Annotated in this window: 43 protein-coding genes (1 of these 43 running past the window's edge); 23 read left to right on the top strand and 20 right to left on the bottom strand. The window is 73.1% G+C overall.

Features of this window, described 5'->3' with window-relative positions; translation table 11 throughout:
* On the bottom strand, positions 1-187 hold the 5' portion of the coding sequence (locus tag AB0J67_RS03920) for an NAD-dependent epimerase/dehydratase family protein (protein ID WP_363475958.1). It extends 707 nt beyond the left edge of the window; only the first 187 of its 894 coding nucleotides appear in the window; the start codon lies at positions 185-187; the stop codon falls past the left edge of the window.
* Positions 188-402: 215 nt separating this feature from the next.
* Here AB0J67_RS03920 and AB0J67_RS03915 point away from each other — a divergent pair, with 215 nt between their 5' ends.
* Positions 403-1596, top strand: a complete 1194-nt coding sequence (locus tag AB0J67_RS03915; protein ID WP_363475957.1) for an MFS transporter — start codon at positions 403-405, stop codon at positions 1594-1596.
* 62 nt (positions 1597-1658) lie between these two features.
* Here AB0J67_RS03915 and AB0J67_RS03910 read toward each other — a convergent pair whose 3' ends face one another.
* The 5 genes from AB0J67_RS03910 to AB0J67_RS03890 all read right to left on the bottom strand — a co-directional run bounded on the left by AB0J67_RS03910 (position 1659) and on the right by AB0J67_RS03890 (position 7651).
* Positions 1659-2828, bottom strand: a complete 1170-nt coding sequence (locus tag AB0J67_RS03910; RefSeq protein WP_363475955.1) for a hypothetical protein — start codon at positions 2826-2828, stop codon at positions 1659-1661.
* 140 nt (positions 2829-2968) lie between these two features.
* Complete coding sequence (locus AB0J67_RS03905) at positions 2969-3424, bottom strand: hypothetical protein (protein ID WP_363475953.1); 456 nt, start codon at positions 3422-3424, stop codon at positions 2969-2971.
* Between the two features lie 140 nt (positions 3425-3564).
* On the bottom strand, positions 3565-4827 hold the full coding sequence (locus AB0J67_RS03900; protein ID WP_363475951.1) for an amidohydrolase/deacetylase family metallohydrolase: 1263 nt from the start codon (positions 4825-4827) through the stop codon (positions 3565-3567).
* A gap of 72 nt (positions 4828-4899) precedes the next feature.
* A complete protein-coding gene (locus tag AB0J67_RS03895; RefSeq protein ID WP_363475949.1) occupies positions 4900-5802 on the bottom strand; it encodes an HAD family hydrolase in 903 nt (300 codons plus the stop codon).
* Between the two features lies 1 nt (position 5803).
* Positions 5804-7651: an arylsulfatase gene (locus AB0J67_RS03890; RefSeq protein ID WP_363475947.1), complete on the bottom strand. Its 1848-nt coding sequence runs from the start codon at positions 7649-7651 to the stop codon at positions 5804-5806.
* 114 nt (positions 7652-7765) lie between these two features.
* On the opposite strand from AB0J67_RS03890, the gene AB0J67_RS03885 reads away from it, so the two are divergent.
* From AB0J67_RS03885 to AB0J67_RS03860, 6 genes are all read left to right on the top strand, one after another.
* Positions 7766-8473 (top strand): hypothetical protein, encoded by a 708-nt coding sequence (locus AB0J67_RS03885; RefSeq protein WP_363475945.1) that lies wholly within the window; start codon positions 7766-7768, stop codon positions 8471-8473.
* A gap of 97 nt (positions 8474-8570) precedes the next feature.
* The gene (locus AB0J67_RS03880) at positions 8571-9317 is read left to right on the top strand and encodes a DUF308 domain-containing protein (protein ID WP_363475943.1); all 747 of its coding nucleotides are present in this window, start codon (positions 8571-8573) and stop codon (positions 9315-9317) included.
* A gap of 59 nt (positions 9318-9376) precedes the next feature.
* The gene (locus AB0J67_RS03875; RefSeq protein WP_363476058.1) at positions 9377-10285 is read left to right on the top strand and encodes a formylglycine-generating enzyme family protein; all 909 of its coding nucleotides are present in this window, start codon (positions 9377-9379) and stop codon (positions 10283-10285) included.
* Between the two features lie 72 nt (positions 10286-10357).
* Entirely contained in the window at positions 10358-11956 is a 1599-nt protein-coding gene (locus AB0J67_RS03870; RefSeq protein WP_363475942.1) for an alpha-lytic protease prodomain-containing protein, read from the top strand.
* 34 nt (positions 11957-11990) lie between these two features.
* Positions 11991-13256, top strand: a complete 1266-nt coding sequence (locus AB0J67_RS03865; protein ID WP_363475940.1) for a hypothetical protein — start codon at positions 11991-11993, stop codon at positions 13254-13256.
* 197 nt (positions 13257-13453) lie between these two features.
* Positions 13454-14782, top strand: coding sequence for an ATP-dependent 6-phosphofructokinase (locus tag AB0J67_RS03860; RefSeq protein WP_363475938.1), 1329 nt, complete (start codon positions 13454-13456; stop codon positions 14780-14782).
* A 168-nt stretch (positions 14783-14950) separates the two neighbouring features.
* Here the strand turns inward: AB0J67_RS03860 and AB0J67_RS03855 are convergent, their stop codons facing one another.
* Both AB0J67_RS03855 and AB0J67_RS03850 read right to left on the bottom strand, forming a co-directional pair.
* Positions 14951-15430, bottom strand: a complete 480-nt coding sequence (locus AB0J67_RS03855; protein WP_363475936.1) for a hypothetical protein — start codon at positions 15428-15430, stop codon at positions 14951-14953.
* A gap of 175 nt (positions 15431-15605) precedes the next feature.
* Complete coding sequence (locus tag AB0J67_RS03850) at positions 15606-18260, bottom strand: glucosidase (protein ID WP_363475934.1); 2655 nt, start codon at positions 18258-18260, stop codon at positions 15606-15608.
* A 170-nt stretch (positions 18261-18430) separates the two neighbouring features.
* On the opposite strand from AB0J67_RS03850, the gene AB0J67_RS03845 reads away from it, so the two are divergent.
* From AB0J67_RS03845 to AB0J67_RS03800, 10 genes are all read left to right on the top strand, one after another.
* The gene (locus AB0J67_RS03845) at positions 18431-20353 is read left to right on the top strand and encodes an amylo-alpha-1,6-glucosidase (protein ID WP_363475932.1); all 1923 of its coding nucleotides are present in this window, start codon (positions 18431-18433) and stop codon (positions 20351-20353) included.
* Between the two features lie 147 nt (positions 20354-20500).
* The gene (locus AB0J67_RS03840; protein ID WP_363476056.1) at positions 20501-21835 is read left to right on the top strand and encodes a glycosyltransferase family 4 protein; all 1335 of its coding nucleotides are present in this window, start codon (positions 20501-20503) and stop codon (positions 21833-21835) included.
* Positions 21836-21963: 128 nt separating this feature from the next.
* The gene (gene glgB, locus AB0J67_RS03835) at positions 21964-23805 is read left to right on the top strand and encodes a 1,4-alpha-glucan branching protein GlgB (protein ID WP_363475930.1); all 1842 of its coding nucleotides are present in this window, start codon (positions 21964-21966) and stop codon (positions 23803-23805) included.
* 225 nt (positions 23806-24030) lie between these two features.
* Positions 24031-26364, top strand: a complete 2334-nt coding sequence (locus AB0J67_RS03830) for a nitrate- and nitrite sensing domain-containing protein (RefSeq protein WP_363475928.1) — start codon at positions 24031-24033, stop codon at positions 26362-26364.
* Positions 26361-26765, top strand: a complete 405-nt coding sequence (locus AB0J67_RS03825) for a roadblock/LC7 domain-containing protein (protein ID WP_363475926.1) — start codon at positions 26361-26363, stop codon at positions 26763-26765. Before AB0J67_RS03830 ends, AB0J67_RS03825 begins: the two co-directional genes overlap by 4 nt.
* Positions 26755-27144 carry a DUF742 domain-containing protein gene (locus AB0J67_RS03820; RefSeq protein ID WP_363475924.1) on the top strand — a complete coding sequence of 130 codons (390 nt, stop codon included), beginning with the start codon at positions 26755-26757 and terminating at the stop codon, positions 27142-27144. Before AB0J67_RS03825 ends, AB0J67_RS03820 begins: the two co-directional genes overlap by 11 nt.
* Entirely contained in the window at positions 27137-27736 is a 600-nt protein-coding gene (locus AB0J67_RS03815) for an ATP/GTP-binding protein (protein ID WP_363475922.1), read from the top strand. The genes AB0J67_RS03820 and AB0J67_RS03815 overlap by 8 nt, the downstream gene beginning before the upstream one ends.
* 59 nt (positions 27737-27795) lie before the next feature.
* Positions 27796-29868: a hypothetical protein gene (locus tag AB0J67_RS03810; protein WP_363475920.1), complete on the top strand. Its 2073-nt coding sequence runs from the start codon at positions 27796-27798 to the stop codon at positions 29866-29868.
* Positions 29869-29877: 9 nt separating this feature from the next.
* Entirely contained in the window at positions 29878-31083 is a 1206-nt protein-coding gene (locus AB0J67_RS03805; RefSeq protein ID WP_363475918.1) for a YibE/F family protein, read from the top strand.
* A gap of 84 nt (positions 31084-31167) precedes the next feature.
* Positions 31168-31581 carry a hypothetical protein gene (locus AB0J67_RS03800; RefSeq protein WP_363475916.1) on the top strand — a complete coding sequence of 138 codons (414 nt, stop codon included), beginning with the start codon at positions 31168-31170 and terminating at the stop codon, positions 31579-31581.
* A gap of 124 nt (positions 31582-31705) precedes the next feature.
* Here AB0J67_RS03800 and AB0J67_RS03795 read toward each other — a convergent pair whose 3' ends face one another.
* Both AB0J67_RS03795 and AB0J67_RS03790 read right to left on the bottom strand, forming a co-directional pair.
* Complete coding sequence (locus AB0J67_RS03795; RefSeq protein WP_363475914.1) at positions 31706-33268, bottom strand: CocE/NonD family hydrolase; 1563 nt, start codon at positions 33266-33268, stop codon at positions 31706-31708.
* 196 nt (positions 33269-33464) lie between these two features.
* Positions 33465-34223, bottom strand: coding sequence for an SDR family oxidoreductase (locus tag AB0J67_RS03790; RefSeq protein WP_363475912.1), 759 nt, complete (start codon positions 34221-34223; stop codon positions 33465-33467).
* 283 nt (positions 34224-34506) lie between these two features.
* Between AB0J67_RS03790 and ddaH the strand changes: the two genes are divergently transcribed.
* Positions 34507-35316 (top strand): dimethylargininase, encoded by an 810-nt coding sequence (gene ddaH / locus AB0J67_RS03785; protein ID WP_363475910.1) that lies wholly within the window; start codon positions 34507-34509, stop codon positions 35314-35316.
* Positions 35313-36533 (top strand): ornithine--oxo-acid transaminase, encoded by a 1221-nt coding sequence (gene rocD / locus AB0J67_RS03780; protein WP_363475908.1) that lies wholly within the window; start codon positions 35313-35315, stop codon positions 36531-36533. The genes ddaH and rocD overlap by 4 nt, the downstream gene beginning before the upstream one ends.
* Positions 36534-36611: 78 nt before the next feature.
* Here the strand turns inward: rocD and AB0J67_RS03775 are convergent, their stop codons facing one another.
* From AB0J67_RS03775 to AB0J67_RS03750, 6 genes are all read right to left on the bottom strand, one after another.
* Entirely contained in the window at positions 36612-37664 is a 1053-nt protein-coding gene (locus AB0J67_RS03775; protein ID WP_363475906.1) for an FHA domain-containing protein, read from the bottom strand.
* A gap of 81 nt (positions 37665-37745) precedes the next feature.
* A complete protein-coding gene (locus tag AB0J67_RS03770; RefSeq protein ID WP_363475904.1) occupies positions 37746-38243 on the bottom strand; it encodes an SHOCT domain-containing protein in 498 nt (165 codons plus the stop codon).
* A gap of 61 nt (positions 38244-38304) precedes the next feature.
* On the bottom strand, positions 38305-41979 hold the full coding sequence (locus AB0J67_RS03765; RefSeq protein WP_363475902.1) for a hypothetical protein: 3675 nt from the start codon (positions 41977-41979) through the stop codon (positions 38305-38307).
* A 28-nt stretch (positions 41980-42007) separates the two neighbouring features.
* Positions 42008-43600: a hypothetical protein gene (locus AB0J67_RS03760; RefSeq protein ID WP_363475900.1), complete on the bottom strand. Its 1593-nt coding sequence runs from the start codon at positions 43598-43600 to the stop codon at positions 42008-42010.
* Positions 43600-43917 (bottom strand): SHOCT domain-containing protein, encoded by a 318-nt coding sequence (locus AB0J67_RS03755; RefSeq protein WP_363476054.1) that lies wholly within the window; start codon positions 43915-43917, stop codon positions 43600-43602. The genes AB0J67_RS03760 and AB0J67_RS03755 overlap by 1 nt, the downstream gene beginning before the upstream one ends.
* Positions 43917-44360, bottom strand: coding sequence for a DUF6325 family protein (locus tag AB0J67_RS03750; protein WP_363475898.1), 444 nt, complete (start codon positions 44358-44360; stop codon positions 43917-43919). The genes AB0J67_RS03755 and AB0J67_RS03750 overlap by 1 nt, the downstream gene beginning before the upstream one ends.
* A gap of 77 nt (positions 44361-44437) precedes the next feature.
* On the opposite strand from AB0J67_RS03750, the gene AB0J67_RS03745 reads away from it, so the two are divergent.
* Positions 44438-45034 (top strand): DUF308 domain-containing protein, encoded by a 597-nt coding sequence (locus tag AB0J67_RS03745; protein WP_363475896.1) that lies wholly within the window; start codon positions 44438-44440, stop codon positions 45032-45034.
* Positions 45035-45122: 88 nt separating this feature from the next.
* Here the strand turns inward: AB0J67_RS03745 and AB0J67_RS03740 are convergent, their stop codons facing one another.
* Entirely contained in the window at positions 45123-45938 is an 816-nt protein-coding gene (locus AB0J67_RS03740; protein WP_363475894.1) for a patatin-like phospholipase family protein, read from the bottom strand.
* A 134-nt stretch (positions 45939-46072) separates the two neighbouring features.
* Positions 46073-48637, bottom strand: coding sequence for a glycosyl hydrolase family 18 protein (locus AB0J67_RS03735; RefSeq protein WP_363475892.1), 2565 nt, complete (start codon positions 48635-48637; stop codon positions 46073-46075).
* A 442-nt stretch (positions 48638-49079) separates the two neighbouring features.
* Between AB0J67_RS03735 and AB0J67_RS03730 the strand changes: the two genes are divergently transcribed.
* Positions 49080-49430: a hypothetical protein gene (locus AB0J67_RS03730; protein ID WP_363475890.1), complete on the top strand. Its 351-nt coding sequence runs from the start codon at positions 49080-49082 to the stop codon at positions 49428-49430.
* Complete coding sequence (locus AB0J67_RS03725) at positions 49423-51717, top strand: Clp protease N-terminal domain-containing protein (RefSeq protein WP_363475888.1); 2295 nt, start codon at positions 49423-49425, stop codon at positions 51715-51717. Before AB0J67_RS03730 ends, AB0J67_RS03725 begins: the two co-directional genes overlap by 8 nt.
* A gap of 50 nt (positions 51718-51767) precedes the next feature.
* On the opposite strand, the gene AB0J67_RS03720 is transcribed toward AB0J67_RS03725, so the two are convergent.
* Positions 51768-53234 carry a HAMP domain-containing sensor histidine kinase gene (locus AB0J67_RS03720; protein ID WP_363475886.1) on the bottom strand — a complete coding sequence of 489 codons (1467 nt, stop codon included), beginning with the start codon at positions 53232-53234 and terminating at the stop codon, positions 51768-51770.
* Positions 53235-53242: 8 nt separating this feature from the next.
* Positions 53243-53956 carry a response regulator transcription factor gene (locus tag AB0J67_RS03715; protein ID WP_203742807.1) on the bottom strand — a complete coding sequence of 238 codons (714 nt, stop codon included), beginning with the start codon at positions 53954-53956 and terminating at the stop codon, positions 53243-53245.
* A gap of 317 nt (positions 53957-54273) precedes the next feature.
* Between AB0J67_RS03715 and AB0J67_RS03710 the strand changes: the two genes are divergently transcribed.
* Positions 54274-57456 (top strand): efflux RND transporter permease subunit, encoded by a 3183-nt coding sequence (locus AB0J67_RS03710; protein ID WP_363475884.1) that lies wholly within the window; start codon positions 54274-54276, stop codon positions 57454-57456.
* The last annotated feature ends 215 nt before the right edge of the window (positions 57457-57671 follow it).

Below are 57671 nucleotides of genomic sequence, written 5' to 3'. Positions count from 1 at the left end.
AGATGTCCACGGTCGAGCCGTCGAGGTAGGTGACGCGCGGGTCGTCGACCTCGTTCTCGTGCAGGCCGGTGAAGTAGTTGTCGACGGAGACGATCCGCGCGGCGGGGTGGGTCTCCAGCAGGGCGCGGATCAGGTGCGTCCCCACGAAACCGGCACCACCGGTGACCAGCAGCGTCTCGTTCGTCATGTTCTCGGCTCCCGCAGACTCGACATCACCGGCACAGCCCGGCCGGGGGCGGGGAGCAGGCACGGCAGCTCACCCGATGCCTGGCCAGGGCGCTAGCAGCATACAGCGGTGGCGGCGGGCGGGACCGGGCCGGTTCGCCCCATTGTCACCCGCCATTCATGATGTTCGCAGCACGCACCCACGCCCGGCACCCCGCACACCCCCGGAGGCGGCCCATGACCTCGCCAGTGTCCGACCCGACCGCGCCGCGGCGCGACCGCCTGGCGGTCAGCCTGCTCTTCCTGCTCTACGGCGTGATCCTCGGCACGTGGACCGCCCGCATCCCGGCGGTCAAGCAGGGGCTGGGCCTGACCGACGGGGAGCTGAGCCTCGGCCTGCTCGCGTTCGCCGCCGGGGCCATCCTCGGCATGCAGGCGGCCGGGCGCCTGGTCGACCGGTTCGGCACCGGCCGGTTGCTGCTGCCCGTGGCGCTCGCCGACGGCCTGCTGCTGGTCTCCCCCGCGTACGCGCCGAACCTGGCCGTGCTCGCGGCGTGCCTGCTGGCCTTCGGCGCCACGCACGGGCTGCTCAACATCACCATGAACGCGGCCGCGGTCGAGGCGCAGCGGGCCCGGCAGGCGCCGATCATCTCGTCCTTCCACGCCGTGTACAGCGTCGGCGGATTCCTCGGCGCGGCGATCGGCGGGCTGTTCGCGTACGCCGGGCTCGGTGCGGCGACCACGTTCCTCGGGGTCGCCGCGGCGGTGGCCGCCACCGCGACGGCGGCCGCGCGGCTGCGTCCCGCGCCGGTCGCGCCACCCCCGGCCGGGCCCGCCGAGCGGGCCGACGGCGGGCTGCGCGGCGTGACCTTCCTCGGGGTGCTCGTCTTCTGCTGCCTGGTCGGCGAGGGCGCGGCCGCCGACTGGAGCGCCGTGTACCTGCGCGACAGCCTGGGCAGCTCGCCGGGGTTCGCCGCGACCGCGTACGCCACCTTCTCGATCATGATGATGGCGGGACGGCTGGTGGGCGACCGGCTCACCGCCGCGCTCGGCGCGGTCCGCCTGGTCCGTTACAGCGGGGTGCTGGCCGGGGTCGGGCTCGGCCTGGCCCTGCTCGCCGGGCACCCGGTCGCCGGGGTCGCCGGGTTCGGCCTGCTCGGCGCGGGCCTGGCCTGCATCGCGCCGCAGGTCTTCGCCGCCGCGGGCAGCCAGGACCCGGCGCGCGCCGGGCAGGCCATCGCCCGCGTCGCCAGCCTCGGCTTCCTCGGCTTCGTGGTCGGCCCGCTGGCCATCGGCGCGCTCGCCGAGCTGACCGGCCTGCCCGCCGCCCTGTCCGTCCCCGCCGTGCTCGCCCTCTTCGTCGCCCTGGCCGCACCCTCGCTACGCCCCCGCCCGGCCACCCCACCCGTCTCGGCCCCCGCCCCCGGCTGAGAAGGAAGGGCACCTTCTTATCGCCATACGTAGCGGAAGGGCACCTTCCTAACGCTTGGCCGCTACCTGCGCAGCGTCGACGACGTGACGGTGGGGTTGCGGGCGCCGAGGAAGAAGATGCCGGGAAAGCCGCTGGTCTCGAAGCCGTCGCTGGGGTTGCGGCGCAGCGTGGAGCCCTCGATCCGCATGGTGCCGGTGCGGTCGTTGCTGACGAAGAAGATGGCGCCGCCGCCCTCCTCGGCATGGTTGTCCTGGATGATCGTGCCCGCGACGCGGACCGTGAACAGGTTGCCGTCGGTGTAGATCGCCCCGCCGCTGCCGCCGCCGGGCTGCCCGGCGCGGGCCGGGTTGGCGCCCCGGCCGATCGCGCTGTTGTGCGTGAGCAGGCTGTTCAGCACCACCCAGGACACGCCGATGCTGCTCAGCGCGCCACCGTTGGAGCAGCGCCCGCCCAGGCCGGGCCCGCCGCCGAAGGTGCTGTTCACGACGTACACCGGCAGGCCCTTGGACTGGCTGAGCACCCGGATCGCCGCGCCGCCCACGTCCGGGCCGGTGGTGTCGCAGCGGTTGCGGATGAAGCGGGAGTTGACCACCTTGAGCCGCCCGCCGCGTACGAAGATCGCGCCGCCCCCGCCGCCCTCGGCCGTCTCGCCGGTGGAGTTCCCGTCGGCGAAGGTCAGGTTCTGCACGGTGAGCTGCGGGTGGTCCTGGTCCTGGCAGTGCGAGGTGGTCCAGCCCTGGGCCTTGTCACAGGTGTTCATGTAGAGGATGCGGCGCTTGCCGCCGCCGCTGAGCGTGATCTTTCCGCCGCCGTCGAGCACGATCCGGGGCCCGTTAGCGTTCTTGATCTTCGCGGTGGCCTGCATGGTGATGGTGAGCGGGTCCGGCCCGCAGTCGAACGTGATGACCCCGCCGGCCGCGACCGCCGCCACCACCGCCTTGGACGTGCAGCTCGCGGGCGTGCCGTCGCCGATCACCCGGGTCGGCTTCGCGGTGTTCACCGCCCGCGCCTCGGCCGGCACCGCAGCCTTGCCCTTCGGATTGCCGGTCGCGAACGCCGCCGCGGCGGGCCTGGCCGACGGCGAGACGCTCGGCGCCACCGACGGCGCCGTACTCGCCCCCGCCTCGACCCACCCCGCCTGCGGCGCAGCCGGGGCCGCATCGGTGCCGCACCCCGCCGTCGCGACGGTCAGCACCACGGCAAGGAACGCGGCAAGCCCTGAGTTACGCACCGAAGGATGCTAATCCCCCACCGGGCTCCCCGCCCGCCGCGCGAAGATCACGACGATCTTGCGCGAACTGTTAGGGATTTGCCCGGTTCAGGCGTGTCGTACCCACAGTCCACGCAATATCGGCGCGGCGGGGTGGCGGGTCAGCGGGGGGTGGGGTTGGCGGCGCCGCAGATGGCGATCATCTGGTCGGAGAGGGCGTCTATGCGGGTGACGTCGAGGTTCTGGAGTGACTCGACGGTGGTGAGGCTTTTGCCTTGGGTTTCGAACTCGTCGGCTAGTTGGCCGAGGGTGGATTTGACGTCGGCGGCGTCGGCGGTGGCGGCGTCGGTGCGCAGGTTGGCGGCCAGGTCGACGAGGGAGTCGCCGGCGCTCTGGACCGAGCGCTCGGCGGCGGGGAGGTCGCCGGAGTCGGCGGCCTGGGTGACCTTGGTGAGTTCGCGGGCGAAGACGGTGAGGCCGTCCTCGACCGTCTTGGCGGTCTTGGTGCAGACCTGCGGGGTGGGCTCGGCGGCCGCGGCGGCTGAGGAGCCCAGGCCGAGGGCGGCGAGGAAGGTGCCGGTGGTGAGGATGCAGGCTGCGCGTGAGAGGCGTCGCATGACGTCCTCCAATCGGGGCCACGGCGCCGGCCGGGAGAGCCGACCCCCAAGGTGTCCATTCTCCGTCCGTGGCCGGAGGCGATGGGCGGACTCCGCTGAATACGCCCTGGCCGGGCGCTGGGGGGCGTACCCTTCCTTGATCAACGATCAGGTGGGCGGGGGAACTGGTCGGCGAGGTCGTCGGGGGTGACCAGGGGGGTGGTCAGCAGGTCGCGGATGCGGCGGTCGCGGGCGGCCAGCGCGGTGCGCTGGGCGGCGGTGAGCGGGATCCACGGGGGCGGCGGCGCGGGCAGGCGGGGCGGCAGCAGGCGGCCGGCCAGGTAGGTGGCCTCGTTGCGCAGGCGCAGCGGGGCGGTGCGTCGCCGGCCGTGCACGTCGGCGACGGGGAACGGGCCCGGCTCGACCGCGAAGACCGCCAGGTCGGCGGGCACGCCCTCGGCCAGCGTGCCGGTGCCGGCGGCCAGCGCCAGCGCCCGTGCCGGGGCGACGGTGGCCGCGGCCACCACCTGCGCCAGGGTCAGGCCCGCGGCGAGCAGCTTCGCCATCGTGGTGGGCAGGTCGAAGACGGGGCCGTGCAGGCTGCGCCCGTGCAGGTCGGTGGAGACGGTGTGCGGCGGCATGCCCGCGGCGAGCTGCGCCTCCAGCACGTCGAACGCGAACCCGCCGGAGCCGTGGCCGAGGTCGAACAGCACGCCCGCGTCGTACGCCCGGCGCAGCGCCGGGTCCAGGCCGCCCCGGCCCAGCGCGATGCCGCTGGCGCAGTGCGTGACGACGTCGCCCGCGCGCAGCAGCGGCAGCAGCTCGCCGACCGTGGGCGGAGCCGCGCCGATGTGGACCATGAGCGGCAGCTCGCAGGCGCGGGCCACGGCCAGCGCCCGGCGCAGCGGCTCCAGCCCGTGCGGCCCGACGGTCTCGGCGTCGATGCGGGCCTTGATCCCGACGACCAGGTCCCGGTGCGCGGCGACGGTGGCGACGGCCAGGTCGGTGTCGCAGTGCGCGAGGTCGCGCGACTCGCCGGTGCGCCCGGTCAGGCCCACCGCGGAGATGTTGAGCAGCACCGGCACCCGCACCTGGTAACCGCCGATCGCCCGGCGCAGCGCGGGCAGCGCGTACGCCCCGGCGGAGCCCGCGTCGACCCAGGTGGTGACGCCGGAGCACCAGGCGACCGGGTCCGGCTCGATCCCCCAGTACGTGGCGCCGGGGTGGACGTGCGTGTGCAGGTCGACCAGGCCCGGGGTGACCAGCCGCCCGGCCACGTCGACGACCTCGCGCGCCGCTTCGCGGGGCAGCCCGGCGGCGACCGCGGCGATCCGGCCGCCGGACACGGCCACGTCGAGCACCGCGTCCCGCCCACTGCCCGGATCGAGCACCCGGCCGCCGGTGAACAGCAGGTCGTACGACATGGACGCCTCCCCGGCCCGCGCGGTGTCGCCGCCGACCCTACGCGGCGGCGAGCGCCGGCGGCACCGGTCGGCTCAGGGCGGGAAGACGGTCGCCCAGTCGTCGCGCATGCTGACCACGGTCCAGCCCTCGCGGCGGCCGATGTCGACGATGGGCTCGGTGTCGGCGACGGTCACCGCGGCGGAGGCGTACGCGTACTCGCGCTCGCCGTCGTCGTGGTGCACCAGCAGCGCCAGGCTGGGCGAGCCGGCCGCCTGCGCGTACTCGAGCATCTCGCGGTCGCCCGCGGAGTTGCCGGCCGCGAAGATGGGCCGGCGGCCCAGCTGCGTCTGGATGTGCTCGACCTTGGCCCGGCCCTCGTTGATCTCGCCCAGCGCCTGCGCCGTGCGCACCAGCGCCGGTCCCTCGCCGCGCTCCTCGAAGTGGTACTCCACCAGCGTGCCCACCACGTCGTCGGGCGCGACGCCGTAGAGCTGCCTGCTGACCGCGCGGACGAACTCGGTGCCGCCGCCGGTGACGATGAAGACCGCGAAGCCGTGCGCGCGCAGCGCCTCCAGCAGCTCCAGCATCGGCTGGTAGACGAGCCTCGGGTACGGCACGCCGCGGTCCGGGTGCTTCTCGGTGTCCATGAACTCGCGCACCCGGCCGGCGAACTCGTCCGGCGTCCAGCCCGCGCACAGCTCCAGCAGCGCCATGGCGACCCGCTGCAGGCCCAGCTCGCCGAGCGCGGCCCGGTCGCCGTCGAGCAGGGCGCGGTACTCTTCGCGCCCGCCGAGGCCGGGATCCCGCTCGACCGCCTGGTGCAGGGTGCGGACCAGGAAGTCGTACTGGATGTAGCCCGGGCGCTCGCACCACAGGGTGCCGTCGTTGTCGAGCACCGCGACCCGCTGCTCGACCGGCACGGCCAGCGCCTCGTCCAGGAACGAGGCGATGGCGTCGCGGGTCGGGCCGGGCCGCCAGGAGGGCAGGAACGGCACGTCAGTGACTCCCTATGCCGTCGAGCATCTTCTCCATCACCTGGTCCAGGGTGAAGCTCGCCGCCGCCTGCCGCGGTGGGAACTCCCGGAAGCTGGCCAGGAAGTCCGCGGTCAGCTTCTGCGCCGCCTGCAGCATGTACGCCCGGTCGATCATCCACTCGTAGTAGGAGTTCGAGGTGACGTCGGCCCGCTCGAACGGGTCGGTGCGCAGGTTGAAGATCTTGGGCACCCGCAGCGGCGTGAAAGGCTCGGCCCACACCCGCAGCGTGCCGGGCGCGCGCTGCTCCATGAAGACCAGCTTCCAGTTGTCGAACCGGATCGCGGTCAGGTCGCCGTCGTCGGAGAAGTAGAAGAAGCCCTCGCGCGGGCTGTGCGGCTCCCCCTCGGTCAGGTACGGCAGCAGGTTGAACCCGTCCAGGTACACCCGGAACGTCCTGCCCCCCGCCTCGTGCCCCGCCTTCAGCTCCGCGGCGATGTCCGGGTCGCCGGCCGCGGCCAGCAGGGTAGGCAGCAGGTCGAGATGGCTGACGATCTCGTTGGAGACCCAGCCCGCGGGGATCCGGCCGGGCCAGCGCAGCAGCGAGGGCACCCGGTAGGCGCCCTCCCAGTTGGAGTTCTTCTCGTTGCGGAACGGCGTCATGGCGGAGTCCGGCCAGGTGTTCAGGTGCGGGCCGTTGTCGGTGCTGTACATGACGATCGTGTCGTCGGCGATGCCCAGCGCGTCGAGCAGGCCGAGCAGCTCGCCGACGATGCGGTCGTGGTCGACCATCACGTCGTGGTAGTCGGACTGCCACCGCCCCGCCCAGCCCTTGATCTCCGGCCGGGGATGGGTCTTGAAGTGCATGTGCGTGGTGTTGAACCAGACGAAGAACGGCGTGTCCGCCGCGGCCTGCCGCTCGATGAAGTCGGCCGCGTGCGCGAACACCTCGTCGTCGATGGTCTCCATGCGCTTGCGGGTCAGCGGGCCGGTGTCCTCGATCTTCTGCCCGCCGCCCGGCAGCGCCCAGCAGTGCAGCACCCCGCGCGGCCCGAAGTTGCCGCGGAAGTCGGGGAAGGAACGCGGGTCGGGGTAGTCGGCGTGCTCGGGCTCCTCCTCGGCGTTGAGGTGGTAGAGGTTGCCGAAGAACTCGTCGAAGCCGTGCGCGGTCGGCAGGAACTCGTCCTTGTCGCCCAGGTGGTTCTTGCCGAACTGGCCGGTGGCGTACCCGTGCGGTTTGAGCAGCTCGGCGATGGTCGGGTCGGCCGCGTGCAGGCCGAGGTCCGCACCCGGGAAGCCGACCTTGGACAGGCCGGTGCGGAACACCGCCTGCCCGGTCAGGAACGCCGAGCGGCCCGCGGTGCAGCTCTGCTCGCCGTAGTAGTCGGTGAACCGGACGCCCTCGGCGGCGATCCGGTCGATGTTGGGGGTGCGGTAGCCCATCAGCCCGTCGCTGTAGCAGCTCAGGTTGGTGATGCCGATGTCGTCGCCCCAGATCACGAGGATGTTCGGCTTGCGCCCGCGGGCGCCGCCCGCACCGGCGGCGCGGGGCGCGGTCTTGCGGGCCGGGCCGCGGTCGGCCCGCTCGGTGGCGCGGCCGGGAGGCGCCTTCTTCGCCGCCGCGGGGGCGGCCGCCTTCTTGCCCGGTCCGGCCGGGCGGCCGGTCGCCTTGCCCGCGGCCGCGGGAGCGCCCGCCCGTTTCGCGGCGGAGGCCGCGCGTTTCGTGCCGGAGGGCGTGACGGCGGGGGTGGTCTGCGCGACCACCGCCTTCTTCGCCACCGTCTTCTTGGCCACCGTCTTCTTGGCCGCCGCCTTCTCGGCCGGGGCCTTCTTCGCCGGGGCCTTCTTCGCGGCGGACGGGGTACGGGCCATGTCGCTCCTCCAGACACAGTGGTGCCGCGTTCCAGTATTCCGGGTGATACGAACCAAGTTCCCGTTTTGGACGTATTGCCTTGCTACCGTCGCGTTCAGACGATGGAGGCGGACGTGGGTGCCTTGCAGGCTGCCATGTGGGGTGGCATAGCGGCGTTCTCGCTGGTCGTCGGCGCGTGGCTGGCGTTCCGCCGGAGCCCGGTGCCCGCGGAGCGGGTCGGCATGGTGATGGGGTTCGGTGCCGGCGCACTGCTCGCCGCGATCGCCTACGAGCTGGTGCCGACCGGCTTCAACCAGGACCTGCTGCTGTTCACCTCGTTCGGGCTGGGCGCGTTCGTCTTCTTCTGGGTGGACCACCTGGCCACGGGGCGGCGCAGCATGGGCGCCGCCTCGGCGGACCGGTCGATCGTGGTGGGCTCGCTGCTCGACGGCATCCCCGAGTCGATCGTGCTGGGCGCGGGCGTCGCCGCGGGCGGCGAGGTGGCCGTCGCGTTCCTGGTCGCGGTGTTCGTGTCGAACCTGCCGGAGGCGCTCGGCGCCACCTCCTTCATGCGGCAGGCCGGGCATACGCGGGCCCAGGCGTACCGGGTGTGGTGGATCATCGTCGCGGTCTCCGCACTGTCCGCCGCGCTCGGCTACCTGGCGTACGACATGGTCCCCGGCTCCGACGGCGGCTACGTGGAGGCGTTCGCGGCCGGCGCGGTGCTGACCATGCTGGCCGACTCGATGATCCCGGAGGCCTACCAGCTGGGCGGCAAGGCCACCGGGCTGCTCGCCGTGCTCGGCTTCGCGGTGGCCGGCGCCCTCTCCGGGCTTGAGTGACGCCGCGACTATCAGGAGGAATTAGCGAAATGCCGCATCAGTGGATGAGGCGGTGCATAGTCTGCAAGCGGATGAATCTCAGCTTCCAGGAGGACAGATGAGCACCGCATCGCCCAGTCCCAGCGCCGGCCAGCCCGGCCCGCTCGGCAACGCGGCCTCGACCGGGGCGCACGCCGCGCCGACCGAGCCGATCGCCACCGGGGCCGCGAGCGCGTCCACCGCCGCGACGCCCGGCCCCGTGCCGCCCGGGACCACGGGCACCGACGTGTTCGCCTCCGGGCAGGCCGCCATGGCGTCGAAGGTGCCGTGGTGGCTGTTCCTCATCACCGGCGTCTGCTGGATCATCGTCAGCTGGCTGGTGCTGGCCTTCAACCAGTCGCCGGTACGCAGCATCGGCACCGTGGCCGCGCTGGCCGGCATCATCGTGCTGGTCGCCGGCGTCTTCGAGCTGTTCCAGGCGTTCACCGCGCCCGGCTGGCGGTGGCTGCACGCGATCCTCGGCGTGCTGTTCCTGATCACCGGCATCGTGTGCTGGGTCAACCCGGGCGGCACCGTGTTCTGGCTGGCCGCCTTCGTGGGGTGGTACCTGCTGTTCAAGGGCGCGGCCGACATCGTGCTGGCGTTCCTGACGAAGAAGGAGCACGACGGCTGGTGGCTCGGCCTGATCATCGGCATCATCGAGGTGCTGCTGGGCTTCTGGGCCGCCGGTCGCTGGTTCCGCTCGTTCGAGCTGCTCATCGTGCTCGTCGGCGCGATCTGCCTGGCCCGCGGCATCACCGACTTCATCATGGCGTTCCGGGTCCGCGACGCGAACAAGCGGGCCCGGCTGGCGGCCCACCCGTGAGCACGCCGGTCACCCTGACCCGACCGGGCCGCGACGGCGCCACGCCGCCGCGGCCCGGCATGGTGTGGCTGCCCGGCGGCAGCTTCCGGATGGGCTCCGACGCGCACTACCCGGAGGAGGCGCCCGCGCACACCGCGCGGGTGGACGGCTTCTGGATCGACCGGCATCCGGTCACCAACCGGATGTTCGCCGCGTTCGTCCGGGACACCGGCCACGTCACCGTCGCCGAGACCGCCCCCGACCCGGCCGACTACCCGGGCGCCGACCCAGGGCTGCTGGTGTCCGCGTCCGTCGTGTTCGTCAAGCCGCGGCACCGCGTCGACCTGCGCGACATCCGCAACTGGTGGCAGTTCGTGCCGGGCGCGGACTGGCGGCACCCGTACGGGCCGGGCTCGTCCGTCACCGGCCTGGACGACCATCCCGTGGTGCACGTGGCCTGGGCCGACGTCGCCGCGTACGCGGCCTGGGCCGGCGGCGACCTGCCCACCGAGGCCGAATGGGAGTACGCCGCGGGCGGCGGCGCCGCCGAACCGGCCGAGTTCGCCTGGGGCGACGAGCTGACGCCGGGCGGGGAGCACCGGGCCAACCTGTGGCAGGGCGAGTTCCCGCTGCTCAACCTCGCCGCCGACGGCTACGAGACCACCGCGCCGGTCGGCTCGTTCCCGGCCAACGCCTTCGGGCTGTTTGACATGATCGGCAACGTATGGGAGTGGACGTCGGACTGGTACTCCGCGCACCGGCCGGGCGGGCGGCACGCCTGCTGCGCCCCGGCGTCCGCGCGCGACGCCGAGCAGGGCAGCTACGACCCGGCCACGCCGCAGGTGCGCATCCCGCGCCGGGTGATGAAGGGCGGCTCGTTCCTGTGCTCGCCGGACTACTGCCGCCGCTACCGGCCCGCGGCCCGGATGGCGCAGGCCGTCGACACCTCCACCTGCCATCTCGGGTTCCGCCTGGTGGCACGTCCTTAACGAGCCCGATTCACGAAACATCGCTATGATGCCCCGGTTGTTCTCGAGACGCCGAGTACGGGGAGGTCAGGCGTGTCGCGAAACCGTCGCGTGATCATGTCCATCATCGCCGCCACCGCGGTCGCCCTCAGCACGGGCACGCTGGCAGCGGCCGGGGTGATCCCCGCCGCGTGGCACCCGCCCGCCGGAGATCCCGTGCCCGCGGCCGCCGCGGATCCCGCCACACCGGACGGCACCACACCGGACGGTGCCCCGGCCCCGGCCACCTCGCCGGCCGCCGGGCAGCGCGCGGCCGGCCCGACCGGCGCCACCGCCGCGCCGACCCCCGCCGCCCCCGCGCTGCACGCCCCGAACTCCGTCGCCTACCTGCGGGCGACGTACGGCGTCAGCGAGGCCGAGGCACTGCGCCGGCTCGCGCTGCAGCAGTCCGCATCGGCGGTGGCCGCCCGGCTGGCGGCGCGCATGCCCGACGAGTACGCCGGGATCTGGCTGGACCAGCAGGCGGGCGGCCTGCTGCGGGTCGGCGCGACCCGGCCCGACCGGGTCACCGCCGCGTTGGCCGGGGTCGCCGGCGCCACGCAGGTGCGCGCCGTGCCCGCCGCGCGCTCGCTGCGGTCGCTGCAGGCCACCGCGCGCACGCTGGCCGCCGACCTGACCGGACACGCCGGCGTCCAGGTCGCCGTGGACACGCCCGGCAATCAGGTCGTCGTGACGGCCGCACCGGGCGCGGACGAGACCGCGCTCCGCGCCGCGCTGGCCCGGGTCGGCGGCGCCGCACGCCTGGAGCGCCGCAGCCTGCCCGCCACCGAGCTGAAGAGCTGCGACCCGCTGGACTGCCTGCAGGCGCCGGTGCGCGGCGGCATCCGGCTCGACGTCCCGCGCGACGACGGCACCGTCGGCGGCTGCACCACCGGCTACACGCTGCGCTCGCGCAAGACCGGCGAGCTGTTCGTGCTCACCGCCGGCCACTGCGTGGTGGCGGGCAGGCACACCCGCATCGACGACACCTGGCACCAGTACCTCACCGTGAAGAAGCCCGTGGTGTTCGAGCACCCGGACGCCTCCCTGCGGGCGCTGCTGGGCGAGAACTACCAGAACGACGACCTGCGGGACTACGCGATCATGCCGTTCCCGGACGCGGCGACCGCTGCCTTCTGGACCGGTCCGGTGGTGCCCACCCGCACCGGCTGGGCGCGGAACCCGCTCGGCCTGATCAACACCTGGTGCCCGGGCGGCGGTTGCGGGGGACGGCCCATCGCGGTCACCGGCTTCACGCCGGTCACGAACGTCGTGCCCGGTGCGGTGGTCTGCGCGACGGGATCGGCGTTTACGCCCGCCGCGGGAGAACCGATCGTCGACTCCGGTGCCGGCGTGGGCTACCTGCCCGGCACCCGCTGCGGCACCGTGCTGGCCATCAGCCCCGGTGGGCTGGTCACCGTCAAGATCTGCGCCCGTGCCGGCGACAGCGGCGGGCCGCTGTTCACCGAGGCCGACGGCCGGGCGATCGGCATCCTGAAGTACGGCGACGCTGGTCTTCCCAGTTGTTCCAACCCTGACGAGAAGAACCACTACGTGCCGGTGGAGTCGATCCTGTCCCGGGTGAACTCGCGCACCGACCTGCAGTTCGAACTGCTCGTCACCGAGACGGTCCCCCGGCCCGACCCCCGCTAGCCGGCGCCGGACCGGCACCGGAGAGGATTCCCCCATGTCGTCCGCCGCCTCCGCCGTCCTGGCCCCCACCCCGGCGGCGGCCCCCGTCGCGGAGCCGGCGCCGCCCGTCCGGCGGCGCCGGCGTGAGCGGAGCCGGGCGCTGGTCGCGCCGCTGCTGGCGTACCTGGTCAGCCATGCCGTGTACACGGTCGCGGCGGCGCTGGTGTCGGAGTCGCACCTGACCGTCGACGGCCGGGTGCGCGCCGACTCGGGGCTCTACGCCCTGGTCGCCTCGCGCGGCTACGAGCTGTTCCTGTGCGACAGCGACCCGGAGCTCGGCCCGATGTTCGCGCCCGGCGCCTGGTGCGGCACGGCCGGCTGGTTCCCGCTCTACCCCGCTCTCATCCGGACGCTCACCTGGCCCACCGGGCTCGGCGAGTACGAGGCCGGCCTGATCGTCACCGAGCTGTCCCTGCTGGCGGCGTTCGTGCTGCTGTGGCGGCTGCTGCGCGGCACCGGCACCGCCCGGCCGGTGGCCTGGGCCGTGCTGGCCCTGGCCACGCTGCTGCCGTCGGGCGTCTACCTCACCGCGGTGTTCCCCATGGCGCTGGCCGTCGCGCTGCTGCTGGCCTGCGTGAGCGCGCTGCGGGCGGGCCGCTGGTGGTGGGCGGGTCTGTGCGGCGCGCTGGTCGCGGCGGCGTACCCGATGGGGGTCGCGGTGGCCGCGATCGGCTTCGGCACGGTGGTGACCCTGCTCAGCCGGGGCGAGCTGCGCCCGGCCGCGGCGGCGCGGGTCGCGCTGGCGGTGTGCGGGCTGCCGGTCGCGGGGCTGCTCGCCGTGTTCGCGGTGCACCGGGTGACCGTGGGGCACTGGAACGCGTACATGATGATCCAGGAGCACTACGGCAACGGCGTGCACAACCCGCTGACCTCGCTCTACCAGCTGGCCACCGAGCCCGCCGTCATCCCGGTCGCCGAGCCCCGCCAGGACCTGCTGTGGGAGCTGGACGTGCACACCGACGCCGAGCTGTGGTGGTCGCTGGCGCTGGTGCTGCTCGCCGTCACCGCGGCGGTGATCGCGTCCGGGCGCGGCACGCTGCGCCGCTACGACGCCGGGCTCGCCCTCTACGCCGTCGCGATCTTCGTCGGGCCGCTGATCGCCGGGCCCGCCGTGTCGCAGTACCGCTCGCACACGCTGCTGCTGCCCGCGCTGCTGGTGCTGCGCCACCTGCCGGCGCGGCTGCTGTGGCCGTACGCCGTCGCGGCCGGGGTCATCGCGGTGCCGATGGGGATGCTGTTCTCGACCTGGCTGCTGTTCTGACCCCGACCGGGTCCGCGGCGGGGCGGGCCGGGCCATGATCGCTGTTTCTGGTCAGGAAGTGCAGTGGCGCTGCACTTTCTGACCGGAAATGGCGATCTTCGGGGGGTGCCCAATGGGCGGGATCTCGGGGTTGTGAGCGTGGCCAGGGGAAATGTCGCCGCGATAGGCTGCGGTCCCCTGATCCATGGAGGACGGCGATGGTTCCGCAGGCCGTTGACCTGACCGTGCGCACCCTCGGCGAGTGCCGCAACGAGTCTCCGCTGGCACCCCTGCTGCCGGACACCGACAGCACCGAGCACTACGTCGACGAGGACGACCGGGTGCTGTTCGACGACACGCGCAGCATGGTCGCCGCGCGCAAGACCAAGCTGGACGCGCTGCCCGGCTTCGAGCCCGGCGGCCCGCGCCGCAAGATCTTCTTTCAGCCCTCGAAGACCCGCGTCGGCATCGTCACCTGCGGCGGTCTCTGCCCCGGTCTCAACGACGTCATCCGGGGCCTGGTGCTGGAGCTGACCTCGCACTACGGCGTCACCAAGATCTACGGCTTCCGCAACGGCTACCAGGGCTTCATCGCCAAGTACGGCCACCCGCCGATCGATCTCGACGCCGAGGCCGTCAGCGGCATCAACGAGTACGGCGGCACCATCCTCGGCAGCTCGCGGGGCAGCCAGGACCCGTACGAGATCGTCGACTGCCTGGAGCAGATGAGCATCAACGTGCTCTTCGTCATCGGCGGCGACGGCTCCATGCGCGGCGCGCTGACCATCGCCGACGTGGTCAAGGAGCGCGGCCTGAAGATCGCCGTGATCGGCGTGCCGAAGACCATCGACAACGACATCCCGTACATCGACCAGAGCTTCGGCTTCCAGACGGCGTTCTCCAAGGCCACCGAGTCGCTGCGCAGCGCGCACGTGGAGGCCCGCGCGGTGCCCAACGGGGTCGGCCTGGTGCAGGTCATGGGCCGCCACTCGGGCTTCATCGCCTGCTACGCCACGCTGGCCAACAACGACGCCGACTACGTGCTGATCCCCGAGGTGCCGTTCGAGCTCGACGGCGACAACGGCTTCCTGGCCCACCTGCGCCGCCGGGTCACCGAACGCGGCCATGCCGTGGTCGTCGCCGCCGAGGGCGCGGGCCAGGAGTACCTGGAGTCCGACGAGCCCGGCCAGGTCGACAAGTCCGGCAACCGCAAGCTCAAGGACATCGGCCTCTACCTGCGCAAGCGCATCGCCGACGACTTCGCCGCCCACGGCATGGAGTCCAGCCTCAAGTACATCGACCCCAGCTACGCCATCCGCAGCGTGCCCGCCAACCCGTACGACAGCGTCTACTGCATCCGGCTCGCGCACGCCGCCGTGCACGCGGCGATGGCGGGCCGCACCGCGATGGTCGTCGGCCGCTGGCGCGGCCGCTTCGTCCACGTCCCCATCGCCCTGGCCATCAGCAAGCGCAACCAGGTGGACCCCACCGGCGACCTGTGGATGTCCGTCCTCGAAACCACCGGCCAGCCCCGCCGCTTCGGCTGAAAGGAAGGGCACCTTCTTAACGCTTTGCGTAGAAGAAGGTGCCCTTCCTAACTCCGGCCGGCCCGCGCGGTCCCGCAGCCGCGGGTTTCCTCGATGAGCTGCGGTTCCGGGGGGAGTGCCGTTGACGGGCGCTCGGTGCCTGCACTTTCCCTGAACCCGCAGGCCGGTTCAGGCGGCGCGGGTGAGGTCCATGGTCCAGTTGAGGTGCCAGGTGGTGCCCTGGTCGTAGGAGAAGGACTGGGTCCAGCGGGGGTGGCCGGCGTCGCGGGTCCACTCGAAACGCACCCGCACGGGACGGCCGGCGAGCACGTCCTCGCACTCGAACACGCCGCGCCCGTCGCGCCAGGCGCCCTCCACCGGCGGGTCGAGGTGGCCCGGCTTGCGGCTGGACGCCCACCAGATGCGCCACACCCGCGCTTGCGGATCGAACTGGCGCAGCGTGAACCCCTCGAACGGCTCCTCGCCGGGCGGGGCGTCGGTCCAGATGCGGTCGACGTGGCCGAGCCCGCCGAGGATCGGCTCCGCCTGCGCGGTCGCGTCGAACTCGATCCACTCGGTGCAGGCAGGGTCGGTGACGTCGCGCAGCTTGCGGTTGCGGACCCGCCACCGGCCGAAGATGAAGTCGAAGTCGGCCCGGCCGTCGTCCATGCTGCTCCCCCCGTGGTGATCGTGCGCTGCCACGATCATGCCGCCCCCCACCGACACTTCGAGCCGCCCGCACTCCGCTGCGCCGCGGCGGAAGATCGCTGTTTCCGGTCAGAAAGTGCAGTCTGACTGCACTTCCTGACCCGAAACAGCGATCATGCAAAGCGTGCGCCCGCGGTCAGCGGAGGCCGCGGGGGCGGTGGCGGGTGAGGATGAGGTCGAGGACGAGGGCGGTCCACCCGCACTGGTGCGTCGCGCCCATCCCCGCCCCGGTGTCGCCGTGGAAGAACTCCGGGAACGTCAGGTGGTCCTTCCAGTCCGGGTGGTCGGACAGCAGCGAGTGCTCCGGCAGGTACGGCCGCTTGCCGTGCCGGTCGGGGATGAACAGCGCGATGAGCCGGTCGGACAGGTCGTCGGCGATCTGGTCCAGCGTCAGCTTCTGCCCGGACCGCGTCGGATACTCCACCTGCAGGTCGTCGTGGAAGAACCGCGCGTAGTGCCGGATCCCCTCGATGAGCAGGTAGTTCGTCGGGAACCAGATCGGCCCGCGCCAGTTGGAGTTGCCGCCGAACAGCCCGTTGGCCGACTCCGCGGGCTCGTACCCCACCGTGTAGTCGTGCCCGCCCAGCCGGATCGTGTACGGCTTGTCCAGGTGGTGCCGCGACAGCGTGCGCAGCCCGTACGGCGACAGGAACTCCTCCGTGTCGAGCATCCGGCTCAGTATCCTGCGCAGCTGCTCCGGCCCGACCACCGCGAGCAGCCGCTGCTGCTGCCCCCCGTCGGAGATCCGGCGCGCGCCGACGACCTCGGTGAACTCGGGCCGGTTGGTGAGGAACCAGCGCAGCCGCGCCGCGATCTCCGGCAGCCGCACCAGCGTCACCGAGCTGAGCGTGGTGGTCGCGCACAGCGGCAGCAGCCCGACGACCGAGCGCACCTTCAGCGGCACCTCCCGCCCGTCGGTGCGGCGCAGCAGGTCGTAGAAGAACCCGTCCTCGTCGTCCCACAGCCCCTGGTGCGAGGCGGCGTTGGCGATGTACGCGAAGTGCTCCAGGAACTTGGTCGCGATGTCCGTCCACACCCGGTCGTGGGTGGCCAGGACCAGCGAGATCTCCAGCAGGTTGAGGGCGTACATCGCCATCCAGGCGGTGCCGTCGGACTGCTCCAGCACGCCCGGCACCGGCAGCGACGCCGACCGGTCGAACGGGCCGACGTTGTCCAGGCCGAGGAAGCCGCCCTCGAACAGGTTGTTGCCGCCGGTGTCCTTGCGGTTGACCCACCAGGTGAAGTTGAGCAGCAGCTTGTGCATGACGCGGGCGAGGAACGCGTAGTCGCGCCCGCCGTCGATCTCGAACACGCGCAGCGCCGCCCAGGCGTGCACGGGCGGGTTGACGTCGCCGAACGCCCACTCGTAGGCGGGGATCTGGCCGTTGGGGTGCAGGTACCAGTCGCGCAGCAGGAGCAGGATCTGCTCCTTGGCGAAGTGCGGGTCGACGCGGGCCAGCGCGACGCAGTGGAAGGCCAGGTCCCAGGCGGCGTACCAGGGGTACTCCCAGGGGTCGGGCATGGAGATGACGTCGAAGCTGGTCATGTGCCGCCAGGCGCTGTTGCGCCCGAACCGGCGGCCCTCCGGAGGTGGCGGCGAGGCCGGGTCGCCGTCGAGCCAGCGCGCGACGTCGTAGTGGTAGAACTGCTTGCCCCACATCAGCCCGGCCACCGCGGCGCGCACCACGTGCGCCTGCGCCTCGGGTGTGCCGGGCGGCACCAGCGCGGCGAAGTACTCGTCGGCCTCGGCCTTGCGCGCGTCCATGACGTCGTCGAACTCGGCGCCGAGCGAGGGCGTCGGCCGCTCCCGGCCGCCGGGCGCGGCAAGCTGGGTCAGCCGCAGCCGGATCTGGCCGGTCTCCCCCGGGGGCACGGTCAGCACGTAGTGCAGCGCGGCCTTGGTGCCGGTGCACTCGGGGTTGACCGTGGGCAGCCCGTGCACCACGTGGTCGGCGATGCCGTCCTTCGGGTAGTCGGGCGTCTCCTCGTACCCCCACAGCCGGCGCGCGTTGGTCTCGTTGTCGCAGGCCAGCGGCTCGGGGGCGCCGTCGCCCTGCAGGGTCAGCCGGCCCAGGATGCGGTGCCGCCCGTGCAGCCGCCCGCCGCCGTCGACGCGCTCGCCGACGATCTCGGGCTTGTCGTCGCGGCCGGGCAGGCCCCACGACCAGGTGTTGCGGAACCAGAGCGTCGGCAGCACGTGCAGGGTGGCGGGCTCCGCCGCGCGGTTGGTCACCGAGACGACCATGCACAGGTCGGTCGGGCCCGCCTTGGCGTAGTCGACGGTGACCACCCAGTACCGGTCGTCGGCGAACACGCCGGTGTCGGCCAGCTCGTACTCCGGCTCGGAGCGGTCCAGCTGCCGGTTGACGGCGACCAGCTCGGAGTACGGGTACTCGCGCTGCGGGTAGTGGTAGCGCCACGACATCCACGAGTGCGTCGGCGTGGAGTCGGTGTACCACCAGTACTCCTTGGCGTCCTCGCCGTGGTTGCCCTCGTTGCCGGTCAGGCCGAAGATGCGCTCCTTGAGGATCGGGTCGGTCCCGTTCCACAGGCCGAGCCCGAAGCAGAAGGTCTGCCGGTCGTCGCAGATGCCGGCCAGGCCGTCCTCGTTCCAGCGGTAGGCGCGGGAGCGGGCGTGGTCGTGCGGGAAGTACTCCCATGCGGTGCCGTGCTCGCTGTAGTCCTCGCGCACCGTGCCCCAGGCCCGCTCGGACAGGTACGGCCCCCACAGCCGCCAGGGCTCCGCCCCGGCGTCGGCGTCCGCCAGCCGCCTGCGCTCAGCGTCGCTCACTCCCTCTCCTCGCTGCCCCGCCCACCGGCGTGACCTGCCGACCACCTGGTTCGCTCGCTGCGCTCGCCCACGCGATGATTGTCCCCCGGCTCTGTTACACCTCTGCGTAACTTTGGCGGAGTCGCGTGATCGGTATCCCGATTGCCCCGGTTTTCTGCCAGAGTCGTTGCATGCGATTCGGGACGCAGACATGTGGTGACCTCGCGCTGGGCGCGGCACGGGAGTGGGTGGTCGCCGACGGGCGCGGCGGCTACGCGATGGGCACGGCCAGTGGCCTGCGCACGCGCAGGTACCACGCGCTGCTGGTGGTCGCGGGTGACACTCCCGCCTCCCGCCACGTCGGCCTGGCCGCATTGGATCCGGTGGTACGCGTCGGCGGCGGCGCACCCGTCCGGCTGGCCGTGCACGAGTGGGCCGACGGCACCATCGCTCCGCAGGGACACCTGCTGCTGGAGGAGTTCGCGCTGGTGGACGGCCTGCCGCGGTGGCGGTGGCGGATCGGCGCGACGGTGCTGGAGCGCGAGCTGGCGGTGCGGCACGGCTCGTCCTGCGTCGCCGTGATCACCCGCCTGGTCTGCGGCGGCCCGGTCGAGCTGTCACTGGAAGCCCTGTGCACCTGGCGCGACCAGCACGGCGAGCGCCACGCGGGCCACCTGCCGGTGCACGAGGCGGCCGCGGGCGCGGTCGTCGCCGACGCCTACCGGCTGCGCGGGGCGTTCACCCGCGGCGGCGTGCCCGCGCCGGACGGGGCGCGCTGGTCGCCGGACGGGACCTGGCTGCTCGGCGTGCACCACCGGATGGAGGCCGCGCGCGGTTACGTGCCGCACGAGGACCTGCTGCTGGCGGGCCGGTTCACCGCGCTGCTGGCCGAGCCGGGTGACGCGCTGGAGGTGACGGCGTGGGCCGGTGACCTGGGCGTGGAGCCGCCGCCCGCGACGGACATCGTCGAGGCGGAGCGGGCGCGCCGCTGGTCGCTGGCGGCGGGCGCGGCGGACACGGTCACCACCACGCTGACGCTGGCCGCCGACGCCTTCGTGGTCACCACCGCGGCCGGGCCGGACGTGGTCGCGGGCTACCCGTGGTTCGGCGCGTGGTCACGCGACACGATGACGTCGTACGAGGGCCTGTTCCTGGCCACCGGCCGCGCCGAGCAGGGGCGCGAGCTGCTGCGGGCGTACGCGGCGACGCTGTCGGAGGGCATGCTGGCCAACACCGCCGACGGGGGCACGGTCGGCTACAACACCGCCGACGCGACGCTGTGGTTCCTGCACGCGGTCGACCGGCACGTGCGCGCGGCCGACGACGACGACCTCGCCGCCGAGCTGCTGCCCGCGCTGGACGGGATCCTGGCGGCGCACCTGCGCGGCACCCGCTACGGCATCAAGGTGGACGAGAGCGACGGGCTGCTCGTGCAGGGCGCCGACGGCGAGGCGCTGACCTGGATGGACGCGCGGGTCGACGGAATGCCGGTGACGCAGCGGGCGGGCAAGGCGGTCGACGTCAACGCGCTGTGGTGCAACGGCCTGGCGGCGCTGGCCGCGCTGCGCGAGCGGGCCGGGCGGCACGCCGACGACGTGCGGCGGCGGCACGCGGTGACCGAGGCCGCGTTCCGGCGGCGCTTCCCCGCACCCGCCGGGCACCTGCATGACGTGCTCGATCCCGACGACGCCGCGCTGCGGCCGAACCAGCTGCTGGCCTACGCGCTGCCGTACGCGCCGATGGAGCCGGACCCGGTGGTGCTGCGCCGGATCGCCGACGCGCTGCTCACCCCGCTCGGCCCGCGCAGCCTCGACCCCGCCGACCCGGCGTACCGGCCGCATCACGGCGGTGACCTGCGCGAGCGGGATCGCGCGTACCACCAGGGCACGGTGTGGCCGTGGCTGATCGGGCCGATGAGCGACGCGCTGCGCCGGGCCGGGCTGCCGACCCGCGACCTGCTGACCGGGCTGGTGGCGCACCTCGGTGACCACGGCCTGGGCTCGGTCAGCGAGACCGCCGACGGGGCCGCGCCGCACCGGGCGACGGGCTGCCCGTTCCAGGCGTGGAGCGTGGCCGAGACGTTGCGTGCTCACCTCACGTCTACCGACCAGTAGCAGAGCGTAACAGACACGAAACACAAGGTCCCCAGTCCGAAATCGGTATCAGTCAGACTTTGTACAACCCCAATGGCGTACAGGCACCGAGTGTCCGGTGCCTGGTTCCGTGTGCCCGGGTTGTCACTGCGAGGGGGCCGCATGACCATGAACCTTCCCGTTCCATCGGGTCCGCCGACGGCATCGAAGCCGCTGCGGATCATGATGCTTTCCTGGGAGTACCCGCCGGTTGTGGTCGGCGGGCTGGGCCGGCACGTACACGCGCTGGCCAACTCGCTCGTGATGGCGGGGCACCACGTCACCGTGGTCACCCGGCACGCGCCGGGCGCGCCGCTGGAGGAGTACGCTCCCCCGCCGGTGCCCGGCGTGCAGGGGGTGCGCATCGTCCGCGCACCCGAGGACCCGCCGCTGTTCCCCCTGGCCACCCCGACGCTGCTGGCCTGGACCATGGCGTTCAACCACACCCTCACCCGGGCCGCGCTGCGGGCCGCCGAGGCCGACGACTACGACGTGATCCACGGCCACGACTGGCTGGTCACGCACACCGCGGTCACCCTGGCCGAGCACCTCGGCAAGCCGCTGGTCGCCACCATCCACGCCACCGAGGCGGGCCGCCACCAGGGCTGGCTGCCGGAGGACCTGAACAAGAGCATCCACTCCGTCGAGTGGTGGCTGGGCCACCGCGCCTGCCGGGTGCTGGTCTGCTCGGAGTACATGCGCTGGGAGGTCACCCGGCTGCTCAACCTGCCCATCGGCAAGGTCGACGTCATTCCCAACGGCGTCGACGGCCGCGTCTGGAAGGCGCCCGCGCAGAAGGTCCGCGAGGCCCGGTCCCGGTTCGCCGGGGACGGCCCGCTGGTCGGCTTCGCCGGGCGGCTGGTCTACGAGAAGGGCGTGCAGCACCTCGTCGACGCGGTGCCGCAGCTCGTCGACGAGCACCCCGGCCTGCGGGTGGTCATCGCGGGCGACGGGCCCTACCGCGAGCAGCTGGTCGACGCCGCGCACCAGCTGAAGCTGGAGAAGACGATCAGCTTCATCGGGTTCCTGTCCGAGCGGGAGCTGCCCGCCGTGCTCGCCGCGACCGACGCGACCGTGGTGCCCTCGCTCTACGAGCCGTTCGGCATGGTGGCGCTGGAGGCCGCCGCGGCGGGCGCGCCGCTGGCCGTCGCGGCCACCGGCGGTCTCGCCGAGATCGTCGAGCCGGGCGTGACGGGCATGACCTTCCCGCACAGCGACCCGGACGCGCTGGCCGGCGCGGTGGGCACGCTGCTGGCCGAGCCGGTCAAGGCCAAGCAGATCGCCAAGCGGGCGCTGACCATGGTGTCCAAGCGCTACGGCTGGCAGACCATCGCGGCCACCACGGCGCAGTCCTACCGGCACGCGATCGCCCAGGAGCCCTCGTTCCAGGCCGACCGCCTGGCCGAGCAGGCCGGCGGCGAGCGCCCGCTGATCGTCGTACCCGACGGAAACCTGCTCCGGTGACCGTCTCGTTCCGATCTCCGTTCGTTGGTCAACAGGAGGCGGAACGTGATGAGTCGCCCGGCGCGCCGCGATAAAGCGGCGGCGCGCCGGGACGAGCCACGTTCCGAAGGCACCGAGAAGGGGAACCGATGAACCTGATAAGTGATCTCGACCTTTATCTCATCGGCGAGGGCAGGCACGAGCGGCTGTGGCAGGTGCTCGGCGCCAACCCGGCCGCCGACGGCGCGGGCTGGCGCTTCGCGGTATGGGCGCCCAACGCCCGCGAGGTGCAGGTCATCGGCGACTTCTCCGGCTGGTGGCCGGACGACGGCATCGCCATGCACCCGCAGGGCGGCAGCGGGGTCTGGGCGGCGACGGTGCCGCACGCCGTCGCCGGGCAGCGCTACCGCTACCGGGTGCACGGCGCCGACGGCCGCTGGACGTACCGGTCCGACCCGCTCGCGGTCGCCGCGCAGTGCCCCCCGGAGAACGCCTCGGTGCTCTTCTCCTCGTCCTACACCTGGAACGACGACAAGTGGCTGGCCGGCCGGGCGAAGAAGGCCGACCACCACGCCCGGCCGATGGCCGTCTACGAGGTGCACCTCGGCTCGTGGCGGCCCGGCCTGTCCTACAAGGAGCTGGCCGACCAGCTGGTGGACTACGTCACCGACCTGGGCTTCACCCACGTGGAGTTCCTGCCGGTGATGGAGCACCCGTTCGGCGGCTCGTGGGGCTACCAGATCACCGGGTTCTACGCCCCCACCGCCCGCTTCGGCGACCCGGACGAGTTCCGGCACCTCGTCGACCGGCTGCACCAGGCCGGCATCGGCGTGCTGCTGGACTGGGTGCCCGCCCACTTCCCCCGGGACGAGTGGGCCCTGGCCCGCTTCGACGGCACCCCGCTCTACGAGCACGAGGACCCCCAGCGCGGCGAACACCCCGACTGGGGCACGCTGGTGTTCAACTACGGCCGCCGCGAGGTGCGCAACTTCCTCGTCGCCAACGCGCGCTACTGGTGCGAGGAGTTCCACGTCGACGGGCTGCGGGTGGACGCCGTCGCGTCCATGCTCTACCTCGACTACTCCCGCCAGCCGGGCCAGTGGACCCCGAACGTCGACGGCGGCAACACCTACCTGGAGGCCGTGTCGTTCCTGCAGGAGCTGAACACCTCGGTGTACGCCGACCAGCCCGGCGTGATCATGATCGCCGAGGAGTCGACGGCGTGGCCGGGGGTGTCCAAGCCGGTCGAGTTCGGCGGCCTGGGCTTCGGCATGAAGTGGAACATGGGCTGGATGCACGACACGCTGGAGTACGTCAAGAAGGACCCGGCGCACCGCAGCTACCACCACCACCAGCTCACCTGGCCCAGCTGCTACGCCTTCGACGAGAACTGGGTGCTGCCGCTCAGCCACGACGAGGTGGTGCACGGCAAGCAGTCGCTGCTGGGCAAGCTGCCCGGCGACCGCTGGCAGCGGCTGGCCGGGCTGCGCGGGCTGCTCGCCTACATGTACGCCTTCCCCGGCAAGAAGCTGCTGTTCATGGGCGCCGAGCTGGCGCAGGAGTCGGAGTGGAGCGAGCAGTGGGGCCTGGACTGGGCGCACGCGGACTACCACGGTGACGTGCGGGACCTGGTCCGCGACCTGAACCGGGTCTACCGCGACAGCGCGGCGCTGTGGGCGCGTGACACCGAGCCGGGCGGGTTCAGCTGGATCGACCCGCACGACTCCGGCACCAACACCGTGTCCTTCGTCCGCCACGGCAAGACGTCGAAGAAGCTGCTGGCCTGCGTGGCCAACTTCTCCGGCATCCCGCTGCAGGAGCACCGCATCAAGCTGCCCCGGCCGGGCGCCTGGCTGGAGGTGCTCAACACCGACGGCGAGAGCTACGGCGGCTCGGGCGTGGGCAACATGGGCCGGGTCCGGGCCGCCGCCGGCGGCAACGTCACCGTCGCGGTCGGACCGTACGCGGCGGTGTGGTTCGTCCCCGCGTAACGACGGCCGTCATCGCGATGATCGGCACCGGTATCGGTGCCGGTCATCGCGTTTTTCATGTCCTACCTGCTGAACAAGTGCCCACCACGAGGTGTGCCGCCGCCGTGAGATCAGTAGTATTTCCACGTTTCCCCACGCGTGGTCCCCCATCCCCGGCGCGCATTCGAGGTCAGCATGCCCCGACGCTTCTTCACCCGGCGAAGCTGGTCGATCAGGTCGCGGGTGATGCTGCTCCTCCTGGTGCCGCTGGTGCCGCTCACCGGCATGTGGCTGTTCAGCACGAGCGTCACGCTCGGCGCCGCGGCCAACCTGATGGACGTCAAGTCCGGCGTGGACCTGTTCGGCAAGCCGGCATACGACCTGGTCACCCAGCTTCAGGCGGAGCGGGCCCTGTCCGTGCGCTTCGTCGGCGGCGGGGCGGGCGCGCAGGTGGAGCTGACCGACCAGCGGGCCGGCACCGACGCGGCACTGGCGGAGTTCCGCCGGCTCGCCGACGGTGAGCAGGGGCGGGACGAGGCGAGCCCGCTCACCCGCCAGCACCTGGACGCGGTCCGCAAGGCGATGGAGGACCTGCCGCTGGGCCGCGCGGTGGTGGACACCCGGCAGTACGACCGGCTGCAGATCCTGCGGCTGTACAGCGGGATGATCGACAAGGCGTTCGGCCTCTACGGCTCGGTGTCCGGGCTGGACGACCACCAGCTCAACCGCCAGGCGGGCACGGTGCTGGCGCTGACCGAGGCGCGCGAGCTGTTCGCCCGGGAGAACGCCCTGATCTCGGCGTTCATCGCGGCCGGGCCGCTGACCGCCGCGGAGCGGGCCGAGGTCATCCGGACCGTCGCGCTGCAGCGGCGCGCGCACGACACCGCCACCCGCTACCTGCACCCCGACGACCGCGCGACCTACCAGGGCGTGCTGGACAGCGCGGCATACCTGCGCCTGCGGGCGATCGAGGAGCGGCTGGCCGACCTGACCAAGCCGGTGCCCGCGGTGGACGCCCACCAGTGGGCCGCCGACTACGGCACCGTGGACGGCCGGCTGTACGAGCTGGAGTCGGCCGCGGCCGACCGGACCATCGACGCGACCATGCCCGCCGCCACCGCGATCCTGCTGCGGCTGGGCCTGGCGGGCGGGGCCGGGCTGGTGGTCATCGTGGTGCTGGCGCTGGTCTCGCTGCGCGTGGCGCGCTCGGTCATCGTCCGCATCAACGCCCTGCGCGAGCGGGCGCTGCACGTCGCCGAGCAGAGCCTGCCCGGCGTCGTCGCCCGGCTGCGGGCCGGTGCCACGGTGGACGTGGCCGCCGAGGTGCCGCCGCCCACCCCCGTCGAGGACGAGCTGCACGAGCTGGAGAACGCCTTCGTCGCCGTGCAGCGCACCGCGGTCACCTCCGCGGTGCAGGAGGCCACCCTGCGGGCCGGGCTCAACCAGGTCTTCCTCAACATCGGCCGGCGCAGCCAGCTGCTGCTGCACCGCCAGCTCGCGCTGCTCGACGCGATGGAGCGCCGGGTCACCGACCCGCAGGACCTCGAGGACCTCTACCGCGTCGACCACCTCGGCGCCCGGATGCGCCGCCACGCGGAGGACCTGGTCATCCTCGCCGGTGCGGCGCCGGGGCGCGGCTGGCGCCACCCCGTGCCGCTGCACGACGTGCTGCGCTCGGCCGTCTCCGAGGTGGAGGAGTTCACCCGGATCACCGTCGTGCCCGGACAGGAGCTGTCGCTGCGCGGCCGCGCCGTCAGCGACGTCGTCCACCTGCTCGCCGAGCTGCTGGAGAACGCCACGGCGTACTCGCCCCGCGACACCATGGTGATGGTGAGCGGGCAGCTGCTGCCCAACGGGTACGCCGTGGAGATCGAGGACCGGGGCGTGGGCATGCCCGCCGCGGCGGTCGACGAGGCCAACGCCCGGCTCGCCGATCCGCCGGACTTCGATCCCGCGCACAGCGCGCGGCTGGGCCTGTTCGTCGTCGCCCGGCTGGCCGCCCGGCACGGCATCCGGGTCACGCTGCGCCCCTCGCCGTTCGGCGGGCTCACCGCGGTGGTGCTGGTCCCCCGGGAGCTGGTCGTCGACGCGTACGCCCCGACGCCGGCCGCCACCCCCGCCGGACCGCCCGTGGCCGCGCTGCCCGCCCTCCCCGCCGCACCCGGGGGCCTCGCCGCCGCGACCGGGGGCCGCCCCACCGCGGCCGACGGGACGAGCGCCACCGACGTCACCGTCACGGCGGCGGACGTCACCGTCACAGCGGCCGACGGCACCACCGCCCCCGCCGGTGCGGCGGACGTCATCTCGTCCGACGACCCGGCCGGGCCCGCCGGGCTGCCGGTGCGTGCCCCGCAGACGCACCTGGCCGCGCCGCTGCGCGCCGAGCCCGCCCTGTCGCTGCGCGCCGCCGAGACGGCTGCCGAGCAGTCCGCGCGCCCCGCCGAGCGCACCCGCAACTTCCTGACGTCGCTGCTGGCCGGTGCGCACCGGGGCCGGACAGCCGCGACGGTCCCCGCCGCGCCCCCGCCCGCCGCTGACTCCCCCGCAGCGGCCGACCCGCCTGAGGAGCCGACATCATGAACAATCCCGCGAGCCTGGACTGGCTGCTCGACGACTTCGTGGACCGCGTGCCCGCGGCGCGGCGGGCGGTCGTGTTCTCCGTCGACGGGCTGCTGCGCGGCGCGTCCCGGGACCTGACCCAGGCCGACGCCGACCACATGGCCGCGATCGCGGCGGGCTTCGCGAGCCTGTCGCGCAGCGCGGGGCGGCACTTCAAGGCCGGTCCGGTGCGCCAGGCCGTGATCGAGATGGAGGACGCCGTGCTGCTGGTCACCGACGCCGGCGAGGGCAGCTGCTTCGCCGTGCTGAGCAGCGCCGACTCCGACATCGGCATGGTCGCGTACGAGATGGCCATGGTCGTCGAACGCATCGGCCACAGCCTGGGCACCCAGCCCCGGCCGACCTCGGCCCATGCACACTGACCACGACGATGCGCACGAGTGGCTCGATGCCGAGGCCGGGCCGCTGGTGCGGTCGTACGCCGTCACCGGCGGCCGGGCGCGCCCCGGGGCGGGCCTGTTCGACCTCGTCACCTACGTGGTGGCGGCACCGGCGGGGCAGCGACGCAACGCCGTGCATCTGCAACCGGAGCACCGGGCGATCCTCGAGCACGCCCGGGAGCCGATATCGGTCGCCGAGCTCACCTCCCGCGCCGGGTTTGCCCTCGGCGTGGTCCGGGTGCTGCTCGCCGACCTGCTCGATGAAGGCGCCGTCATCCGCATGGCGCCCGCCGTGGCCCCCGGCCACGTCCCGGACGACGACATCCTCCAGGCGGTGATCCTTGGCCTCCGTCATGCGTGACGACCGTGCCCGGTCCGTACCCACTGCGATAAAGATCCTGGTCGCAGGCGGTTTCGGCGCGGGTAAGACGACAATGGTGGGCACGGTGAGCGAGATCCTGCCCCTGCACACCGAGGAGGTGCTGACTTCGGCCAGTGCCCACTCCGACGACCTGTCGGGGGTGGAGGCCAAGCGGACCACGACGGTCACCATGGACTTCGGGCGGATCACCATCGGCGACAGCGCCGTGCTCTACCTGTTCGGCACGCCGGGGCAGGACCGGTTCTGGTTCCTCTGGGACGAGCTGGCCATCGGCGCGCTGGGCGCGGTCGTGCTCGCCGACACCCGGCGGCTGGCCGACAGCTTCCCCTCGATCGACTACTTCGAACGGCGGCGCATCCCGTTCGTGGTGGCGGTCAACTGCTTCCACGGGCACCAGCAGTTCGAGATCCCGGCCGTGCGCAACGCGCTGTCGCTCGACCCCGACGTGCCGGTGGTGCTGACCGACGCGCGCGACCGCAAGTCCGGCCGCGAGGTGCTGGTCACGCTCATCGAGCACGTCCGGGCGATCACCCTGGGCCAGGCGCACACCGTGGTCGGCACGCCGGGCTGAGCCGCCGCCCCTCCCGCACGGGGCGGTGGCACGGGCACGCCGTCGCTACGCTGCGGGGCGTGCCGACGACCATCGACCAACAGCCGCCCTCCCCTCCGGACGCCGCCGCACCGACGGTCCCGGCGGCGCCGTACTGGCCGGCCCTGCTCGTGACGGCCGCCGTCACGCTGGCCCCGGCGTTGCTGCTGCGCGAGTCGATCGGGGTGCTGGCGGGCGGCGGCGGCGCGACCGTCCTGGACGGAGCGCTGCTCCCGGGCCCGACGGAGACTGCCGGCGCGGCCGGGACGCTGGTGCTCGCCGCCGGCTGGATCGCCGCGGTGACCGCCGGGACCGCTGTGGCGGCGGGCGGGCAACGCGGACTCGCCGTGTCGCCGTGGGCGGCGCTGCGGCTGGCCGGGCGGAAGCTGCCCTGGCTCGGACTGATGCTGCTGCTCATCGGCATCGCCGGGACGGGCCTGCTGGTGGCCGCGGTCCTGGCGCTGAACGTGTTCGAGCAGGGCCGGCCGGAGGGCTGGACCGGTGTCGTCCTCGTCCTGCTCCTGCTGGCACAGCTCGTGCTGGCCACCCGCCTGCTGGTCATCCCGGCGGCACTGCTCGGCGACGGCGCCGGGCCCCGGCTCGCGCACGCCCACGCGCTGGCCTCCGGCCGCCTGCTGCGCACCGGCGCCACCATCACGCTCGGCGGCTTGCTGGTGCCCGCCATTCTCGTCTCGATCGCCGGGTCCCTCGCGGAGTCAGTGCCGGCGGCGGCCGTGCCGTCGCTCGCGCTGGCCCTCGTCGCGTCCACCGCGCTGCAGTCGTCGTCGCTCGCCCACGCCTACCTGCGGCAGCGGCCCGTGGCCAAGCCGGGCCCGCAGGCGGCGCTCGACGAGGTGGACCACCGGCTGTCCGGCCTGGCCGCCCCCGCCCCGCCGGCCCGGGCCGCCGTCGCGGGTGCGGTCGCGTTCCTGCTCGCGCCCGCCCTGCTGGGCGTCGCGGTGGCGGTCGTCAATCCGTACGGCAGCCCGCGCGCGACCCGGCACGACGTCTCCTGGAGCGGAGAGGTGCTGGCGGCGGCGTGGCCCGCGGGCGGGCATCCGGTCGTGGTCACCTCGTGGGGCCCGCACTGGTGCCTCGACGACGCCTGCGCGAGCGTCCGCTCCCGCCAGTCGGAGCCGCTCATGCTGGGCGGGCCGTACGGCGCCACCGCCATCGGCACGGACGGCAGCGTCCTGTCCGCGGGCATCCGCGGCCGGGCGATGCCGGCCGTGATCATCACGAACGGCGACGACGCGGTGCAACTGCAGCGCTGCACCGCGCCCTGGGGGCCGGTGGACTCCCGGCCCCGGCCGGGCAGCTGTGAGGACGGCATCACCCGCTGGCACAGCGGCGGCGAGGAGGCCGAGTCGCAGCTCGCGGTCGCAGCCGGGACCGGCGGCACGATCGTGGTCGCCACCGCGCGGCCACTGCTGCCGGAGCGGGCCGGTGGACCGGAGCGGGTCCAGCTCGCGGTCACCCGCTGCAACACCGTGCACTGCACGACTCGCTCGCTGCGGGTGCTGACGACACTCCCGATGAGCCTCACCGGGCCCGTCGGCGCGAGCGAGCGCTCCCTGCCCGCGCCGCTGCTGCGGCTGACGGTGGACGCGCAGGACCGGCCCGCCGTGCTGCTGCGCGATCCCGCCGGGCGCATCGCCCACCTCGCCGCCTGCACGAGCGCGGCCTGCGACGACGCCCGGATCTCACAGATCCCCGCCCCCGAGGACGGCGCCGCCCCGGCGGTGCTGATCACCGGCGGCGACGGCACGCAGCGCCTGGTCGCCGGCCCGTCGTTGCATGGCCCCGGGGTCAGCCCGGCGGCGGCGGTCGCCGGGGACGCGGCGTACGGGCTGGACGTCGAGAGGGTGCCCCGGTTCACCGGAGGCGGCACCGCACGGCTGGTGCTCTGGCAGTGCCCGGCCGATCCCGCGCGACCGGCCCGCCGCACCGTGCTGCCATCGCTGGAGAACGGGGCGCACCAGGTGGGGCTGACCGTCGCGCCCGACGGCCGCGCGTTCGTCACGTACGCCGACAACGGCAACCGGTACGCCCTGCTGGTCACCGGATCGGGCAAGGAGACCAAAGGCGCCTACTGCCGAGGGTTCGCGGGCTAGGTTCGGCTCATGGGAGCCGGTCACAGCCACGAGCCCAGCGAGACGCTCCCGCCCGCGCCACCGGACCTGCGCCGGCTCGTCACGCTGATCATCGTGCCGCTGGTGGTGGCCACGCTGATCGGCCTGATCGTGCTGTGGCCGCGCGGCGCGGCCCCGCAGCAGCCCTCCGACACCCTGCCGCGGCTGCACGGCGAGGTCGTCGCCGCGACGCCCGCCTGCCCCCGCGAGGTGCCCGCGCAGCCCGGGGGCGACTGCGGCACCGCCCAGGTGCGCGTAGGCGACGAGACCGTGGACGCGGTGGTGCCGACCGGGCCGAGCGCACCGCAGGTGGCCGTCGGCGACAAGGTGGTGCTGATCGCCTCGCCCGACGCGGCGGGCGGGCAGCGCTACGCCGTGGTCGACCACGACCGGTGGGGCTGGCTGGTCGCGCTGGTCGCGCTGTTCATCGCGGCGGTGATCGGGTTCGCCCGCTGGCGCGGCGTGGCCAGCCTGGTCGGCCTCGCGGTGAGCTTCGCGGTGCTGCTGCTGTTCATCCTGCCCGCCATCCAGCGCGGGGAGTCGCCCCTGCCGGTGGCGATCGTCGGGTCCGCCGCGATCATGTTCGCGGTGATCTACCTGACGCACGGGGTCAGCGTGGGCACCTCCATGGCCGTGCTCGGCACGCTGGCCGCGCTCGTGCTCACCGGCCTGCTCGGCCTGCTCGCCACGAACCTGCTGCACCTGACCGGCGCGGGCTCGGACGAGGCGGCGATCCTCACCAACGTGCTGTCCGGCGTGGACCTGCGCGGGCTGCTGCTCGCCGGGATCATCATCGGCACCCTGGGCGTGCTCGACGACGTCGCCATCACGCAGCTGGCCATCGTCGGCGAGCTGTCGCTGGCGGACCCCACGCTGAGCGCCCGCCGCCTCTACCGCTCCGCGATCAGGATCGGCCGCTCGCACGTCGCCTCCGTGGTCAACACCATCATCCTGGCGTACGCCGGCGCGTCGCTGCCCCTGATGCTGCTGCTGGTCACGGCGGGGACGGGCACCCGCGACGTGCTCTCCACGCAGGTGATGGCGGCGGAGATCGTGCGCGGCGTGGTCGGCACGCTGGGCCTGATCGCGGCCGTTCCCATCACGACCGCGCTGGGCGCCTGGGCGATCTCGCGCGCGCACCGGCACCGCGAGCAGCCGCACGCCCACCCGGAACCGCCCGCGCCCGCCGCCGGCTGAGGCGTTTCGCCGTTCCGGCCGAGCAGCGGCCCGAGCAGGGATAACGTGAAGGTGCTTCGTCCGTTTCGCACGAAGGTGGGTGCTATGTCGACCGTGGCGAAAGCGACCGATCGCATCGGGTCGGGCTGGCTGTCCTTCTCCGGTCTGATGATCCTGCTACTGGGGGTGTTCAACGTGGTGGAGGCAATCTTCGCGATCGTCAACGACCGTTACGCCGCGTACGCCACCTCCACCGGTGGCGAGCTGTACCTGTTCAACCTGCAGACCTGGGGTTGGCTGCACCTCATCCTCGGGGCGATCCTGATCGCCGTCGGCGCGGGCATCCTGGGCGGCCACGAGTGGGCGCGCGGCGCGGGCATCGGCCTGGCCGGCGCGACCGCCCTGCTCCAGATGCTGTACCTGCCGGTCTACCCGTTCTGGTCGATCGTCAACATCGCCCTGTGCATCCTGGTCATCTACGGCCTGGTCGTCCCACCCCGCGGCACCGTCGCCGACTGACCGCCCACCACCGGCCCCGCCGAGCCCTGGCGCAACTCTTAAAGAGTCGCGGCTTCGAAGCGTCTTCGAGACCGCCAGTCGTTAAGAGTTGCGCCAGATGTGCGGGCGGGGCGGTGGTGGGGGGTCAGCGGGTGGGGAGGTCGAGCCAGGACTGGCCGGAGAAGTCGGCGGAGCCGAGCCAGGCGTTCTCGTCGAGGTAGAGGCCGTCGTGGCCGTCGATCACCAGCGCGAGGCGGTGGCCGGCGGGCACGTCCCAGCTCGTCGCCGGGAGGCCGATGTCGACCGTGCGGGCCGTGTTCGCGGGCGCGTCCAGCCAGGAGACCGGCGCGTGGGTGATCAGCCGGCCGGTGCCGGCCCAGTCGACGTCGTAGAGGTACGCCACGATCGTGCCGCGGCGCTCGGTCGGCGTGAACCGGGCGTGCACCGTGGCGCTGCCGCGGATGCGTACCGTCGCCGCCGTCTCGTCGCCCAGCCACACCCCGGCGTTGTCGCGGTCGACCGCGGGCAGCCAGACCGTCGGGGGGATGCCGGTCAGCGCCTGCAGGCCGTTGGAGAGCAGCACCACGCCGCCCGCCGCGGGCGTGTCGTCGTTGAACCAGGCCCGCCGCGACCAGCCGGTCGACGTGGCGCCGCCGAGCCGGCCGGTGCCGGTGAGCCAGTTGACCTCGCCCAGGCCGTACCGCCGGGTGGTGGTGCTGGTGGCCGACCAGCCGGGGTATGCCTCGACCGGGCCGCCGGTCATCGAGCGCAGCACCACCGACGGCTCGGTGTCGATGCCGTTGGCGATGCCGGACAGGTGCCGGTCGAACCAGCGCCGCACCGAGGTCCACACGTGGTTGTCCAGCCCGGCGAGGCCGGTCAGCTCGGGGATGGCGTGGTCGCCCGGCGCGAGCTCGAGCCGCTTGGGGCCGGCCAGGGCGCCGTAGAAGTCGACGAGCTGGTTCGGCGGGAAGATCGTGTCGCCGTACCCGTTGGCCATCAGGACCGCCGGGCGGTTCGCGTTGATCGCGGGCAGGTACGCCGCCGCGGAGCGGGCCCGCGCGAACGCCTTCACCCCGGCGATGTTCCGGTTGGCGTAGAAGTCGGCGATGACCGCGTCGAACTCGGGGCTCGTGTCGCCGAGCAGCGCCGCCGCGCCGACCAGCAGCGCCGACGACTGCAGGCGCCGGGTGTCGCCGCCGTAGAGGGAGGCGACCAGGTCGCTCCAGCCGGACAGCGCCGCCACGGCGCGCACCCGGCTGTCGTGGCCGGACGCGATCAGGCTGATGCCCGCGCCGTACGAGACGCCCGCCATGCCGATGCGCGACGCGTCGGCGGAGGTGTTCGCGACGAGCCAGTCGAGCACCCGGGACACGTCGGCGATGTCCTTCGGCCCGGCGGTGTCGATCTCGCCGGCGGACGACCACCAGCCGCGCGGGGTGTACGAAAGCACCGTGTAGCCGCCCTCGGCGAGGGCCTTGGCCTGGGCGACGTACTCCAGGTCGTTGAGGCCCCAGCTGGACGGGAAGACGACGGCGGGGTGCCGGCCGGGGGCGGTGGGCTCGATGACGTTGGCCTTGAGCACGACCCCGTCGGGGGCGGTGATGTCGATGAAGCGGAAGCCGGTGGTCGGGGCGGCCTGGGCGGGGGTTACCCAGGTGGCGAGCGACAGGACGACCAGCGTCAGGAGGGGTAGGGATCTCCTCACGGCGAACCTCGCGGGGGTGTCAGCGGTGCGTCGACGAAGTTACCGAGAGGTAACCATGCCGTGAGCTAGATCACAATACCCGCGAGTAGCTTTTTATAGACGTTGGCCTATCTGGATGAACTTGATCTACGAAAAGTCATCCAGATAGGCCAACGTCTATGAGAAACAGGGTGGGGCGGGCACCAGCGGGGCGGGGTCAGCCGCGGGGGCCGCCGGCTACGTAGATGACCTGGCCGGTGACGAAGCCGGCGCCCTCGCTGGCCAGGAAGGAGATGGCGTGCGCGACGTCGGCGGGGGTGCCGACCCGGCGCACCGGCGTCTCGGCGGCGCGGGCGGCCTGGAACGCCTCGAAGTCGACTCCGACGCGCGCCGCGGTGGCGGCGGTCATCTCGGTGACGATGAAGCCCGGCGCGACCGCGTTCGCGGTGATGCCGAACGGGCCGAGCTCGATGGCGAGGGTCTTGGTGAAGCCCTGCAGGCCCGCCTTGGCCGCGGCGTAGTTGGCCTGGCCCCGGTTGCCGAGCGCGGAGGTGCTCGACAGCGACACGATCCGGCCGTACTTCTGCTCGACCATGTACTTCTGCACGGCGCGGCTGCACAGGAACGCCCCGCGCAGGTGCACCGACATGACGGTGTCCCAGTCGGCGTCGGTCATCTTGAACAGCAGGTTGTCGCGCAGCACGCCGGCGTTGTTGACCAGTACGGCGGGGGCGCCGAGGGTCGCCGCGACGTGGGCCACGGCGGTGTCGACGGCGGCGGAGTCGGAGACGTCGGCGCCGACCGCGATGGCCCGGCCGCCCGCCTTCGAAATCGCCGCGACGGTGTCGGCGCAGTTCTCCTCGGTGAGATCGACGGCGGCGACGGCGAACCCGTCGGCGGCGAGCCGCAGCGCGGTGGCGGCGCCGATGCCCCGGGCGGCGCCCGTGACGATCGCTACTTGCTGGCTGTCAGTCATGCGCCGCACTTTAACGACAGTTCAGCGCGGTGCGGAACCGCCCCGCACCCCGGCGCGCCGCGCCGCGCGACGACACCGCGCCGGCGGTTCCGGCCGCCCGCCGGATGCGGCCGGTTGCGGCGGCGAGCTAGCGTCGGAACGGCCGGCGGCGCACGCGAGGCCCGCACAAGTTGATGTTGACGCAACGGATCGTTGGTCGACATGCTGAAATGCGCAAGAAAACAAGGTCACGCGCATGGCCGAATGATGGTTACGCTGCGATCTTCCCGCTTAGCGTTAGGTCATGCAGAAGCGCTTTCTGATGTGCCGGCCCACCCACTTCGCCGTCACCTATAAGATCAACCCCTGGATGGACCCGGCCGCGCCGTACGACACCACCCTGGCCATCAGCCAGTGGGAGAGCCTCAAGGCCACGTACGAGAACCTGGGCCATCAGATCGAGCTCATCGACCCCGTCCCCGGCCTGCCCGACATGGTCTTCGCGGCCAACGGCGGCACCGTGATCGACGGCCGGATGTTCACCGCCCAGTTCCGGCACGCCGAGCGCGCCGACGAGGGCCCGGCCTACCGCGACTGGTTCGACCGCGCCGGGTACGAGGTGCACGACGCCAAGCACGTCAACGAGGGCGAGGGCGACATCCTGCTCGCCGGCGACTACGTCCTGGCCGGCACCGGCTTCCGCACCGCGCACGCCTCGCACGCCGAGGTGCAGGAGGTCTTCGGCCGCCCGGTGATCACCCTGCAGCTGGTGGACCCGCGCTTCTACCACCTGGACACCGCGCTCGCGGTGCTGTCGACGGGCGCCGACGGCAAGCCCGCCAACATCGCGTACCTGCCCGAGGCGTTCTCGCCCGGCAGCCAGACTGTGCTGCGTCAGCTGTTCCCGAACGCCGTGATCGCTAATATCGAGGATGCGGAGGTGCTGGGACTCAACGCGGTCAGCGACGGCGAGAACGTCGTGCTGCCGGTCCAGGCCACCCACCTCGCGGAGGAGTTGCGCAAGGCCGGCTACGAGCCGATCGGAGTCGACGTCTCCGAGCTGCGCCTGGCCGGTGGTGGCCCCAAGTGCTGCACCCTGGAGCTGCGGTCATGAACTCGATCGTCGACAGCCGTACGCCCTCCGCGGTAGCCGAGGCGGAGCGGTACACGGCGCACAACTACCACCCGCTGCCCGTGGTCATCGCCGAGGCGGACGGCTGCTGGGTCACCGACATCGACGGCCGGCGCTACCTGGACTTCCTGTCCGGGTACTCGGCGCTGAACTTCGGCCACCGGCACCCGGCGCTGATCGCCGCGGCGCACGCCCAGCTGGACAAGCTCACGCTGACCAGCCGCGCGTTCATCCACGACCAGTTCGCCGAGTTCTGCCAGCGTCTGGCCGAGCTGACCGGCCAGGACCTGGTGCTGCCGATGAACACCGGCGCCGAGGCGGTGGAGACCGCGATCAAGGTGGCCCGCAAGTGGGGCTACCAGGTCAAGGGCGTGCCGGACGGCCAGGCGAAGATCATCGTGGCGGCCGACAACTTCCACGGGCGCACCACGACGATCATCAGCTTCTCCACCGACGAGGACGCGCGGGCCGACTTCGGGCCGTACACCCCGGGCTTCGAGATCGTGCCGTACGGCGACCTGGAGGCGCTGGCCGAGGCGGTCGACGACTACACCGTCGCGGTGCTGCTGGAGCCGATCCAGGGCGAGGCCGGCGTGCTGGTCCCGCCGGACGGCTACCTGTCCGGCGTACGGGCCCTGTGCAGCCAGCGCAACGTGCTGTTCCTGGCCGACGAGATCCAGAGCGGGCTGGCCCGCACCGGGCGCACGTTCGCCGTGGACCACGAGGACGTCAAGCCCGACATGCACATCATGGGCAAGGCGCTGGGCGGCGGCATCGTGCCCGTCTCCGCCGTCGCGGCCAGCCGCGAGGTGCTCGGCGTGCTCCAGCCCGGCCAGCACGGCTCGACCTTCGGCGGTAACCCGCTGGCCTGCGCGGTCGGCATCGAGGTCGTCAAGCTGCTGGAGACCGGCGAGTTCCAGAAGCGCTCCGCCGACCTGGGCGCCCTGCTGCACGAGCAGCTGCGGGCGCTGATGGGCCGGGGCGTCACCGCCGTACGCGGTCGCGGCCTGTGGGCCGGGGTCGACATCGACCCGGCCGTGATGACCGGCCGCCAGGCGTCGGAGAAGCTGATGGCGCGCGGCATGCTGGCCAAGGACACCCACGGCACCACGATCCGGCTGGCCCCGCCGCTGGTCATCGAGGAGGACGAGATCTCCTGGGCGGTACGCCAGCTCGCCGAGGTCATCGGCGCGGCCTGAACGGCGGCCTGAGGGGGCGCGAGGTGAGGAAGGGCACCTTCCACAACGGAAACCGTTGGGAAGGTGCCCTTCCTTTCGTCAGAAGCCGGGGCGGAAGGTCATGGTGGGGGCGTCGGACATGACCGAGGAGCTGTCCAGCGGGCGGCTGCTGGCCAGCGCGCCGACGCGGCCGATCTCGACGCCGGGGTAGAGCTCCACGATGTCGGATACGCCCAGCTGGCGGGTGGCGCCGCGGCTGAGCTGGAGCTCGCCGTCGGCGGCGCCGCCGAGCCGGACCAGGGTGCCGTTCATGCTCAGGTCGGTCACCGAGACGCCCTGCGGGGACAGCGCGACGGAGATGTGCGCGCGGCTGACCTTGGCCCGCGCGTCCTCGCTCAGCCACGGGCCGAGCTGCACGCCGACCTGGCCCTGCCCGCCGTCGGGGGCGCGGCCCACCACGACCGGGCCGGCCGCGGTGACCACGAAGCGGGTGCGGATGATGCCGTCCACCCGCACCGCCAGCACCTGCTGTGGCGGGCGCGGGCCGTTGTCGCCCAGCGGCACCTCGTGGCGGCCGCAGACCGGCTGGCCGTTGCGCAGCCGGGGCACCGGCTGGCCGCTGCCGCGGCGGGCCGGGCCGAAGTTCGCGCAGTCCGGGTCGGGGCAGTGCCACCAGCGGGCCATGAGCTGCCGCCCCACCGGCGACGGGCCGGACGGCACGGGGCCGCGCGGCTGCAGCACGGTGCCGCCCGCGCCGGGCAGCGGCGACCAGACCGCCGGCAGCACCCGCGAGATGATCGGCAGGCCGGTGAGCTCGGACACCTCGATGACCCGCTGCGCGGCGCCGGGCACCACCTCGACCACGCCGTCGTCGGCCCAGCGCCGCATGACCATGCGCTCGTTCGAGGTGAGGTCCTGGTTGGACAGCAGCGACTTGTCCACCACGCAGTACGCCGAGACGTGCTCCTCGCCGACCTGGCGCGCCAGCGCGTCGACGACCATGCCGAGCCGCACCAGGTTGGCGGGCCGGCCGCCGTCCAGATCCGCACAATAGATCAACTCAGCCACGTCGAGCACGCCCGCGGCGAGTCCCGGGTCGGTGCCCAGGCGCCGCTCGATCGCATCCAGCACATGACTGACCTCGAACCTCATAGGCAAAGACCCTAGGTTCGCAGCGCGACCTGCCGCAACCCGTTGCTGCTCGCGCCCACTTCGCGGGCTCCCGCGCGGCGGCTAGGCGGTGGGGCCGAACCCGGCCGGGCGGGTCGGGGGCGTGCCACCGGACGGCGGCGGCGGAGGCGCAGGCGGGGTGCCCGGCACCACTCCCCCGCCGGGGACGGTGCCCGCGGGCGGGGCCGCCGACGCGCCGCGCGCCGCCTCCAGCACGCGGGCCTTCTCCGCGGCGAACTCCGCGTCGGTGAGCTTGCCCCGGTCGTGCAGGTCCGACAGCAGGCTGATCTGCTGCGCGGTGTCGGTCGGCGCGTACTTCGCCACGAACTCGCGGCTGGCCTCGTCCATCGCCCGGCGCTCCTGCGGCGTGGCCCCCGGCCGCCGGAAGATCAGGTAGATCAGGGTGCCGAGGAACGGCATCAGGATCACGATCACGATCCACAGCGCCTTGAGCCATCCGGAGAGATCGTCGCGCCGGAAGATGTCGACGATGGCGAAGCCCCAGATCAGCAGCAGCGGGATGAAGATCAGCAGTAGCCAGAAGACATCCCAGAAGTCCATCTTCCCCCCTTTGAGGCACCTAGCCTCATTCTGGCCGGTTTGCCGCTCCGGAGGGAGGGAACTACCGCATCCGGCCGACCGCCGCCCGCAGCCGTGACATGTCCCGGCGGCTGCGCTCGTACGTGATCGCCAGGGTCAGCAGCACCGCGCCGCCCACCGCGATCGGCACCCACGTCGGCAGCAGGCGCGACACCAGCAGCAGCTCGTGCAGAGCCAGCACCAGCAGCGTGCCGCCGCCCAGCAGCACCGGCGCCTGCAGCCGCCGGACCGAGCCGAAGACGGTGACCGCCAGCGCACCGGCGCCGAGCAGCAGCCGCCGCAGCGGCGTGCCGCCCGCGTCGGACAGCGCCAGGGCCAGGCTCGGCAGCAGCGACGCCACCAGCGCCGGGCCGGCGAACAGCCAGCTGGACAGCTCCGGCCGGTGCCGGGCCGCGTACCAGCCGACGCCCAGCGCGAGCAGCGCCACCGGCAGCGTGTACGCCTCCAGCACGCCCACGTCCTGCGCGGCGAGGATCACCCACCAGGCCACCGACTCCAGGATCGCGGCCCCGACGGCCCGCAGGACCCGCTCCCCGGCCGGGGCGCGCAGCACGGTCAGCCCGACCGCGACGCCCCACAGCGCCAGCACCAGCGCGCTCGGCCGGCCCTGCCCCTGGCACAGGGTCAGCGCGACCAGCGCGGCCGAGTGCGCCGCCGCCTCCGCCGCGGCCCGCTGCTCGCGCGCGAACGGCGCGTACGCCAGGCCCAGCACGATCGCCGCGACGCCGAGCACCAGGTACGCGGTGAACTCCGTACGCAGGTCGGCGGCCTCGCCGATCGCGATCGCGAGCAGCACCTTGACCGCCGCGCCGGACAGCCAGCCGAGCGTGCGCACCGGCCGGGCCCGCGCGCCGACCGCGACCGCGCTCAGCGCCACGGTGACCACGGCCAGCGCCGCGATGGTGGACCACTTCTCGGCCAGCAGCCCCGCCAGCCCCACGACGGTGAGCAGCACCGCGTAGAGGCCGCCCGGCAGCGTCAGCACGCCGGCCGGGCGCAGCGCGACCAGCACCAGCAGCGCCGTGCCGAGCAGCAGCTGCACGGCGCTGACGGTCGGCCACGGCGCACCCGCGGCGGCCAGCGCGACGAGCACGGCGATCCCCGCGGTCAGCCCGGCCGCCGCGATCGCCGGACGCGGGACGCGGCCCCACCCGCCCGATCCGCCGGTGCCGGCCGGCGCGGCGTACGGCCGCCAGAACCACACCGCGACGGCGGGCACCAGCAGGAACAACGCGATCGCGGGCGCCCACGGCAGCGGCGCGACGGGCTCGGCGGACAGTCCGGTCCCGACCGGATCCCCGGCCCAGACCCGGGTGAGCCAGCTCAGCGGCGCGATGAAGATGCGGTGCAGCGCCTCGCCGCACAGGATCACGGTCAGCGCCAGCACGGCCTGGGCGGGCAGCTCCGCCCACGCCCGGCGGGCCCGCAGGCCGACCAGGGCCAGGGCCAGCGTGCACAGCGCGGCGTACACGGCGGACGGCTCCTGGCCGGGCTGCCAGCCCGGCAGCGCCCACAGCGCGCCGACCAGCCCGCCGCCGACCGCGTAGTCGCGCAGGCGGCCCGGCGTCAGGTACACCCACAGCGGCGTCAGCACCGCGGCCACCAGCATCGCCCGCCGGGCCCACACGTCGTCGGCGCCCGCCACGACGGCCACGCTGTGCACCGCGAGCGGCAGCAGCGCCAGCGCCACCGCACCGGCGGCCCCGCCCACGGCGACCGGCGCGTCGTCGCGCAGCAGCACCACGGCGGCCGAGGCCAGGCCCAGCAGCACCACGACGCCCAGCGTCCACGCCGAGCGGGCCGGCGTGCCCGCGCCCGCCAGCAGCGCGTGGGCGGCCAGCAGCGCGGCCGTGCCGCCCCACAGCGCCACGTTCCGGCGCAGCAGCAGCGCCATCGACAGCGCGCCCGCCGCCGCGGCCAGGTCGACTGCGGGCGCGGCCCACGGGGTCACCGCCGGGTGCCCCGGCACCGCCAGCGGCAGCAGCAGCACCGCCGCGGCCGTCACCCAGGCCCGCACCGGCAGCTCGGTCACGGCCCACGCCGCGACCACCACCACGACCAGTGACACCGGCAGCAGCCAGGAGTACGAGCCGTCGTACGGCGCCGGCACCGCGGCCCACCACGGGACGGCGTCCTCGACGGACTGCCAACCGGCCGCGAGCGCCCAGCCGGCGGCGCACGCCGCGGGCACGCTCAGCGCGAGCGCCGCCCCCACCCGCAGCCCGTCGGCCAGCGCGGGCTGCCGCGCGGACAGCGGTCCGCGCAGCGCCGCGGCCAGGACGCACACCAGCGCGGCCGCGCCCGCCAGGGCCAGCAGCCACTGCTGCGGCCACTGCACCAGCGCCGGGCGCGCGACCGCGGCGGCCAGCGCCACCGTCACCACGCCACCCGCCGCCGACCGGCCGAGCGACGTCGCCGCGCCGCTGCTCTGCCACAGCCCACCGGCCAGCACGCCCGCCGCCGCCAGTAACGCCAGCGCGCCGGTGAGCGCGGTGTCCGGGTCCGCGCCGAGCAGCCACGCGAACAGCGCCGCGATGCCGCCGATGCCGAGCATGCCGAGGTACGCCAGCAGCGCCAGCACGCTCAGCGCCAGCCTGCCCGGCATCGCCGCCGGAACCGGTGGCCCGGCGGTCACGTTCCCGCCGTCCGCCACCTCGCCGGCCGCCCCGGCCGCCTTCGGCTCGGCAGCGGCCCCGATGGAGGTGCTCGTCCCGACGGGTGGGGCAGCGGGCCCATCCGCCGACGAGTCGGACGCGTTCGCCGCTACGGGTGCCGGGGCGGCGGGGCCGCGCAGCGCGCGGTAGAGCAGCAGGTCGCCGAGGGCCACCGCGGTGAAGATCGCGGACCAGCCCGCCGTGTCTGCCGAGGACTCCAGGAAGAGCAGGGGCAGCGCGGGCTGCGCCGCCAGCAGCGCGCCGAACCGGGTCGCGGCGGTGCCGACGACCCGCGCGTAGGCGTACCCGAGCAGGGCGGTGAAGGCCGCGACGGTGCCCGCGTAGAAGCCCGGATCCCAGCTGTCCGCGACACCGCCGAGGTTGACGTACCAGACGGCGTACCCGTCGAGCACCACCAGCAGCAGGCCCAGGGCGGCGAAGGTCTCCGCCGTCCCGGTGAGCGCGCGGCGGCGGACCAGCGGCGGCACGGCGAGCATGCCGAGGGTCAGCACGCCGAGGATCAGCGCGCGGCCGGTCACGTCGAAGGCCGCCCAGGCCACCGCCGTGAACACGATCGCGGCGATGCCGAGCAGCAGCCCGCCCAGCACGAACAGCAGGTTCTGCACGGTGCGCGGCGAGGACTCCGGGCCACGCCCGGCCTGCACGGGCGGCAGCGTCCCGGCCGTCGGGGGCAGGGAACCGGTCGCGGGCGGCAGGGCGCTCCTCGTGGGCGGCAGGGTGCTCGCCGTGGGCGGCATCGTCAGCAGGGTGGGCTCATGCGCCGACCGCTCGCGGGCGACGGCGTCGCGCACCGCGGTGGCGTACGCCTCCCGGTCCCGGCGGAGCTGCCCGAGCTGGGCCGTCAGCGACTCGAACGCGCTGCGCGCCTGCTCCACCCGCGGCACCAACTCGGCGATGCGGGCGTCGTGCGCCAGCACCGCGGCGGCGTTCGGGTCGGGTGCCCGCCCGCAACCGGGACACGGGCCGTCCAAAGTCGCGGACCGACCACACACCGGGCAGGGGTACGTCGAGGCGGGCTCCATGCGCGACAGCATGCCGCAGTCGCGCCAGTCAGGAATCCCCCGCCCGGCCCGACGATGTCCCCGGCGCCCGGCCGTCGCCGCCGCCGGGCGACTCCGCACCAGGTTCTTCCTGCTCAAACGAGGGCGGTGCCGCCTCGCCCGGTGCGGGTGGTTCGGCGATCGGCGGTGCGGGCGGCGGCTCCTCGACCACCGTCACGTGTCCGGGACCCGACGGTGCGGCGTCGGCTGGCGCCACCGCGTCGCCCGGCCCGGCGGGAGCGGGCCCCTCGGCGTCGCCGAGCCCGGGAGCGGGCACCACGGCGTCGCCCGGTCCGACCGCGGCGGGCACCAGGACGGTCGCGGGCATGCGGCGGGCCAGGGTGAGCAGCAGGACGGCGACCGCCGCGCAGACGAACGCCCATACCGCCGTGGCCACCGACGGCCGGGCCAGCAGCCACCAGGCGGCCAGCACCCCGACCGCGACGGCGAACCAGCGGAAGTTCCGCCGGACGAACGCGCCGGTCCGCACCGCCCACGGCTCGCGGGCCAGCGGCCGGGCCACCCGGCCGACGACGGCGTTGATGCCGCGACGCAGCAGCACGGCGGGCCGCGACGGGCCGGCCAGCAGCGCCCACAGCACCCCGAGCAGCGCCGCGACGAGCACCGTCACCAGCGCGGTGAGCAGGAAGCGGATCACGGTGTCGTAGACGTCGAGCGCCACCGGGGCGTTCAGCCCTCGCTCGGTCGCGCGTTGCATGACCCGGTCGCGTACCACCTGGTTGACCACGAGTGCGGCGGCCAGCAGCACGGCGCTGAGCAGCAGGCCGAGGATGAGCCCGCGCCGCCGGTTCGGCGCGGCCCACACGGCCAGCCCGAGCAGCGCCAGCGCCGCCAACGGGAGCCAGGTCGCGCTGACGTCCAGCCAGTGGACGTACCGCTGGATCTCGGGCAGCTGGTCCACCTGCGCGACGGTGTACGGGATGGACATGTCGGGGATGCGCGCGGCCAGGCCGAACCCGCGGTCCACCAGCTCCTGGCGGGCGGCGGCGAGCACCGGGCCCAGGTCGACCACGATGTCGGTGCCGCTGCTGTGCAGCATCGGCCCGCCCTGCCCGGTGAGCAGGCCCTCGACGTTCTGGTGCGCCTTGCGGTTGACCTCTGTCCAGACCGTGGCGAAGCGCGGGGAGGTGACCATCTCCCCCACCACCTTGTGGATCTGGGTCTGCAGCCAGGAGCTGACCGCCGGGGTCACCAGGTCGATGATCGACTGCGCCCGGGGCAGGTCGATCGCGGCGGCCAGGTCGCCGGCGAGCTTCTCCAGCGGCAGCCGCTTCATGATCTCGACGGTGACGCGGTCGGTGACCGCGGCCTGCACCTGGGGATCGGAGGCCAGTGGCGCGACGGTGGCCACGTACCGGTCGGTGTCGAGCAGCTCCGCGCGGGCGTAGCGGGCGGTCACCGAGGCCACGACCAGCACCGCGCCGAGCAGTGCCAGCAGGGTCGCCCCGATCCAGCGCGCGGTCCGGGCACCGGTGCCGGTGCGCGGCGGCCGCTGCGGTGCGACCGGCTCGGCGGCCGTCACCGCCCCGGCGCGCCGCCGCTCCCAGGCGCTGCGGGACGGTTCCTCCTCCGGGGCGTCCATCAGGTGCCCAGCAGTTTCGCCTTGGCCGCGGCGAACTCGGCGCCGGTCAGCGCGCCCGCCGCCTTGAGCTCGGCCAGCTGCTGGAGCTGCGCCATCAGCTCGGCACCCGCCGCGCTCGCCGGGGGCGGCTCCTCCTCCTGCTGCTCGTGTACGGCCTGCCGGGCGGCCTCCTCCTGGGCCGCGGCCTGCTGGCGCCGGTCCGACCAGCGGCACACCGCACCGGCGGTCGCCGAGGCCGTTCCGGCGACGACCGCCGTCCGCGCGACCGTGCCGAGCAGACCCGGACCGCGCCGCACCACCGGCGGGCGGCGCAGCATCACGGCAGCCTCCCGCCCGTCGCGGCGACCGCTTCCTCGATCGCGTCCACGATCGGTTCGGGTATGCGCTCGTCCACGATGATCTCCCCGCCCGACTCGTCGATGACGGCGCGCAGGCTGCTCAGCCAGAGGTGCTCGAAGAGCAGCAGCAGCGCCTTCGCGCCGGGGGTGATCGAATCCGCGAGGTCGCGTACGTCCCGTTCGGAGATGAGCCCGTCGACGGCCTGGATCGCCGCGTCGATCGCCTCGAACTCGGCGTCGCCGTCGTAGTCGCTCAGCTCGTGCGAGCTGACCGTGCCGTCGGCGGCCCGGTCGACCACCACCATGTCGATGATGCGGACGATCTCCTGGTCCACCAGGCGATGCAGCTCGGGCGCGATGCGGCGCCCGGGGAAGCCGTCGGTGAACTCGACGACCACGAACTCCAGCGGGCCTCTCTTCATCGCTCCCCCTCACTCCAGCCTGAGGCTACTCATCCGAAAAGGGAGAAATCTGGGATATTGCGAGATATCTTCGCACCATGACTGATCCGTACGGAGACGCGGAGTTGGAGACCGCCGCGCTGCAGTCGTTCAAGCGAATGGCGATCATCGGCGGGCTCGTGTCCCTGGCCGCCGGCCTCTTCCTGGTCTTCTGGCCGGACAAGACGCTGCTGTTCCTGATCACGCTGCTCGGCGTGTGGCTCGTCGTGGTCGGCATCTTCCGGGTCGTCGAGGGCCTGACCAGCAAGGGCGTGAGCGGTGGGCATCGCGCGCTGATCGCGGTGATCGGCGTGCTCTACATCATCGTCGGCGTCGTCTGCCTGCGGAACCTGACCGGGACGGTCACCCTGCTCGCCGTCATCCTGGGCATCGTCTGGATCGTCGGCGGCGTGGCCGAGATCGTCACCGGGTTCGCCCGCACCCACGGCACCTGGCCGAAGATCGGCACCGTCCTGCTCGGCCTGCTCAGCGTCGCGGCCGGCCTGATCCTGTTCTTCTGGCCCGGCCCCACCCTCACCGTGCTCGTCTGGGTCACCGGCCTGTGGCTGATCGCGCTCGGCATCATCCAGCTCATCCTCGGCATCGGCTCCTCCCGCGCCGCCAAGAAGTCCACCATCACCCCACGCGCGGCCTGACCCGCTTGATCATCCGATTTGCCTGGCACATGGGCGAATGCCGGCCCGAGATACGCCCATCTGCCAGGCAAATCGGACGATCTTGGGGTCAGCGGCCGACGGCGGCGAGGTAGTCGCGGGAGGCGGCGTAGGCGGCGCTGACGCGGCGGCCGACGGCGGCGGCGTCGCGGTACGCCCACGGGCTCTCGTCGGCGCCGGCGCCGCCGGGCAGCACGTGCACGCGCACCCCCTCGGGCACCGCGGCCAGCTCGCGGGTGAAGCGGACCCGGCGGGCGATCTCCATCGCGACGTTGGTGGCCTCCCACGGCCGCTGCGGCGGCTGCAGGGGCCGCTCCAGCCGGCCCACCTGGAGCATGAACACCTCGTCCGCGCCCATCTCGATCGCCCGGATCATCGGGTACGCCACCAGGCCGCCGTCCAGGTAGTGCTCACCGCCCAGCTCCACCGGGGGCAGCAGGCCGGGCAGGGCCGCGGCGGCCAGCACCGCGTCGACGACCCGGCCCTCGCTGAACCAGTGCGCCTCGGCGCGCTCGACGTTGGCGGCGCACAGGTGCAGCGGCACGACCATGTCGGCGAAGGTGGCGCCGGCCCGCATCGACCGCTCCAGCACCCGCTGCAACGGGGCGGGCGAGTGCAGGTGGGTACGGGTGGCCAGGCGGCGCAGCTGGCGCGGCACCGAGTCGCCGTACACCTCGTTCATCTCGGGGGTGGCCCACAGCCGCACCAGCTTGTCGGTGACCTCGGGCTCGGGGTCCGCGGCGAGCAGCGCGGCGTTGACCGCGCCGATGGACACGCCGACCACCAGGTCGGGCCGGATGCCGGCCCGGAAGAGCGCGCGCAGCATGCCGACCTCGACGGCGCCGAGCACGCCGCCGCCGCCGAACACGAACGCGGTGGTTCCCACGCCGCCATCATGCCGGATGCCGGCCCCGTCCGAGCTGTCAGACCTGCTCAGACGGGACCGGCATCACTGTGGAGGAGGTTCGCGGCCGGCCCGGCGCGACGGAAGGAGGGGCGTCGCGACGGGCCGGGTCGCTGCTACACCGCCAGCCAGAGGGCGCCGACGTTCGGCGGCTCCCAGCCGACGAGGGAGGTGTGCGGCTGGCGGCACTGCCAGGTCCGGCCGCCGTAGGTGACCCGCGCGCCGGCCGCGTAGTACGTGTTCGGCGCCCACGCCGGGTACGCCCCCGGCGAGGTCGACGGGCTGGCCGACGGCGAGGTGCTGGGGCTCGGCGAGGCGCTCGGCGACACGCTGGGGCTGGGCGAGGCGCTGCGGCTCGGCGACGGGGACGCCGACGGCGAGGCGCTGCCGCCGGAGCACGGCCCGAGGTCGACCCAGACCGACGCGGTGCCGGGGGTCTCGCCCTGGGTCCACCACTGCGCCCGGTACGCCCGGCCGTTGTGCGAGACCCGGTTGCCGCCGGTGTACACCTGCGAGGCGACCCAGGCCGGGTCGGTGCAGGTGGCCGGGGTGCTCGGCGACGCGCTGGGTGACGTCGGCGTGCTCGGCGAGGCCGAACCCGACGGGGTGACCCCGCCCCGGCCGCGGTTGACGGATAGGTTGTAGGTCTGCCCGCCGAAGGTGAGCGTGTAGTTGGACGGGCTCGCGATCGGCAGCACGTAGTTCAGCGTGATCTCGACGCTCGCGCCCGGCGCCACCGACAGGTAGCTCGGCAGCGTCACCTTCGCGTGGTGGAAGTCGCCCTTCAGGCCGCCGACGTTGTTGCCGGTGTGGCCGGGGGTGACCGTCATCGTCCAGCCGGACTGCTGGCTCATCGTGCCCGGCGCCGAGGTGCCGTAGTCGAAGTCCAGCACCGCGCCGCCCGGGATGGTGGCGGTCGAGTTGTTCGTGAGCTTCAGCTTCGGGTTGATCGGGTAGTTCGAGTCGCCGAGCGCGAACTGGCCGAGCGACACGTCCACGTTGAGCGTCTGGGCGGGCAGCGCGGTGTTGGACCGGCTGGCGCCGTACGGCGACGCGGTGGCGAACTTCGCAGCGATGGTGTTGGTGAGCGTGTTGCCCATCCGGTACTCGCCCGCCGCCGTGTCGAACGCGTAGTCGCCGGCCAGCTCCCAGATCATGATGCCGCCGATGCCGCGGTTGACCACGTAGTCGGCCTTCGCCGCGATGGACTGCTCGTCCTCCGTGGACAGGAAGACCTTCTTGGTGGCGTTCCACAGCCACGGCGCGACCAGCGTCGAGGAGTAGTGGCGGGTGTAGGTGCCGGTCAGGTTGTCGGCCGGGTCGGTGGCCGGGGTGAGCCCGTACGCCGTCCGGTAGGACCCGGCGATGCCGTTCTCCAGGTTCTTCGCGTGCCACATCGGGTTGGACCCGGCCGGCTCCTCGTTGCCCTGGGTGTCCTTGTCGTGCCACAGGTTGTCGATGCCGATGGCGCCGTTGCCGCACGGGCTCTGCGTGCCGATCGGGCAGTTCGCGGTCTTCGCCGCGGTGCCCCACAGGCCGTTGGTGCCGCCGGTGACGTCCTTGTGGCCGCGGGTGTAGTACGGCACGCCGATGTTGATCCGGCCGCTCTGCACCGCGCCCCGGTAGTAGTGGTACGCCCAGTCGGTGTTGAGGTAGCCGATGCCGGAGTACGCGCTGTACACGCCGCCCGCGGTCAGCTCGTTGTCCGCGCCGTCGTCGAACAGCGACGCGTTCGGGCCGACGTACTGGTTCCACGCGCCGTGCAGGTCGTACGACATGATGTTGATGTAGTCGAGGTACTGCGTGGCCTGGTAGGACTCCATGCCGCGCAGCAGCCAGCCGGAGGCCGGGGCCGCGACGGTGACCATGTAGTACTTGCCGTCGCCGGCGGCCGCGGCGTCGAGCTTCTCCCGCAGCGCCTTCATCAGCACCTGGTACGACGCGTTGAGCCCGGCCCGGCGCGCGTTGGACTGCGCGAAGTCGAGCGGGTGGCCCGCGTCCTTGTTGGACGTCGCGTACTCGTAGTCGATGTCCACGCCGTCGAAGCCGTAGGTGCGCAGGAACGTCACCACCGAATCGGCGAACGTGTTGATGCCCGCGGTGTTGATCGAGCCATCGGCGTTGGTGGTCATCCGGTAGAAGCCGCCGGAGTCGATCCGCGTGCCCGCGTCGTCGAAGTACGCGCCGGTCTCCGCCCAGCCGCCGACGCTGACCAGCGTCTTGACGTCCGGGTACTGCTTCTTGAACTTGTTGAGCAGGTTGAAGTGCCCGGTGTACGGGAACGCCGGGTCCATCTCCGCGCCCGCCACGCCCGGCCAGGTCATGTTGGTCGACGGGTTGTTCGCCGCGGCCGGGTTGCCGATCGAGATCTTGTTGGCCCCGTCCACGTGCGCGAACGCGTAGTTGATGTGTGTGATCTTCGACCACGGGATCTGGTTGGCCAGGTACGCCGGCGCGCCGTTCTTACCCGTGCGCCAGTTGGTGAAGTACCCGATGATGCGGCGCGGGTGACCCGCCCCCATCGCCTCCCGCCCGTTGGTGTCGTACACGTCGCAGTACGGCACCGCCACCCCGGGCGTCTGATACAGACCATCGGGCCGGCACGCGTTGTGATCCACCACGGCGCCACCGGCGGTCCCCGCCACGGCCACGGCCACAGCGGTCCCGACCAGCGCCGTCACCGTAGCAACGAAAAGATGGAGAAGCGGCTTACGTTTCACGACACCCTCCTGGGGCGAAGCAATCACGAGAGAAACCGTTAGTTAAGTTTGCTAAAAGTTAAATCCCGTGACCGCCGCCACACAAGAGCCCCCCACCGATCTTTAACCCCGCCTTAAGGTTCCCCTCCCACCCCACCCCCACCCTCGTTGATCATGAACTTAGGGCACGGTTCGACGGCGTGTCGCGGGCGCAAGTTCATGATCGACAGCGCTGTCCCCGGCGGGGGCGCGGCGATGATCGCTGTTCGGGGTCAGAAACGGCGGTGGGACTGGGGATTCCGGCACGTGGGGTGATCATCCAGTTGAGCCGGGCTGAAGGCAGGCGAGGATCACCCTTAACGCCACCCTGCGGGGGGACGTTCACTCGTCCCTTTCGGAGGGAGCAGGCGCTATCGTACGGCGAGTGACTCTGCGTGTTGAGATCAACGGCGACGGTGACCAGCTGCTCTCCCTGGAGTCGGCGCTCCGCGGCGACGCGGACCTGCGCGGCACCCGGATCACCCGGGTCGACCTGCCGCCGGGCCGGGGTGAGCTGGGCCCGGTCACCGATGCGCTGCACTGGGCCGCCGAGAACCCGGAGCTGATGGCCGCGCTGGCTGCCGCGCTGACGGCCTGGCTCGCCCAGCGCCGCACCAAGGTGCGGGTACGCGTCGGCGAGCGCGAGGTGGAGGTGGACTCGACCCGCGTGAACGACCCCGAGGAGCTGGCGCTGCGGGTGCTGGCGGCGCTCGACGAGGTGCAGCGCGATGTATGAGCGCTTCACCGACCGGGCGCGCCTGGTGATGGTGCTGGCGAAGGACGAGGCCAAGGCGTACGACCACAACTACATCGGCACCGAGCACCTGCTGCTCGGCCTGATCCGCGAAGGCGAGGGCATCGCCACCCTGGTGCTGGAGAGCTTCGGCATCTCGACGACCGCGGTCCGCGGGCAGGTCGAAGAGATCATCGGCAGGGGTGACCAGGCGCCCGGCGGGCACATCCCGTTCACCCCGCGCGCCAAGAAGGTGCTGGACCTGTCGATCCGCGAGGCGCTGCAGATCGGCCACAACTACGTCGGCACCGAGCACCTGCTGCTTGCCCTGATCCGCGAAGGCGAGGGCGTGGCGGCCCAGGTGCTGGTCAAGCTCGGCGCTGAGCTCGAGCCGACCCGCCAGCGGGTGATCCAGGCGCTCAGCGGCCACCCCGAGTTCGTGGTGGCGCCGCCCGTCGAGCGGCTCATCCGCCCGTACGCCGTCGAGCTGACCAGCGGGACGCGCACCGACCCGCACCCGCCGGTCGTCTCGCGGGACCGGCTGCTGGAGCGGACCATGCTGGTGCTCGCCCGGGCCGGCGGCAACGCCGCCGTCCTGGTCGGCGAGCCGGGCGCGGGGCGCACCACGCTGCTGCACGGCCTGGCGCAGCTCGTGCAGTCCGGGCGCGCCCCCGACGTGCTGCGCGGGCACAAGGTCTACGCCGTCCGGCGCGACACCCTGCCCGCCGACGGCGCCCAGGCGGCCGCCGCGCTGCAGGCGGTGCACGACGCCTTGACCGCACCGAACACGCGGCGCGCGCAGGGCCTCATCCTCGCGTTCGACGACGTCGAGCGGATCGTCGACGTCATGCCCGGCAGCGGTCTGCTTTATCTGCGCCGGCTCGCCGCGGTCGAGCGGCACCGGATCGTCCTGACCACGACGCCGCAGGCGCACCGCGACCGGCTGGCCGAGCTCGGCGCGCAGTTCGTGCCCGTCCCCGTCGAGAGGCTGTCCCCCCTCGAGACCATCCAGGTGCTGCGCACGCTCGTCGGCTCGTACGAGCAGCGGCACTCGATGAGGGTCGAGGAGGCCGCGCTCTACAGCGTCGTCGGCCTGCCCGGCCGGGACCGCCCGGGCGCCGCGCTGGAGGTGCTGGAGGAGGCCGCGCAGCTGCTGCGGATGCGACGCGGCGAGCCGCCCGCCGAGTTGCGGCAGGTGACGGCCCGGCTCGCCACGGCCCGCCGGGACCGGGAGCTGGCCGTCGCGGCCGAGAATCTCCAGGCCGTCGCACAGCTCCACGACCAGGAGGCGAGCCTGCTGCGGGAGCAGGCACTGCTGCAGCAGCAGTGGCGGGAGGCCGATCCGGACGGCTTCGTGATCACCCCGGCCACCATCGGCGAACTGATCCGCATCATGGCCGACCAGCCGGCGGCACCGGGGCGGGCGGCGCCGCCGGCCGTATCCGCGATGGCGGCCGCGGTGCCCGCGACAGCGGCCGACCCGGCGCCCCCGGCGGCGACGATCACCGCCGTGGCCCGGCCGGACTCGCCACCGCCCCGGCCCGCGGAGCCGGTGGTGCTGCCGGTGCGCGAGGAGTCGGTGGCGGTCCTGCTCGGCGCGAGCAGGTTCCCCCGCGACCCGCATCTGGGCGACGTCCCCGCCGTGTCGCGCAACCTGATGGATCTGAGCACGGCGCTCAGCGAGCCGGGCGGCGTGTTCGACCCGCGCCGCGTGCATGCGTTCGACCAGCTCGAACACCACGATCTGGCCCGGGTCGACGAGCTGGCCCAGGAGGCGACGGACACGCTGCTGGTCTACTACGCCGGGCACGGCGTCAACGCCGCCGACGATCTCTACCTCGCCTACTCCAGCACCATCAGCGCCCGGCCGCGGATCAGCGCCCTCGCCTTCGACCAGGTGCGCCACATCGTGCTCAGCAGCCCGGCGCGGCGCTGCGTCATCATCCTGGACTGCTGCTACGCCGGTAAGGCGATCGGCTGGCTGTCGGGCGACGGGACACCCGGTGGCGAGCTGGACGTACGCGGCACCTACCTGCTGACCGCGACCGCGGCGAGCGTGAAGGCGCTCGCCCCGGCCGATGAGCGCAACACGGCGTTCACCGCCGCGATCCTGCGGCTGCTGCGCGAGGGCATCGACGACGCCGGCGACTACATCCGGGTGGCGGACCTCTACCCGCGCCTGCGTGCCGACCTGCGCAGCCGTGCCCTGCCGCTGCCGCAGCAGCGCCGGATCGACACCATCGCGCACCTCGCCCTGGCCGCCAACCCGCGCCGGCGCGCCGCCGCCTGAGCATTCACCGTGGCCCGACTCGGGCGGGGACGGCAGCAGGCGGTGACGGGTCAGAGCAGGGCGAGCGGGAGGGTGATGCGGAAGGTGGCGCCGCCGCCCGGGGTGGGGCGGTGGCAGACCTCGCCGCCATGCGCGGCGACCAGCGCCGCCACGATGGACAGACCCAGCCCGGAGCCCGCCGCGGGCGAGCGCTCGTGGTCGCGGGCGCGGGCCGGGTCGGCGCGGTAGAAGCGTTCGAAGACCCGCTCGGCGTGCTCGGGCGCGAGCCCGGGACCCCGGTCGACCACCTCCAGCAGCGCCCGGCCCTTCTCCACCCCGACCCGCACCGTGACCGGCGTGCCGGCGGGCGTGTGTGTCAGCGCGTTGCCGAGCAGGTTGGTGACGACCTGGCGCAGCCGGTCCTCGTCGCCGCAGACGACCGGCGCGTCGCCGTCGAGCAGCTCCAGCCGCAGCGGCCGGTCCAGTTCGCGCAGCTGGGCGGACTCGATCGCGTCGGCGGCGATCGGCACCAGGTCGACGGGCTCGCTGCGCATCGGCCGCTGCTCGTCGAGCCGGGCCAGCAGCAGCAGGTCCTCGACGAGCAGGCCCATCCGGGTGGCCTCGGTCTCGATCCGGGCGAGCAGCGCGGACACCTCGGCCGGGTCGGTGACCACGCCCTGCCGGTGCAGCTCGGCGAGGCCGCGGATGCCGGCCAGCGGGGTGCGCAGCTCGTGCGAGGCGTCGGCGACGAAGCGGCGCAGCCGCGCCTCGGACTCCGTACGCTCCGCGAAGGAGCCCTCGATCTGGGCAAGCATGGTGTTGAGCGTGCGGGACAGCCGGCCCATCTCGGTGCGCGGGCTGACCTGCTCGGGCACCCGGCGGGACAGGTCACCCCCGGCGATGATGTCCTCGGCGGTCTGCTCGACCTCGGTGAGCGGGCGCAGGCCCATCCGGATCACCCACACGCCGAGCGCGGTGGCCAGGCCGAGCACGGCCAGCGTCACCGCGATCTCGATGGCGCCGAGGCGCGCCATGGTCTTGGCGACGCCGGTCAGGTCGTACGCGATGACGACGCTGCCCCGCCCGCTGTCCCGCTCTCCGACCAGCACCTGGTAGCCCGGGTGCCGGTGGTAGGCCTCCTCGTTGGGCACGAAGAACGGGGTGCCCGCGCGCTGGCGCACCGACGCCAGGTCCAGCGGGGGCAGGGCGGGCGCGCCGCGCTGGTCGTTCTCGCCGGGGTAGCGCAGCTCCACGTTGCCCTTGGCGTCACGGAACTCCAGCACGTACGCGTCGAAGAAGGTCTTGCGCTGGGTCTCGTCGCGGGCCAGCAGCGCGACGTCGGACTCGGTGAACTCGGCGGGCTCCTTCTGGGCCAGCCCGCGCACGGCGAGGTCGAGCTGCTCGTCGATCTGCTGGACCAGGTACATCCGCAGCAGGGAGACGCTGGCCAGGTCGGCGACCACGAAGCCGGCGGCGACCAGCGCGAGCACCCCGGCGAGCAGCCGGGCCCGCAGTGACCAGCGCTTCGGCCCCCGCATGAGGCGCCTCACGACCGCGGCAGCCGCAGCGAGTACCCGAACCCCCGTAAGGTGTGGATCAGGGGCGGGTCGACGATGTCCACCTTGCGGCGCAGCAGCGAGATGTAGGACTCGACGATGCGGGCGTCGCCGCCGAAGTCGTAGCGCCAGACATGGTCCAGGATCTGTGCCTTGGAGACCACCCGGTCGGCGTTGACCATCAGGTAGTGCAGCAGCTTGAACTCGGTCGGGCTGAGCCGCACCAGCTTGCCGCCGCGGCGTACGTCGTGGGTCTCCTCGTCCAGCTCCAGGTCCGCGAAGCGCAGCGTGGAGTCGTCGGCGGGCGCGGCCGCCCCGGCGTAGGTGCGGCGCAGCACGGCCCGGATCCGGGCGACGACCTCCTCCAGGCTGAACGGCTTGGTCACGTAGTCGTCACCGCCCACGGTCAACCCGGTGATCTTGTCCTGCACGCCGTCGCGGGCGGTCAGGAACAGCACGGGCACGTGAGCGCCGTTCGCGCGCAGCCGGCGGACCACCTCGAAGCCGTCGCAGTCGGGCAGCATCACGTCGAGGACCAGCAGCTCGGGCTTGAACTCGGCGGCGACCGCGAGCGCCTCGGCGCCGGTGGCGGCGGTGCGCACCTCGAAGCCGACGAAGCGCAGGCTGGCCGACAGCAGCGAGACGATGGTGGGCTCGTCGTCGACCACGAGCAGCCGCCGCTGCTCGCCCTTCTCCGGCTTCATCGCCCACTCCTCATCGAGGTCTCGTCGAGTGCGGCAAGTGTGCCCGAGCCGTCCCGCATGCGCCCTGCAAGAAACCCGAATAAATGCTGAAAGTCATACGGGTCACGTCCGATTTCATCCGTTTCGCCGGAGCGGGATGCGTATCGTGGAGCCTCGTTCCCCCCTGTCACCCCGACAACTCCACGGAGCACGAACCGGACCCGGACCGGCTTTCGGCTGGCTTTCAGCTTCAGTTCACAGTTCCTGCGCGTTGACCTGGTTGACTGCGGGCGGTCGTATCCCCCATACCGCTCGACCATGAAGCTCCTGGAGTCGTCATGTCCTTCCTGGCCAGGCTGAGCCTTGCCAATCGCGGGCTCGTCGCGCTGATCACCGTGGCGATCCTCGGCGCCGGCGCCTTCGTGCTGCCCCAACTGCGCCAGCAGATGTTCCCCGACCTGCAGTTCCCGATGGTCTCCGTGGTCGCCGTCTATCCCGGCGCGACGCCCGAGATCGTCGAGCAGCAGGTGGCGATCCCGATCGAGCAGGCCGTGGCCGGCGTCGACGGAGTGACCGCGGTGACCTCGTCCTCGCGCAACGGCTCCGTCTCGGTCATGGTCAGCTTCGACTACGGCGTGGACGTCGACCAGGTCGAGGGCGACATCCAGCAGGCGCTGGCCCGCATCGACAGCCGCCTGCCCCAGAACGTCGACCCGACGGTCTTCGCGGGCAGCACCGACGACATCCCGGTCATCCAGCTCGCCGCCAGCGGCGGTGGCGGCGACGACCAGGAGCTGGCCCGCCGGGTGCGCGCCACCGTCCTGCCGGCCCTGAACAACATCGAGGGGGTACGCGAGGCGACCCTCACCGGCGACCGCACCCCGCAGGTCACCATCGACCTGGACCCGGTCAAGCTGGCCGCGGCCGGGCTGACCGCGCAGGCGGTGACCGGCGCGCTGACCGCCAACGGCATCAGCATGCCCGGTGGCGTGATCGCCGACGGCGGCATGACCTACTCGGTGGCGGTCGGCTCCCGCTTCTCCACCGTCGAGGAGATCGGCGACCTCTACCTCAAGCCGGCCGGCAAGCCCGCCGCGGGTGCCAAGCCCGCCGCGCTGCCGCAGCTCAAGGACGTCGCGACGGTCACCTCGGCCCCCGCCGACGCGACCACGCTGACCCGCACCAACGGCAAGCCGAGCCTGGGCGTCGGCGTCACCGCGCTGCCCGGCGCGAACGCGGTCGAGATCTCGCACCAGGTCAACGACAAGCTGCCCGAGCTCAAGGAGCAGCTCGGCACCGGCGGCGACCTGCAGGTCATCTTCGACCAGGCGCCCGAGGTGGAGCGCTCGGTCGACAGCCTGACCACCGAGGGCGCGCTGGGCCTGGCCTTCGCCGTCCTGGTAATCCTGGTCTTCCTGCTGTCGGTCCGCTCGACGCTGGTGACCGCCGTGTCGATCCCGGTCTCCGTGGTCATCGCGCTGATCGCGCTGTGGGCCGGCGACTACTCGCTCAACCTGCTCACCCTGGGCGGTCTGACCATCGCCATCGGCCGCGTCGTCGACGACTCGATCGTGGTGCTGGAGAACATCAAGCGCCACCTGGAGTACGGCGAACCGAAGAAGGAGGCGATCCTCACCGCGGTGAAGGAGGTCTCCGGCGCGGTGACCGCCTCGACGCTGACCACCGTCGCGGTGTTCCTGCCGGTCGCCCTGGTGGGCGGCATGGTCGGCCAGCTGTTCGGCCCGTTCGGCCTGACCGTGACCGCGGCGCTGCTGGCCTCCCTGCTGGTGTCGCTGACCATCGTCCCGGTCATGGCGTACTGGTTCCTCAAGTCGCCACAGGGCACCGCCGAGGAGCTGGAGCAGATCCGGGTCCAGGCCGAGGCCAAGGAGCTGCGCAACCCGCTGCAGCGGGCGTACGTCCCGGTGCTGCGCTGGTCGCTGGGCCACCGCTTCATCACTCTGCTGCTGGCCCTCGGCGTCATCGGCGGCACCGGCTACCTGGCCACCCGCATCGAGACCAGCTTCATCGAGAGTTCCGGCAACTCGTTCGCGATCACCCAGACCATGCCGATCGGCACCTCGCTGACCGCGACCGACGAGGCCGCCAAGCGGGTCGAGAAGATCCTCGACGAGACCGACGGCGTGAAGTCGTACCAGGTGACCGTCGGTGGCGGCGGCGGCCTGTTCGGCGGTGGCGGCGGCGGTGGCAACACCACCCAGGCCCGCTTCCAGGTGACCTCGGAGAACGAGACCGACCAGAAGGTGCTGACCGACTCGCTGCGCGACAAGATCGACGCCCTGGACGACAGCCAGGTCGGCGAGGTCGTGGTCGGCGCGGTGCAGGGCGGCTTCGGCGGCAACGGGCTGGAGGTCGCGGTCGAGGCGTCCGACGAGGCCACGCTGCGGGCCGCGGCCGAGCAGATCCGTACGGCCGTTTCCGAGCTGCCCAACGTCACCGAGGTCGACAGCGACCTGGCCGCCAGCACCCCGCAGGTGCAGGTCGCCCTGGACCGGGCCGCCGCGGCGCGGTTCGGGCTGTCCGACGCCGCGCTGGGCCAGCTGGTCGGCAACGCCTTCCGGGGCACCACGCTCACCCGCGTCGTGGTCAACGGCATCGAGCAGCCGGTGATCCTGCGCACCGGGGCGGCCCCGGCCGACCTGGCCGCGCTGCGTGCCCTGCCGATCGGCCCCGGCGTCACCCTGGACGACGTCGCGGACGTCACCACGGTGGCCGGTCCGGCCCAGATCAACCGCGTGGACCAGGTCCGCACGGCCAAGGTCACCGGCACGCCGAGCGCCGAGGCGCTGGGCACCATCAACGCCGAGCTGGACAAGAAGCTGAAGAGCCTGGACCTGCCCGAGGGCGCGTCCTACTCCATCGGCGGCGTGACCGAGGCCCAGCAGGACGCCTTCGGCGACCTGGGGCTGGCCATGCTGGTCGCCATCGCGCTGGTGTTCATCATCATGATCGCCACGTTCCGGGGGCTGGTGCAGCCGCTGATCCTGCTCATCTCGGTGCCGTTCGCGGCCACCGGTGCGCTGGGCCTGCTGGCGATCACCGGGCAGCCGCTCGGCCTGGCCGCGATGATCGGTCTGCTGATGCTGGTCGGCATCGTGGTCACCAACGCGATCGTGCTGCTCGACCTGATCAACCAGTACCGGGCGGACGGCTACGGCGTCCGCGAGGCGATCATCGAGGGCGGCCGGCGACGGCTGCGCCCGATCCTGATGACGGCCGTGGCGACCATCTTCGCGCTGCTGCCGATGTCGCTGGGCCTGACCGAGTCGAGCGCCTTCATCTCGCAGCCGCTCGCGGTGGTCGTGATCGGCGGTCTGGTCAGCTCGACGCTGCTCACCCTGGTCCTGGTGCCGGTCCTCTACTCGCTGGTCGAGGGCTTCAAGCAGCGGGTCAAGCGCCGCCGCGCCGGCACCGCCAAGCACGCGGCCCCGCGGCACGAGCAGCGCACCGACGAGCCGACCCCCGGCCTCGGCGAGGAGCTGGCCGAAGCCCTGCGCTGACGCCACCGGAACCCTGCCCGTCCCGGGGCCGCCTCCCCGGGACGGGCAGCACGTAAAGGAAGGGCACCTTCTTAACGCTATGCGTTGTAGAAGGTGCCCTTCTTAACGTCCGCTGGTGGCCGCACGGTCGGTGGCGTGCTCCGGCAGCGGTGGAGATCGCTGTCACGGGTCCGAAAGTGGAGCCAGACTGCAGTTTCCGACCCGAAACAGCGATC

It is taken from the genome of Catellatospora sp. NPDC049609 (genome assembly GCF_040675365.1).
Lineage (GTDB): Bacteria > Actinomycetota > Actinomycetes > Mycobacteriales > Micromonosporaceae > Catellatospora.
The sequence above is the reverse complement of the archived record's forward strand: the minus strand, read 5'-3'. Positions and strand labels throughout refer to the sequence as shown.

Coding starts and splice junctions, on each gene's coding strand:
- AB0J67_RS03855 (WP_363475936.1), bottom strand. CDS start 15,430: ATGGACGACGGCCGGGCCGACTTCGACTTCATCTTCGGCCGGTGGCGG.
- AB0J67_RS03875 (WP_363476058.1), top strand. CDS start 9,377: ATGGTGTGGCTGCCCGGCGGCAGCTTCCGGATGGGCTCCGACGCGCAC.
- AB0J67_RS03890 (WP_363475947.1), bottom strand. CDS start 7,651: ATGGCCCGTACCCCGTCCGCCGCGAAGAAGGCCCCGGCGAAGAAGGCC.
- AB0J67_RS03745 (WP_363475896.1), top strand. CDS start 44,438: ATGACTGATCCGTACGGAGACGCGGAGTTGGAGACCGCCGCGCTGCAG.
- AB0J67_RS03865 (WP_363475940.1), top strand. CDS start 11,991: ATGTCGTCCGCCGCCTCCGCCGTCCTGGCCCCCACCCCGGCGGCGGCC.
- AB0J67_RS03755 (WP_363476054.1), bottom strand. CDS start 43,917: ATGCTGCGCCGCCCGCCGGTGGTGCGGCGCGGTCCGGGTCTGCTCGGC.
- AB0J67_RS03880 (WP_363475943.1), top strand. CDS start 8,571: ATGAGCACCGCATCGCCCAGTCCCAGCGCCGGCCAGCCCGGCCCGCTC.
- AB0J67_RS03805 (WP_363475918.1), top strand. CDS start 29,878: ATGGGAGCCGGTCACAGCCACGAGCCCAGCGAGACGCTCCCGCCCGCG.
- AB0J67_RS03900 (WP_363475951.1), bottom strand. CDS start 4,827: ATGTCGTACGACCTGCTGTTCACCGGCGGCCGGGTGCTCGATCCGGGC.
- AB0J67_RS03825 (WP_363475926.1), top strand. CDS start 26,361: ATGAACAATCCCGCGAGCCTGGACTGGCTGCTCGACGACTTCGTGGAC.
- glgB (WP_363475930.1), top strand. CDS start 21,964: ATGAACCTGATAAGTGATCTCGACCTTTATCTCATCGGCGAGGGCAGG.
- AB0J67_RS03840 (WP_363476056.1), top strand. CDS start 20,501: ATGAACCTTCCCGTTCCATCGGGTCCGCCGACGGCATCGAAGCCGCTG.
- AB0J67_RS03715 (WP_203742807.1), bottom strand. CDS start 53,956: ATGAAGCCGGAGAAGGGCGAGCAGCGGCGGCTGCTCGTGGTCGACGAC.
- AB0J67_RS03775 (WP_363475906.1), bottom strand. CDS start 37,664: ATGAGGTTCGAGGTCAGTCATGTGCTGGATGCGATCGAGCGGCGCCTG.
- AB0J67_RS03905 (WP_363475953.1), bottom strand. CDS start 3,424: ATGCGACGCCTCTCACGCGCAGCCTGCATCCTCACCACCGGCACCTTC.
- AB0J67_RS03720 (WP_363475886.1), bottom strand. CDS start 53,234: ATGCGGGGGCCGAAGCGCTGGTCACTGCGGGCCCGGCTGCTCGCCGGG.
- AB0J67_RS03790 (WP_363475912.1), bottom strand. CDS start 34,223: ATGACTGACAGCCAGCAAGTAGCGATCGTCACGGGCGCCGCCCGGGGC.
- AB0J67_RS03725 (WP_363475888.1), top strand. CDS start 49,423: ATGTATGAGCGCTTCACCGACCGGGCGCGCCTGGTGATGGTGCTGGCG.
- AB0J67_RS03765 (WP_363475902.1), bottom strand. CDS start 41,979: ATGGAGCCCGCCTCGACGTACCCCTGCCCGGTGTGTGGTCGGTCCGCG.
- AB0J67_RS03845 (WP_363475932.1), top strand. CDS start 18,431: ATGCGATTCGGGACGCAGACATGTGGTGACCTCGCGCTGGGCGCGGCA.
- AB0J67_RS03800 (WP_363475916.1), top strand. CDS start 31,168: ATGTCGACCGTGGCGAAAGCGACCGATCGCATCGGGTCGGGCTGGCTG.
- rocD (WP_363475908.1), top strand. CDS start 35,313: ATGAACTCGATCGTCGACAGCCGTACGCCCTCCGCGGTAGCCGAGGCG.
- AB0J67_RS03770 (WP_363475904.1), bottom strand. CDS start 38,243: ATGGACTTCTGGGATGTCTTCTGGCTACTGCTGATCTTCATCCCGCTG.
- AB0J67_RS03760 (WP_363475900.1), bottom strand. CDS start 43,600: ATGGACGCCCCGGAGGAGGAACCGTCCCGCAGCGCCTGGGAGCGGCGG.
- ddaH (WP_363475910.1), top strand. CDS start 34,507: ATGCAGAAGCGCTTTCTGATGTGCCGGCCCACCCACTTCGCCGTCACC.
- AB0J67_RS03860 (WP_363475938.1), top strand. CDS start 13,454: ATGGTTCCGCAGGCCGTTGACCTGACCGTGCGCACCCTCGGCGAGTGC.
- AB0J67_RS03830 (WP_363475928.1), top strand. CDS start 24,031: ATGCTGCTCCTCCTGGTGCCGCTGGTGCCGCTCACCGGCATGTGGCTG.
- AB0J67_RS03815 (WP_363475922.1), top strand. CDS start 27,137: ATGCGTGACGACCGTGCCCGGTCCGTACCCACTGCGATAAAGATCCTG.
- AB0J67_RS03710 (WP_363475884.1), top strand. CDS start 54,274: ATGTCCTTCCTGGCCAGGCTGAGCCTTGCCAATCGCGGGCTCGTCGCG.
- AB0J67_RS03820 (WP_363475924.1), top strand. CDS start 26,755: ATGCACACTGACCACGACGATGCGCACGAGTGGCTCGATGCCGAGGCC.
- AB0J67_RS03750 (WP_363475898.1), bottom strand. CDS start 44,360: ATGAAGAGAGGCCCGCTGGAGTTCGTGGTCGTCGAGTTCACCGACGGC.
- AB0J67_RS03915 (WP_363475957.1), top strand. CDS start 403: ATGACCTCGCCAGTGTCCGACCCGACCGCGCCGCGGCGCGACCGCCTG.